Annotated in this window: 50 protein-coding genes and 1 pseudogene (1 of these 51 running past the window's edge); 30 read left to right on the plus strand and 21 right to left on the minus strand. The window is 70.8% G+C overall.

Annotated elements, in window-relative coordinates:
• A pseudogene (locus AC5IG3_RS09145) lies at positions 1–306 on the plus strand (YHS domain-containing (seleno)protein); the annotation flags it as partial.
• Positions 306–1,205 carry a patatin-like phospholipase family protein gene (locus AC5IG3_RS09150; RefSeq protein ID WP_491905985.1) on the plus strand — a complete coding sequence of 300 codons (900 nt, stop codon included), beginning with the start codon at positions 306–308 and terminating at the stop codon, positions 1,203–1,205. The pseudogene AC5IG3_RS09145 and the gene AC5IG3_RS09150, both read left to right, overlap by 1 nt.
• A 4-nt stretch (positions 1,206–1,209) precedes the next feature.
• On the opposite strand, the gene AC5IG3_RS09155 is transcribed toward AC5IG3_RS09150, so the two are convergent.
• Genes AC5IG3_RS09155 through AC5IG3_RS09170 form a run of 4 tightly spaced genes read right to left on the minus strand, consistent with a single transcriptional unit; the run spans position 1,210 to position 4,783 of the window.
• On the minus strand, positions 1,210–1,851 hold the full coding sequence (locus AC5IG3_RS09155) for a PqiC family protein (RefSeq protein ID WP_491905986.1): 642 nt from the start codon (positions 1,849–1,851) through the stop codon (positions 1,210–1,212).
• 20 nt (positions 1,852–1,871) lie between these two features.
• On the minus strand, positions 1,872–2,885 hold the full coding sequence (locus tag AC5IG3_RS09160) for an MlaD family protein (RefSeq protein ID WP_491905987.1): 1,014 nt from the start codon (positions 2,883–2,885) through the stop codon (positions 1,872–1,874).
• Positions 2,885–3,628 carry an ABC transporter ATP-binding protein gene (locus AC5IG3_RS09165; RefSeq protein ID WP_491905988.1) on the minus strand — a complete coding sequence of 248 codons (744 nt, stop codon included), beginning with the start codon at positions 3,626–3,628 and terminating at the stop codon, positions 2,885–2,887. The genes AC5IG3_RS09160 and AC5IG3_RS09165 overlap by 1 nt, the downstream gene beginning before the upstream one ends.
• The gene (locus tag AC5IG3_RS09170) at positions 3,629–4,783 is read right to left on the minus strand and encodes an ABC transporter permease (protein ID WP_491905989.1); all 1,155 of its coding nucleotides are present in this window, start codon (positions 4,781–4,783) and stop codon (positions 3,629–3,631) included.
• 91 nt (positions 4,784–4,874) lie between these two features.
• Here AC5IG3_RS09170 and arsS point away from each other — a divergent pair, with 91 nt between their 5' ends.
• Positions 4,875–5,870 (plus strand): arsenosugar biosynthesis radical SAM (seleno)protein ArsS, encoded by a 996-nt coding sequence (arsS, locus tag AC5IG3_RS09175; protein WP_491905990.1) that lies wholly within the window; start codon positions 4,875–4,877, stop codon positions 5,868–5,870.
• On the opposite strand, the gene AC5IG3_RS09180 is transcribed toward arsS, so the two are convergent.
• From AC5IG3_RS09180 to AC5IG3_RS09200, 5 genes are read right to left on the minus strand one after another with little or no spacing between them, the layout of a single operon-like run.
• Entirely contained in the window at positions 5,853–6,698 is an 846-nt protein-coding gene (locus AC5IG3_RS09180; protein WP_491905991.1) for a phosphate ABC transporter ATP-binding protein, read from the minus strand. The genes arsS and AC5IG3_RS09180 overlap by 18 nt on opposite strands.
• Positions 6,695–7,528 (minus strand): phosphate ABC transporter permease PstA, encoded by an 834-nt coding sequence (gene pstA / locus AC5IG3_RS09185; RefSeq protein WP_491905992.1) that lies wholly within the window; start codon positions 7,526–7,528, stop codon positions 6,695–6,697. The genes AC5IG3_RS09180 and pstA overlap by 4 nt, the downstream gene beginning before the upstream one ends.
• On the minus strand, positions 7,521–8,384 hold the full coding sequence (gene pstC / locus AC5IG3_RS09190) for a phosphate ABC transporter permease subunit PstC (RefSeq protein WP_491905993.1): 864 nt from the start codon (positions 8,382–8,384) through the stop codon (positions 7,521–7,523). Before pstC ends, pstA begins: the two co-directional genes overlap by 8 nt.
• Positions 8,365–9,183, minus strand: coding sequence for a phosphate ABC transporter substrate-binding protein (locus AC5IG3_RS09195; RefSeq protein WP_491905994.1), 819 nt, complete (start codon positions 9,181–9,183; stop codon positions 8,365–8,367). The genes pstC and AC5IG3_RS09195 overlap by 20 nt, the downstream gene beginning before the upstream one ends.
• Positions 9,184–9,218: 35 nt before the next feature.
• Positions 9,219–10,265 carry a methyltransferase domain-containing protein gene (locus AC5IG3_RS09200; RefSeq protein WP_491905995.1) on the minus strand — a complete coding sequence of 349 codons (1,047 nt, stop codon included), beginning with the start codon at positions 10,263–10,265 and terminating at the stop codon, positions 9,219–9,221.
• Positions 10,266–10,533: 268 nt separating this feature from the next.
• On the opposite strand from AC5IG3_RS09200, the gene AC5IG3_RS09205 reads away from it, so the two are divergent.
• The 14 genes from AC5IG3_RS09205 (at position 10,534) to AC5IG3_RS09270 (ending at position 24,295) form a co-directional block, all read left to right on the plus strand.
• The gene (locus tag AC5IG3_RS09205) at positions 10,534–12,738 is read left to right on the plus strand and encodes a dihydrolipoyl dehydrogenase family protein (protein ID WP_491905996.1); all 2,205 of its coding nucleotides are present in this window, start codon (positions 10,534–10,536) and stop codon (positions 12,736–12,738) included.
• Entirely contained in the window at positions 12,735–13,577 is an 843-nt protein-coding gene (locus AC5IG3_RS09210; RefSeq protein WP_491905997.1) for a DUF547 domain-containing protein, read from the plus strand. Before AC5IG3_RS09205 ends, AC5IG3_RS09210 begins: the two co-directional genes overlap by 4 nt.
• On the plus strand, positions 13,574–14,263 hold the full coding sequence (locus tag AC5IG3_RS09215; RefSeq protein WP_491905998.1) for a TIGR04283 family arsenosugar biosynthesis glycosyltransferase: 690 nt from the start codon (positions 13,574–13,576) through the stop codon (positions 14,261–14,263). Before AC5IG3_RS09210 ends, AC5IG3_RS09215 begins: the two co-directional genes overlap by 4 nt.
• Positions 14,260–14,865 carry a TIGR04282 family arsenosugar biosynthesis glycosyltransferase gene (locus tag AC5IG3_RS09220; protein ID WP_491905999.1) on the plus strand — a complete coding sequence of 202 codons (606 nt, stop codon included), beginning with the start codon at positions 14,260–14,262 and terminating at the stop codon, positions 14,863–14,865. The genes AC5IG3_RS09215 and AC5IG3_RS09220 overlap by 4 nt, the downstream gene beginning before the upstream one ends.
• Positions 14,862–15,953, plus strand: a complete 1,092-nt coding sequence (locus AC5IG3_RS09225) for an FAD-dependent oxidoreductase (protein ID WP_491906000.1) — start codon at positions 14,862–14,864, stop codon at positions 15,951–15,953. The genes AC5IG3_RS09220 and AC5IG3_RS09225 overlap by 4 nt, the downstream gene beginning before the upstream one ends.
• 22 nt (positions 15,954–15,975) lie before the next feature.
• The gene (locus tag AC5IG3_RS09230) at positions 15,976–16,821 is read left to right on the plus strand and encodes an MTAP family purine nucleoside phosphorylase (RefSeq protein ID WP_491906001.1); all 846 of its coding nucleotides are present in this window, start codon (positions 15,976–15,978) and stop codon (positions 16,819–16,821) included.
• Between the two features lie 3 nt (positions 16,822–16,824).
• A complete protein-coding gene (locus tag AC5IG3_RS09235; RefSeq protein ID WP_491906002.1) occupies positions 16,825–17,571 on the plus strand; it encodes a DUF3047 domain-containing protein in 747 nt (248 codons plus the stop codon).
• 39 nt (positions 17,572–17,610) lie between these two features.
• Positions 17,611–17,934, plus strand: a complete 324-nt coding sequence (locus tag AC5IG3_RS09240) for a 2Fe-2S iron-sulfur cluster-binding protein (RefSeq protein WP_491906003.1) — start codon at positions 17,611–17,613, stop codon at positions 17,932–17,934.
• A gap of 31 nt (positions 17,935–17,965) precedes the next feature.
• Positions 17,966–19,177, plus strand: coding sequence for an NAD(P)/FAD-dependent oxidoreductase (locus tag AC5IG3_RS09245; protein WP_491906004.1), 1,212 nt, complete (start codon positions 17,966–17,968; stop codon positions 19,175–19,177).
• Between the two features lie 141 nt (positions 19,178–19,318).
• Positions 19,319–20,242, plus strand: coding sequence for a hypothetical protein (locus AC5IG3_RS09250; protein WP_491906005.1), 924 nt, complete (start codon positions 19,319–19,321; stop codon positions 20,240–20,242).
• A 199-nt stretch (positions 20,243–20,441) separates the two neighbouring features.
• Positions 20,442–20,612 carry a DUF2256 domain-containing protein gene (locus AC5IG3_RS09255; protein WP_491906006.1) on the plus strand — a complete coding sequence of 57 codons (171 nt, stop codon included), beginning with the start codon at positions 20,442–20,444 and terminating at the stop codon, positions 20,610–20,612.
• Positions 20,605–22,167, plus strand: coding sequence for a cryptochrome/photolyase family protein (locus tag AC5IG3_RS09260; protein ID WP_491906007.1), 1,563 nt, complete (start codon positions 20,605–20,607; stop codon positions 22,165–22,167). The genes AC5IG3_RS09255 and AC5IG3_RS09260 overlap by 8 nt, the downstream gene beginning before the upstream one ends.
• A 129-nt stretch (positions 22,168–22,296) precedes the next feature.
• Complete coding sequence (locus AC5IG3_RS09265) at positions 22,297–23,607, plus strand: FAD-binding domain-containing protein (RefSeq protein WP_491906008.1); 1,311 nt, start codon at positions 22,297–22,299, stop codon at positions 23,605–23,607.
• The gene (locus AC5IG3_RS09270; protein WP_491906009.1) at positions 23,552–24,295 is read left to right on the plus strand and encodes an SDR family NAD(P)-dependent oxidoreductase; all 744 of its coding nucleotides are present in this window, start codon (positions 23,552–23,554) and stop codon (positions 24,293–24,295) included. The genes AC5IG3_RS09265 and AC5IG3_RS09270 overlap by 56 nt, the downstream gene beginning before the upstream one ends.
• A 15-nt stretch (positions 24,296–24,310) precedes the next feature.
• Here AC5IG3_RS09270 and AC5IG3_RS09275 read toward each other — a convergent pair whose 3' ends face one another.
• The 3 genes from AC5IG3_RS09275 to AC5IG3_RS09285 are packed head-to-tail and all read right to left on the minus strand — an operon-like array spanning position 24,311 to position 27,387.
• The gene (locus AC5IG3_RS09275; protein WP_491906010.1) at positions 24,311–25,627 is read right to left on the minus strand and encodes a c-type cytochrome; all 1,317 of its coding nucleotides are present in this window, start codon (positions 25,625–25,627) and stop codon (positions 24,311–24,313) included.
• The gene (locus AC5IG3_RS09280) at positions 25,624–26,322 is read right to left on the minus strand and encodes a c-type cytochrome (RefSeq protein ID WP_491906011.1); all 699 of its coding nucleotides are present in this window, start codon (positions 26,320–26,322) and stop codon (positions 25,624–25,626) included. The genes AC5IG3_RS09275 and AC5IG3_RS09280 overlap by 4 nt, the downstream gene beginning before the upstream one ends.
• A 12-nt stretch (positions 26,323–26,334) precedes the next feature.
• On the minus strand, positions 26,335–27,387 hold the full coding sequence (locus AC5IG3_RS09285) for an RNA methyltransferase (RefSeq protein WP_491906012.1): 1,053 nt from the start codon (positions 27,385–27,387) through the stop codon (positions 26,335–26,337).
• Positions 27,388–27,613: 226 nt separating this feature from the next.
• Between AC5IG3_RS09285 and AC5IG3_RS09290 the strand changes: the two genes are divergently transcribed.
• Genes AC5IG3_RS09290 through AC5IG3_RS09300 form a run of 3 tightly spaced genes read left to right on the plus strand, consistent with a single transcriptional unit; the run spans position 27,614 to position 32,783 of the window.
• Positions 27,614–28,213: a DUF2760 domain-containing protein gene (locus AC5IG3_RS09290; protein ID WP_491906013.1), complete on the plus strand. Its 600-nt coding sequence runs from the start codon at positions 27,614–27,616 to the stop codon at positions 28,211–28,213.
• Positions 28,210–30,075: an Hsp70 family protein gene (locus AC5IG3_RS09295; RefSeq protein ID WP_491906014.1), complete on the plus strand. Its 1,866-nt coding sequence runs from the start codon at positions 28,210–28,212 to the stop codon at positions 30,073–30,075. The genes AC5IG3_RS09290 and AC5IG3_RS09295 overlap by 4 nt, the downstream gene beginning before the upstream one ends.
• A complete protein-coding gene (locus AC5IG3_RS09300) occupies positions 30,072–32,783 on the plus strand; it encodes an Hsp70 family protein (protein WP_491906015.1) in 2,712 nt (903 codons plus the stop codon). Before AC5IG3_RS09295 ends, AC5IG3_RS09300 begins: the two co-directional genes overlap by 4 nt.
• A gap of 6 nt (positions 32,784–32,789) precedes the next feature.
• Here AC5IG3_RS09300 and AC5IG3_RS09305 read toward each other — a convergent pair whose 3' ends face one another.
• A complete protein-coding gene (locus AC5IG3_RS09305) occupies positions 32,790–33,947 on the minus strand; it encodes a HupE/UreJ family protein (RefSeq protein WP_491906016.1) in 1,158 nt (385 codons plus the stop codon).
• Positions 33,944–35,044 carry a tetratricopeptide repeat protein gene (locus AC5IG3_RS09310; RefSeq protein ID WP_491906017.1) on the minus strand — a complete coding sequence of 367 codons (1,101 nt, stop codon included), beginning with the start codon at positions 35,042–35,044 and terminating at the stop codon, positions 33,944–33,946. Before AC5IG3_RS09310 ends, AC5IG3_RS09305 begins: the two co-directional genes overlap by 4 nt.
• Before the next feature lie 163 nt (positions 35,045–35,207).
• Between AC5IG3_RS09310 and AC5IG3_RS09315 the strand changes: the two genes are divergently transcribed.
• Together AC5IG3_RS09315 and AC5IG3_RS09320 are read left to right on the plus strand one after the other, a co-directional pair.
• Positions 35,208–35,357, plus strand: a complete 150-nt coding sequence (locus AC5IG3_RS09315; protein ID WP_491906018.1) for a hypothetical protein — start codon at positions 35,208–35,210, stop codon at positions 35,355–35,357.
• A gap of 124 nt (positions 35,358–35,481) precedes the next feature.
• A complete protein-coding gene (locus AC5IG3_RS09320; protein ID WP_491906019.1) occupies positions 35,482–36,021 on the plus strand; it encodes a DUF3617 domain-containing protein in 540 nt (179 codons plus the stop codon).
• A gap of 19 nt (positions 36,022–36,040) precedes the next feature.
• On the opposite strand, the gene AC5IG3_RS09325 is transcribed toward AC5IG3_RS09320, so the two are convergent.
• Complete coding sequence (locus AC5IG3_RS09325; RefSeq protein WP_491906020.1) at positions 36,041–36,340, minus strand: DUF2917 domain-containing protein; 300 nt, start codon at positions 36,338–36,340, stop codon at positions 36,041–36,043.
• 151 nt (positions 36,341–36,491) lie between these two features.
• On the opposite strand from AC5IG3_RS09325, the gene AC5IG3_RS09330 reads away from it, so the two are divergent.
• Positions 36,492–37,946: an aminotransferase-like domain-containing protein gene (locus tag AC5IG3_RS09330; RefSeq protein ID WP_491906021.1), complete on the plus strand. Its 1,455-nt coding sequence runs from the start codon at positions 36,492–36,494 to the stop codon at positions 37,944–37,946.
• Positions 37,947–37,968: 22 nt separating this feature from the next.
• On the opposite strand, the gene AC5IG3_RS09335 is transcribed toward AC5IG3_RS09330, so the two are convergent.
• Entirely contained in the window at positions 37,969–38,400 is a 432-nt protein-coding gene (locus AC5IG3_RS09335; protein WP_491906771.1) for a carboxymuconolactone decarboxylase family protein, read from the minus strand.
• Positions 38,401–38,528: 128 nt separating this feature from the next.
• Between AC5IG3_RS09335 and AC5IG3_RS09340 the strand changes: the two genes are divergently transcribed.
• Positions 38,529–39,077, plus strand: coding sequence for a YbhB/YbcL family Raf kinase inhibitor-like protein (locus AC5IG3_RS09340; protein ID WP_491906022.1), 549 nt, complete (start codon positions 38,529–38,531; stop codon positions 39,075–39,077).
• A gap of 25 nt (positions 39,078–39,102) precedes the next feature.
• Here the strand turns inward: AC5IG3_RS09340 and AC5IG3_RS09345 are convergent, their stop codons facing one another.
• The 3 genes from AC5IG3_RS09345 to AC5IG3_RS09355 all read right to left on the minus strand — a co-directional run bounded on the left by AC5IG3_RS09345 (position 39,103) and on the right by AC5IG3_RS09355 (position 42,343).
• The gene (locus AC5IG3_RS09345) at positions 39,103–39,831 is read right to left on the minus strand and encodes a pseudouridine synthase (RefSeq protein WP_491906023.1); all 729 of its coding nucleotides are present in this window, start codon (positions 39,829–39,831) and stop codon (positions 39,103–39,105) included.
• 77 nt (positions 39,832–39,908) lie between these two features.
• On the minus strand, positions 39,909–40,970 hold the full coding sequence (locus AC5IG3_RS09350; RefSeq protein ID WP_491906024.1) for an endonuclease/exonuclease/phosphatase family protein: 1,062 nt from the start codon (positions 40,968–40,970) through the stop codon (positions 39,909–39,911).
• 116 nt (positions 40,971–41,086) lie between these two features.
• Positions 41,087–42,343 carry a THUMP domain-containing class I SAM-dependent RNA methyltransferase gene (locus AC5IG3_RS09355; RefSeq protein WP_491906025.1) on the minus strand — a complete coding sequence of 419 codons (1,257 nt, stop codon included), beginning with the start codon at positions 42,341–42,343 and terminating at the stop codon, positions 41,087–41,089.
• Between the two features lie 130 nt (positions 42,344–42,473).
• Between AC5IG3_RS09355 and AC5IG3_RS09360 the strand changes: the two genes are divergently transcribed.
• From AC5IG3_RS09360 to AC5IG3_RS09385, 6 genes are all read left to right on the plus strand, one after another.
• On the plus strand, positions 42,474–44,267 hold the full coding sequence (locus tag AC5IG3_RS09360; protein WP_491906026.1) for a PAS domain-containing protein: 1,794 nt from the start codon (positions 42,474–42,476) through the stop codon (positions 44,265–44,267).
• Positions 44,264–46,681, plus strand: coding sequence for a two-component system response regulator (locus AC5IG3_RS09365; protein ID WP_491906027.1), 2,418 nt, complete (start codon positions 44,264–44,266; stop codon positions 46,679–46,681). Before AC5IG3_RS09360 ends, AC5IG3_RS09365 begins: the two co-directional genes overlap by 4 nt.
• A 135-nt stretch (positions 46,682–46,816) precedes the next feature.
• Positions 46,817–47,761 carry a DUF4394 domain-containing protein gene (locus tag AC5IG3_RS09370; protein WP_491906028.1) on the plus strand — a complete coding sequence of 315 codons (945 nt, stop codon included), beginning with the start codon at positions 46,817–46,819 and terminating at the stop codon, positions 47,759–47,761.
• Positions 47,762–47,889: 128 nt separating this feature from the next.
• Complete coding sequence (locus AC5IG3_RS09375; RefSeq protein ID WP_491906029.1) at positions 47,890–48,600, plus strand: YiaD family glycine zipper/OmpA-like lipoprotein; 711 nt, start codon at positions 47,890–47,892, stop codon at positions 48,598–48,600.
• A gap of 128 nt (positions 48,601–48,728) precedes the next feature.
• Positions 48,729–52,844, plus strand: coding sequence for a hybrid sensor histidine kinase/response regulator (locus AC5IG3_RS09380; RefSeq protein ID WP_491906030.1), 4,116 nt, complete (start codon positions 48,729–48,731; stop codon positions 52,842–52,844).
• A complete protein-coding gene (locus tag AC5IG3_RS09385; protein ID WP_491906031.1) occupies positions 52,844–54,028 on the plus strand; it encodes a response regulator in 1,185 nt (394 codons plus the stop codon). The genes AC5IG3_RS09380 and AC5IG3_RS09385 overlap by 1 nt, the downstream gene beginning before the upstream one ends.
• On the opposite strand, the gene AC5IG3_RS09390 is transcribed toward AC5IG3_RS09385, so the two are convergent.
• Positions 53,991–55,388 carry an ATP-binding protein gene (locus AC5IG3_RS09390; protein WP_491906032.1) on the minus strand — a complete coding sequence of 466 codons (1,398 nt, stop codon included), beginning with the start codon at positions 55,386–55,388 and terminating at the stop codon, positions 53,991–53,993. The genes AC5IG3_RS09385 and AC5IG3_RS09390 overlap by 38 nt on opposite strands.
• Positions 55,385–55,769 carry the 3' portion of a winged helix-turn-helix domain-containing protein gene (locus AC5IG3_RS09395; protein WP_491906033.1) on the minus strand. Its footprint extends 287 nt past the window's final position, so the window shows 385 of its 672 coding nt (coding positions 288–672); its start codon lies off the right edge, out of view; its stop codon occupies positions 55,385–55,387. The genes AC5IG3_RS09390 and AC5IG3_RS09395 overlap by 4 nt, the downstream gene beginning before the upstream one ends.

The following is a 55,769-nucleotide window of genomic DNA, read 5'->3' on the forward strand; positions in this document are numbered from 1 at the left end:
CAGTACGGCGGCTACTGCGCCAACGGCATCGTCTACGCCATTCCGTGGGGCGGCGACGCCGACACCTGGCGCATCGTCGACGGCAAGCTCTACATCTTTGGCGGCGCCAGCTCCAAGGCCGCGTTCGAGCTGAACGTGCCACGCAACATCCAGCTCGCCGACCACTACTGGGCTGAAGAAGTGGCCGGCCGCAACAGCTTCGTCCAGCGTGCCAAGCGCCTGACGTTCCGCGTGCCGCACTACAAGTCGGGCGAGGAACTGGCGCGCGACGTGGCTGCCGCCCAGCCCGGCAAACCCCGGTCCTGATGCCCCGGATCGCCCCGACCCGGCGCCGCCTGCTGCTGACCGCAGCCAGCGCCAGCGCCCTGACGCTGGCCACCGGCTGTGCGCTCAACCCGGACGGCGACCACGCCAGCATCGACGCGCCCGACAGCGGCGCGCTGGCCCGCCCGCCGCGCACCGCCTGGGTCTTCAGCTCGGGCGGGCCGCGCGGCTTCGTGCATGTGGGCGTGCTCAAGGCGCTCGACGAGATCGGCGTGGTGCCGGACCTGATCGTCGGTGCGTCAGCGGGCGCCTTCATCGGCGTACTGCGCGCCTCGGGCCTGAGCGGACGAGCCATCGAAGCCCTGGCGCTCGACCTGCAACCCTGGCAACTGGCCCGGCTGGCGGTGGGCAGCAACGAGCGCCTGAGCGGCGCAGGCCTGGCCAGCTACGTGCGCCGCTGCATCAACAACCCGCTGCTGGAACACCAGCCGATTGCCGCCGTCTGCGTCGCCCAGCGCCTGAGCGACGGCCAGCCGGTCGGCTTCAGCCGGGGCGATGCCGGCGTGGCGGTGCAGGCAGCGGCCGCGATCGAAGGCCGCTTCACACCGGTGCGCATCCGCGGCCAGCGCTATATGGACGCCGATCTGTCGGCACCGCTGCCGGTGCGCATCGCCCGCGCGCTGGGCGCCCAGCGGGTGCTGGCGGTAGACGCCTCGGCCCATGAAGACCGCGCGCCCGCCGAGGCGCTGCGCTTCCGCGAGGGCGACGCCCGCAAGCGCGCGCTGACGCGTCCGGACGCCGAAGCCGCCGACGTGCTGCTGCACCCCGACTTCGGCTACTGGGTCAACCTGAGCCGCGAGTTCCGCGAGCGCGCCATCGACGCCGGCTACCGCGCCACGCTGGCCGCTGCACCGCGCCTGCGCGCGCTGCACGGCGCCTGAAAAATCAAGGCGCTACGGGCGCCACCGGACGCTCGGCCAGGCGCTCGGCCAGCCGCCACAGCGCCAGCCGGTGCGCGGCCACCAGCGCATCGGGCGAGGGGCTGGCGGCCGGCGCGGTGATCAGCGCCGATTGCGCCACGGGCGCGGCCCCACCCGCCGCCTCCACCCAGGTCCAGCGCGCCTGCAGCGTCACGCCGCTGCGGTCGGGCGTGACGTCAAAGGCCAGCAACTCCACCCGCAGCTGCCGTGCGATGCGCACGCCGGCGGGCACGGGCGCGGCCCACACATTCGCCTCACCCCACAGCGTGGCCAGGTCCTGGCGCAGCAGGCGCGGCACGCTGTCGCGCAACGGCTCGGCCCAGCGCTGGCCGGCCAGCGGCTGCAGGCCGGTGGCGCCGCTGGGCACGAGCAGCGCATCGCGGTCGAGGTAATCCGGCAGGCGCACCGGGCTCATCAGCTGCACGGCGCCAGCAGCTGGGACGATGGCGGCGGGCACAGCCACCGGCACCGCACTCGGCAAGCGGTAGAACTGCAGCGGCGGCGCCGGGCTGGCGCAGGCAGCAAGGCCGCTGATCAGCCCGAGCACGACCGTGCGGCGTACGGGCCGGCCCAGGCGTTGAAGGCGGCGAAGAATCGATGAATGCATGGCGGAGCCGTCCACAAGGTTCAGGGCGCCGCCGTGCGGCCACGGAGCAGCGCGTCGGGCTGCTGTTGCAGCAAATCGGCCAGTTCGCGCACGGCGCGGGCGGCGCGGGCGACATCGGCCAGCGTGCGTTCGGTGTTCTGCATCACGGCGGAATCGGTGCCGGCGCTGTCGCGCAGCGCGGTGGCGGTGCGGGTCAGCTCGTCGGCGGCCTGCTGCAGGCGGGTCAGCAGCGGCGAGCCGGGTGTGAGCAGCGCGTCCGCCCGGCCTGCTGCGGCACCGGCCTGGCTGGCCGCATCGCCCACGCGCTCGGCGGCCTGGCCGGCCTGGGCGAGGGTGCGCTGGGCGCCGTCGGCCAGCGGGCGAGCACGCTGGTCGAGCGTGGCGCTGATGCGGCGCAGCGCGGCGGCGGTCTGGGCCAGGTCGTCGAGCGAGCTGCGCAGCTCGGGGCTGGCCACGAAGCTGCGGGTGGACGCCGCAATCGCCGACACGTCCTGCGCCAGCCGGCCCACGTCGATGCCTTCGAGCTGCGTCTGCAACGTCTGCAGCCGGGTGGCGGCGGTGGGAATCTCGACCGGCGCGCCCGCCCGTGCGGTGTGCTGCGTCACCGCCGCGCCCGGGCGGATGTCCAGGTCGACGTACAGCAGGCCCGTCAGCAGGCTCTGCGTGGCGAGCTGGCCGCTCAGGCCCTGCCGGACCAGCGCCAGCAGCACGGGCGCGGCAGAGTTATCGGGCAGCGGGCCGTGCAGGTTGTGCAGCAACTCGCGGTCCAGCTCGACCGTGACCGGAATCTCGAAGCGCTGCGTCTGCGGGTCATTGACCAGCCCGATCGCCACCACGCTGCCGAGCCGCACGCCGCGAAACACCACCGGCGCGCCGATCTGCAGGCCGTAGATCGAGCCGCTGAAGTGCAGCACCGCGCGGTCGGACTGCGCAAACACGCGGCCGCCGAAGACGCTGGCAATCGCGGCAAACAGGATCGCCAGGCCGGCCAGCGTGAACAGGCCGATGCGCAGGGCGTTGGGGCGGGCCGTCATCAGCGGCGGCCCTGTTGCAGGAACTCGCGCACCCGGGGCGGCCCCTGCGTCAGCAGGACTTGCGGCGCATCGAGCGCGGTCATGGTTTTCTCCAGTTCATCGAGGAAGAGCAGACGGTCGGCGACCGCAAAGACGCTGGCGATCTCGTGCGTGACCATCACCACCGTGGTGCCGAGATGATCGCGCAGCTGGAGGATCAGCTCGTCGAGCCGCGCCGAGTTGACCGGGTCCAGCCCCGCGCTGGGCTCATCGAGAAACAGCAGCGCCGGGTCGAGCGCCAGCGAGCGGGCGATGGCCGCGCGCTTGCGCATGCCGCCCGAGAGCGCGGCGGGCGCCAGGTCGAACGCGCCATCGAGCCCGACCAGCGCGAGCTTGAAGCGCGCCTGCTGTTCGCGCGCGGCGGCGCTCAGGCCGGTGTAGAGCCGCATCGGCAGCATGAGGTTTTCGCCCACCGTCATCGAACTCCACAGCGCGCCGGCCTGGAACATGACGCCGAAGCGGCGGCGCAGCGCGGCCAGCGTGGCCTCGTCGCCGTCATACAGGTCGTGGCCTTCCAGCCGCACGCAGCCGGCCGCCGGGCGCTGCAGGCCGATCAGGTGGCGCAGCAGCGTGCTCTTGCCGCAGCCGCTGGCGCCGGCGATGACGAAGACCTCGCCGGGCTGGACCTCGAACGCCAGGTCGCGCTGCACGATGTGGCCGTCGTTGCGCAGCGCCAGCGCCTCGGCCGAAATAAGTGCCGCCATCTAGAAGCCCAGGCTCTGCAGCACGACCGTGGTGCCGCAGGCGGCCATGACGATCCACACCAGCGCCTTGACCACCGCCGCGGTGGTGGCCGCGCCGACGGCCTGGGCGTCCCGCCCGGCGTGCAGGCCCTCGCGGCAGCCGGCCAGCGCCACCAGCGCAAGGTAGAGCGTGCCCTTGAACAGGCCGATCCACAGGTGCGTCCAGGTCAGCGCCTCCAGGCATTTGTTGAGGTACTCGGCCGACGTCAGCCCGTAGGCCGCCACCGCCGCCGGCAGTCCGGCGAGCGTGCCGACCACCATGCCGAAGGCAATCAGGAAGGGCGCCACCAGCATCAGCGCCAGCAGGCGCGGCAGCACCAGGTAGCCGATCGGGTCGACGCCGAGCGCGCGCAGCGCGTCGATCTCCTCACCTGCCTGCATGCTGCCCAGCTGCGCGGCAAACGACGCGCCAAGCCGGCCGGCCAGGATCACGCCGGTCATCAGCCCGGCCAGTTCACGCACCATGCCGACCGTGACCACGTCGGGAATGAAGTTGGACGCGCCGATGCGCCAGAGCTGCGCACCGCCCATGTAGGCCAGCATCAGCCCGACCAGAAAGCAGGTCAGCGAGACGATGGGAATGCTCAGCGGCCCGGCGCGGTCGATCTCGCGCCACAGGTCGGCCGCCTGCAGGTCGCTGCGCCCACGCAGCAGCCGGCCCAGCGCGATCAGCACCTCGCCCAGAAACGTCACGGTGATCAGCGCCTGCGCGCTGGTGTGGCTCAGCCACTGACCCAGCCCGGCCACGCCGGTGAAGTCCAGGCGCCGGGCCGGCGTACTGATGGGCCCGGCTGACAGCGCCAGCGCCAGCACGCTGCGCACGCCGTCGGGCAGGCCGTCCAGCGCCACCGGCACGCCGCGCGCATGCCAGGGCGCCAGTTGCTCGTACAGCGCCGCTGCCAGGCCGCCGTCCCAGGCGGTCAAGCCACTGGCGTCGATGCCGATGGCCGCAGGCGTCGCCGTCGCAGCCGGCCCCGGCCGCAAATCGGCGCAGGCCGCACCGCGCCAATCGCCCGACAGGCGCAGCGTGCAGCGACTGGCATCGAGGTGCCATTCGCTCTGCCGGTCAGGCGGCCGGCCGTGCTGCCCGTTGCGGGTCGACGTGAGGGGAGTCATGGGCAAATTGTCGACGACCTTGTAAGAACCGGGCTTCCGCCCACGACCTAGACTCCACGACAACCCCAACAGCGTCCCCGGACGAAGCGCGATGCACAACACCCTTCCCCTGCTGCAGGCCACCGATTTCCCCGCGCTGCGCCGCGACCGGCTCGACACGCTGCAGGTCAACCTGGGCTATCTCTGCAACCAGAGCTGTCTGCACTGCCACGTCAACGCCGGCCCGAACCGCACCGAGATGATGGACGCCGACAACGTCGACCTGGTGCTGCAGGTGCTGGCCGCGCGCAAGGTGCAGACGCTGGACCTGACCGGCGGCGCGCCCGAGCTCAACGGGCATTTCCGCCGGCTGGTGAGCGCGGCACGCGCCCTGGGCGTGAAGGTGATCGACCGCTGCAACCTGACCATCCTGTCCGAGCCGGGCCAGGAAGACCTGGCCGCCTTCCTGGCGCGCGAGGGCGTCGAGGTGGTGGCCTCGCTGCCTTGCTACTCGGTCAAGAACGTCGACCAGCAGCGCGGCGAGGGCGTGTTCGACCGCAGCATCGCCGGCCTGCAGGCGCTCAACGCGCTGGGCTACGGCCAGCCCGGCAGCGGCCTGACGCTCAACCTGGTCTACAACCCGCAAGGCGCCGTGCTGCCGCCGCCGCAGGCCGCGCTGCAGGCCGACTACCAGCGCGAGCTGGGCGCGCACTTCGGCATCCGCTTCAACCACCTGTTCGCGCTGACCAACATGCCGATCCAGCGCTTCGGCAGCACGCTGGTCAGCAAGGGCACGTTCGCCAGCTACATGCAGCTGCTCAAGTCGGCCTACCAGCCTCAGAACCTTGGCACCGTGATGTGCAACAGCCAGTTGAGCGTCGACTGGCAGGGCGACCTCTACGACTGCGACTTCAACCAGATGCTCGGCCTGCCCGCACGCCTGAACGGCAGGACGCGCCCGCACCTGCGCGACCTGCTGCTGCACGCGCCCGAAGGCCAGGCCATCCGCATCGCCGACCACTGCTACGGCTGCACCGCCGGCCAGGGCAGCAGCTGCGGCGGCGCGCTGGAGGCGGCCGTACCGGCCGCCTCAACCCTGGGTGCCTGACACATATGCAGCGGTCAGCGCATCCACCGGTGCGTTGAAGAGTTGCTGGCACTGGCCGAATTCGACCAGCTGGCCCACGCGTTCCTTCATCCAGAAGAAGGCCGCGTAGTTGGCGATGCGGCGGGCCTGCGCCAGGTTGTGCGTGACGATCACCACCGTGTAGCGCCCGCGCAGCCGCAGGATCAGCTGCTCGACCACCGCCGACGAGAGCGGGTCGAGCGCGCTGCACGGCTCGTCCATCAGCAGCACGCTGGGCTCCAGCACCAGGGCACGTGCAATGCACAGCCGCTGCTGCTGGCCGCCCGAGAGCGACAGCGCCGGCGCGTCGAGCCGGTCATGCACCTCGTCCCACAGGCCGACGTCACGCAGCGCGGCCTCGATCTTCTCGGCCAGCGCGGTGCGGCTGCGCACGCCGTGCTCGCGCAGCGGCAACTCCAGGTTGCGCCGGATCGAGAGGGGAAACGGGTTCGGCTTCTGGAAGATCATGCCGATGCGGCGGCGCAGCGCCATCACGTCGACCTCGGGCGTCAGCACGTCCTGCGACTCGAAGCGAATGCGCCCCGCGACGCGGCTGCCGGGAATGAGGTCCGTCATGCGGTTCAAGGCCGACAGGAAGCTGGTCTTGCCGCAGCCCGAAGGGCCGATCAGCGCGGTGATGCAGCCGCGGTACAGGGTCAGCGACACCTCATCGAGCACGGTGTGGTCGCCGTAGGCGACCTTGAGCTGGTCGATCTGCAGGTGCGCCACCGGCACGCAACACGGTGCACCGGGCTCCATGCGGCCCAGGGTGAAGGCCCCATCAGGCATCGGGCGGGGCGTGGAATTCATGCGGCGGTCACCCTTCGTGCAAGCCAGCGGTCGGACAGGAACAGCGCCACGGTGTTGGCACCCATGACCAGGCCGATCAGCACCACGGCCGAGGCGTAGGCCGAGGCGTCGCCGCCCGTCACGTTCATCGACAGATCAAAAATATGCACCGCCAGCGCCCGGCCCGAGTCGGTCAGCGCGCCCGGCATGCGGTCGACGTAGCCGCTGGTGAAGACCAGCGCGGCGGTCTCGGCCGATGCCCGGCCGATGCCCAGCACCAGCCCGGCGGCGATGGCGGGTGCAGCCGTCGGCAGCAGCACGGCCCACAGGATCGACGCACGCGACATGCCCAGCGCCGCTGCCCCGCGCCGCCAGTCGTCGGGCACGGCCGCGAGGCCGGCCTCGGTGGTGCGGATCAGGATCGGCAGCACCATGCACGCCAGCGTCAGGCCGCCCGACAGGATCGAGAAGCCCAGCCCCAGCACGACGCTGAAGAAAGCGTTGCCGAACAGGCCGAACACGATCGACGGCACCCCCGCCAGCACGTCCAGGCTGAGCCGCACCGCACGACCCAGGCGCCCGCCGGCGCGCGTGTATTCAGCCAGCCAGACGGCAGCCGCCACACCCAGCGGCACGGCGCAGGCCAGCGCCACCGCCAGGATCAGCACGGTCGACACCAGTACCGACGCAATGCCGCCGCGGCGGCCCGAATGCGTCGGCTCCGTGACCAGGAACGACCAGGACAGCCGCTCGTAGCCGTGCCACAGCAGGTCGCCCAGCACGGCGGCGAAGACGGCCAGCACCAGCGCAGCAGCAGCCCAGACCGCCACGGTCAGCGCGCGGTCAAGCATGGTGGCCCGCACGATGGCGCGGGTCCAGGTGCGCGGCCCACCACGCCAGGAGCAGCACCAGCCCGGTCAGCAGCAGGCCGGAGGCAAACAGCCCGGCGCGGTGCGGGCCGGTGGCGTAGGCCATCTCCAGGGCGATGTTGGCGGTCAGCACCCGCACCGGATCGAACAGGCTGGTGGGCGTCTGCACCACGTTGCCGGCCACCATCAGCACCGCCATGGTCTCGCCCAGCGCGCGGGCCGCCGCCAGCAGTACGCCGCTGACGATGCCCGCCCGCGCGGCGGGCAAAGCCACACCCAGCACGATGCCCTTGCGCGACAGGCCCAGCGCCGCAGCGCCGCGCAGCCAGGCCACCGGCACGGCGGCCAGGGCCGAGGCGCTGGTCAGGGCCACCGTCGGCAGGATCATCAGCGCCAGGATCAGGCCGGCCGCCAGCAGGCTGGTGCCGGGAGGCTGCCAGCGGCCGATCAGCGGCACCAGCACCGTCAGCCCCCACAGGCCGAACACCACCGACGGAATGCCTGCCAGCAGCGACACCACGCCCCGGTACAGCCGCGCCAGCGGCGGCGGGGCGTAGAACTGGATGAACAGCGCGCCCGCCACGCCCAGCGGCGCCGCCACGGCCACGGCCAGCAGGCTGGCCGCCAGCGTGGCCCACAGCATGGGCGCGATGCCGAAGCGGCCTTCGAGCGGAAACCAGCCGGTGTCGAGCCCGAATTTCAGCCAGCCACCCTGAGCCAGCACCGGCCAGGCCTCGCGGCCCAGAAAACCGATCACCCCCAGCAGCACCAGCCCGCTCACGCCCGCCAGGACCGCCAGCAGCGGCGCCAGCGCGGCATCAACGCGCCAGCGGGACAAAGAACTGCTCCTGCACCAGGTCATGCACCGCCGGCGAACGCGCCAGGTCGATCAAGCGCTTGGCCGCGCCCTGCGGCGCACCCCGGGTGACGAGGTTGAGCGGCCGCGACAGCGGGAACTTGCCCGCCTGCACGTTGGCCACCGTGGCCGCCACGCCGTTGAAGGGCAGCAGCTTGATGGGGGTCTTGTTGTCGACCTCGAACTCGGCCGCGCCGACCGACACGTACCCGATCGCGCCGGGATTGCCCGCCACGGTCTTGATGCCCTGCTGGTTGTCGCCGATCACCACCTGGGCCTTGATCTGGCTGTTCTTCAGGCCGAAGTAGCCGCTGAACAGTTCCAGCGTCGAGCGGCCTTCGGCCTTGTTGACCACCGTGATCGGCCGGTCTGCGCCGCCGACCTGGCGCCAGTGGGTGATCTGGCCAGTGAAGATGGCCTTGACCTGCGCGTCGGTCAACGTGGGCACCGGGTTGCTGGCGTGCACGATCAGGCCGACGCCGTCATGGGCAATGGTGTGGGCCATCAGATCGCCCTCCTCGGGCTTGAGCGCGCGGGACACCAGGCCAATCTGCGCCACACCCGAGCGGGCATCCGCCACGCCGCGCCCGGAGCCACCCGACTGCACGTCGACCCGTGTGCCGGGATTGAGCTTCTCGAAGCGCTTGCCCAACTCCAGCGCCAGCGGCGCGATGGTGCTGGAGCCCGTCAGCGTCAGGCGCTCCTGCGCCGACACGCCGCCGGCCGTCAGCGCCCATGCGGTGAGCGTCACGGCCACGGCGCTTGCGAAAGACGTTTTCATGAGGTCACCCATGCCAGAACGCGTCAGCATCGGCATCAGCAGCAGGCCGGCGCGCTGCTGCCCGCTGCCGTGTCCGCAAACGGCATCGCGCCGCCGCAGCCCTCGAACAGGCCGTAGTGGCGGCTGAAGTCGCCGATGAAGTCGAAGTGCGGCGCAAAGCGCGTGCCGTGCAGCATGTGCCAGGTGTTGCCGCAGACCGGGAAGACCTTGCCGGTCTCGATGTCGTGGCCGGGGTCGAGCACGAAGCGCGCGGCGTGCTCGGGCACCGTGCCCTTGTAGATCACGGCCTGGCCGTAGTCCTCGCAGGCGGTTTCCAGCTCGGCCAGCTTGAAGAGCCGGTAGGTGGCCGAGTAGAAGCGCAGCGCGCCGGTGCGCGCAGCCAGTGCCGGGTCGGTGATCGCCAGCGGGCGGTCCTCGGTCAGGCGCGGGTCGGCAAAGCCGTGCGTGTGGGCCAGGCGGATGAAGTCGCCCCAGTAGAGCGCGCCGCCCAGGCACTCGCCGTACAGCACCGGGTCGTTGCGCACGGCGGCCGGCACGCGGCGGTCGGCGTAGACGTCCGAAAAATAGAACTCGCCGCCCGGTTTCAGCAGCGCCTGCACGCCGCGCAGCACGGCGTCCTTGTCGGGCGAGAGGTTGACCACGCAGTTGGAGACGATCACGTCGAAGCTGCCCGGCGCCAGCCCCAGCTCATCGAGCCGCTCGATGTAGCCGTGCAGGAAGCGGGTGTTGCTGTAGCCGAAGACCTCGGCGTGATGGGCCTGGTGGCGCAGGGCGACGTCGAGCTGCTCTTCGGTCATGTCGACGCCGACGACCTCGCCGGTCGGGCCGACCAGCTGCGCCAGCGCGTAGACATCGCGCCCCGAGCCGCAGCCCAGGTCCAGCACGCGGCAGCCCTCCAGCAGCGGCGGGCAGACCAGCCCGCAGCCGTAGTAGCGCGACAGCACCTCGGGGTGAATGCGCGCCAGCAGCGGCTTGAGCCACGACGGCACGGCGCTGATGTCGCAGCAGGCGGTGGTCTTCAGGTCGGCGGTGCTCTGCAACTGCTGGCCGTAATAGTCCTGGACGAGATCGTGGGTCGACATGATGGGTAGCGCTCGGAAGCGGAAAAAGCGAATGGATCGGAAGATGAGTCGAGGCGGCGCGGCCGTTCTTACACCCGTCCCCAGGACAGGTTTCAAGCGACCCGCAGGTTAACGGGCTTCGCATTCCCAGGGCCTGCGCGGCGGGAAGGTGTGGGGGCATCGGCCGCCAAATTTCCAGCCCTCTGCAACCGCGTTGTAATCACGGGCTTGCTGGCACGACTGAAGCAGACATCAGCCAAGGCTGAAACCGAACCCACCTGGACTTTTCATGCAAAACAAGAATCTGCCGGGCGCTGCGCCGACCCGGCGCGGTGTCTGGATCATCGTGGCGGCCGTGGCTGTGGTGGCCGTGCTGCTCTACCGCCACTACAACCTCGGCCAGCTGCTGACGCTCGACACCCTCAAGGCCAGCCGCGACCAGTTGGCCGCGCTCTACCAGTCGCAGCCGCTGCTGACGCTGGGCAGCTTCTTCGCCCTCTACGTGACCGCCACCGCGCTGTCGTTTCCGGGCGCGGCGATCCTGACGCTGGCGGCAGGCGCCATGTTCGGGCTGGGCGTCGGGCTGGTGCTGGTGTCGTTTGCCTCCAGCCTGGGCGCGCTGCTGGCGTTCCTGACCGCGCGTTATCTGCTGCGTGACCTGGTGCAGGCCCGGTTCGGCAAGCAGCTCGCCCCCCTCAACGAGGGCATGAAGAAAGACGGCACCGCCTATCTGCTGACGCTGCGGCTGGTGCCGGTGTTCCCCTTCTTCCTGGTCAACCTGCTGGCCGGCCTGACGCCGATCTCGGCCGCGCGCTACTACGTGGTCAGCCAGATCGGCATGCTGGCCGGCACCGCCGTGTTCGTGAACGCCGGCACCCAGCTCGCCAGCATCAACAGCTTGCGCGACGTGCTGTCGCCCGCGCTGCTGGGCAGCTTCGTGCTGCTGGGCGTGTTTCCTGTCATCGCCAAGGCCCTGGTCAACGCGCTGCAGGCGCGCAAGGTCTACGCCCGCTGGGCGCACGCCAAGCCCAAGTCCTTCGACCGCAACCTGGTCGTGATCGGCGCGGGCGCGGGCGGGCTGGTCAGCAGCTACATCGCCGCTGCGGTCAAGGCGAAAGTCACGCTGGTCGAGGGCCACAAGATGGGCGGCGACTGCCTGAACTACGGCTGCGTGCCCAGCAAGGCGCTGATCCGCTCGGCCAAGGTCGTCAAACAGATCCGCAAGGCCGAGCAGTTCGGCGTGGTCAGCGCCACCGGGCAGGCTGACTTTGCCGCCGTGATGGCGCGCATCCACCGCGTCATTGCCGAGATCGCGCCGCACGACTCGATCGAGCGCTACACGAATCTGGGCGTGGACGTGGTCACCGGCCACGCCCGCATCACCTCGCCGTGGACGGTCGAGATCGCCCGCGAAGATGGCACCCAGCAGACGCTCACCACCAGGAACATCGTCATCGCCACCGGCGCCCGCCCCTTCGTGCCGCCGATCCCGGGACTGGCCAAGGTGGGTTACCTGACGTCGGACACGGTCTGGAACCTGACCGAACTGCCCAAGCGGTTGGTCGTGCTGGGCGGCGGGCCGATCGGCTGCGAGCTGGCGCAGAGCTTTGCGCGGCTGGGCGCGCAGGTCACGCAGGTGGAAATGGCGCCGCGCGTGATGGTGCGGGAGGACGAGGAGGTGTCCGCGCTGGTGGCCGAATCGCTGCGCGCCGACGGCGTGACACTGCTGACCGGCCACCAGGCCGTCCGCTGCGAAACCATTGATGTCGATGGCGTGACCGAAAAGCGCCTCATCGCCCGCCACAACGGCACCGACATCACCCTGCCCTTCGACGCCTTGCTCTGCGCCGTTGGCCGCGCGCCGCGCACGGAAGGCTTCGGGCTGGAGGAACTCGGTATCCCGCTCACCGCCCGTAAAACCGTCGAAGTCGACCCCTGGCTGCGCACCAACTACCCGAACATCTACGCCGTGGGCGACGTCGCCGGCCCCTACCAGTTCACCCACACCGCCGCGCACATGGCCTGGTATGCAGCGGTCAACGCGCTGTTCGGCCGCTTCAAGCGCTTCAAGGTCGACTACTCGGTGATCCCCTGGGGTACCTTCACCGACCCCGAGGTGGCACGCGTGGGCCTGAGCGAGTCCGAAGCCCAGGCGCAGAACATCGCCTACGAGGTGACGCGCTACGGCATCGACGACCTGGACCGCGCCATTGCCGACGGCACCGCCCACGGCTTCGTCAAGGTGCTCACGGTGCCGGGCAAGGACAAGATCCTGGGCGTCACCATCGTCGGCGAGCACGCCGCCGACCTGCTGGCCGAGTACGTGCTGGCCATGAAGCACGGGCTGGGGCTCAACAAGATCCTCGGCACCATCCACACCTACCCGACCCTGGCCGAGGCCAACAAATACGCCGCCGGCGAGTGGAAGCGCGCGCACGCGCCGCAGAAGCTGCTGGCCTGGGTCGCCAAATTCCACGCCTGGGAGCGCGCATGAACACCCATTTGATCGACCGTCGCCAACTGCTGGCCGGCCTGGCCGCCTTCAGCATCGCCCCGCTGGCCGGCCCGGCGCTGGCGCAAGCCGCCTTCGACCACAGCCACGCGGCCTGGACGGCGCTGCTGAAAAAGCACGTCGTCGTGCTGCAGGGCGGCCGCGCCAGCCAGGTGCGCTACGCCGGCATGGCGCAGGACCGCGCGGCGCTCAAGGGCTATCTGGGCGCCCTGTCGGCCGTGTCGGAGGACGCCTTCAAGGCCTTCAGCAAGCCGCAGCAGATGGCGTTTCTGATCAACGCCTACAACGCCTTCACGGTCGAACTGATCCTGACCAAATACCCCAGGCTGGAGTCGATCAAGGACCTGGGCAGCATTTTCAAGAGCCCCTGGAAGCAGAAGTTCGTGCCGCTGCTGGGTGACACGCTGATGCTCGACACCATCGAACACGAGATGCTGCGCGCCAAAGGCCGCTACGACGACCCGCGCGTGCACTTCGCCGTCAACTGCGCTTCCATCGGCTGCCCGGCGCTGCGCGAAGAGGCCTTCACGCCCGACCGGCTGGACGCCCAGCTCGACGAGCAGGCGCTGCGCTTCATGTCCGACCGCAGCCGCAACCGCTACAACGCGCCGAGCGGCAAGCTGGAGGTGTCCAAGATCTTCGACTGGTTCGGCGTCGACTTCCGCAGTGGCTACAAGGGCGTGGCCTCGCTGGAGGCCTTCTGCGCCCGCTATGCAGACCAGTTAGCCGATGCCCCGGCCGACCGCGAACGCATCAAGGCCGGCAAGGTCGCGATCGACTTCCTCGATTACGACTGGAAGCTCAACGACGCCGGCCGATGAATCCAGCGCCGCCACTCCGCCTGTCCATCGTGATGCCGGTGCTGAACGAGGCCGCCGGCATCGTCGCCACGCTGCAGGCGCTGGCGCCGCTGCGCGCCTCGGGCCACACGGTCATCGTCGCCGATGGCGGCAGCCGCGACGGCACGCCCGCGCTGGCCGCGCCGCTGGCCGATGCGGTCATCGCCGCGCCCCGCGGCCGCGCGCGGCAGATGAATGCCGGAGCGGCCGTGGCCATGGGCGACGTGCTGCTGTTCCTGCACGCCGACACGGTGCTGCCGGCGGGCGCGGTGGACGCCGTGCAGGCCGCCATCACCACCGGTGCCAACTGGGGCCGCTTCGACGTATGCATTGCCGGCCGCTCGGCCATGTTTCCGCTCATCGCCGCGCTGATGAACGCCCGCTCGCGCCGGACCGGCATCGCCACCGGCGACCAGGCGATCTTTGTGCGGCGCGAGGTGTTCGAGCGCCTGCGCGGTTATGCCGACCTGCCGCTGATGGAAGACATCGAATTGAGCCGCCGCCTGCGCGCCATCGCCCGCCCCGCCTGCCTGCGCCTGAAGGTCAACACCTCCGGCCGGCGCTGGGAACAGCACGGTGTCTGGCGAACGATTTTCCTGATGTGGCGGCTGCGGCTGCGCTACTGGCTGGGCGCGTCAGCGCAGGAACTGGCACGGAGTTATCGATGAGCAGGGTGATCGTGATGGCCAAGGCGCCAGTGGCAGGTTATGCCAAGACGCGGCTGATGCCGGCGCTGGGCGCAGCAGGCGCCGCCGCGCTGGCCACGCGCTTGCTGCACCACGCGGTCGCGCAAGCGCGGGCAGCGTTGCCGGGCCAGGTGGAGCTGTGCGTGGCGCCCGATCTGAGCCATGCGGCGTGGGACACCTACCGTGACGCACCCGACATGATGCTCAGCCTGCAAGGCGAAGGCGATCTGGGCGCGCGCATGGGTCGGGCACTGGATCGTGCACTGAGCCTGTCATCGTTCGCACTGATGATCGGCACGGACGCCCCTTTACTGGATGAGGCGATGCTGCAACAGGCCGCCGCCGCGCTGGACACACATGACGCGGTGTTCGTGCCCGCGCACGATGGCGGCTACGCGCTGATCGGCCTGCGCCGGCCCGCGCCACAGCTGTTCACCGACATGCCGTGGAGCACTGCCGTCGTGATGGCACTGACGCGCGAACGGCTGCACGCCAGCGGCCTGCGCCACGCGGAATTGCCTGCCGTGCATGACATCGACGAACCCACCGACCTGATCCACCTGCCCGAGGACTGGCGCGCATGAAAAAACTGCTGCTGATCGGCGGCGGCCATGCGCACGCGCAGGTGCTCAAGGACTGGATCACCACACCCGTGCCGGGCGTGGCGCTGACGCTGGTGTCGCCCACCGCGCTGGCGCCGTACTCGGGCATGGTGCCAGGCTGGCTGGCGGGGGACTACCGTTTTGATGAAATCTGCATCGACATGGCCGCGCTGTGCGCGGCTGCCGGCGGGCGCTTCATCACGGGCGAGGTCACACGCCTGGAGGCCGATGCGCGCTGTGTGCAACTGGCGGACGGGCAGACGCTGGATTACGACCTGCTGTCGCTGAACATCGGCTCGACGCTGATTCCGCCGCAGCTGCCAGGCCGGCAGGTGCTGTCGCTGCGCCCGCTGGGCGAGTTGCGCGCCGGCTGGGACGCCACGCTGCAGGCGCTGCAAGACTGGCCGGTGGCTCAGCCCCTGCGCCTGACGGCCGTGGGCGGCGGTGCGGCGGGGGTCGAGTCGCTGCTGGCGGTACGGGCGCGGCTGCTGAAAACCCATCCTGCCCTCAGGCTGCAGGCCCGGCTGGTGACGCGTGGCGTGCAGTTGCTGCCGGGCCTGGCAGCGGGCGCGGCGCGGCAGCTGAACGCAGTGCTGGCAGCGGCGGATGTGCGGGTCGAGACCCAGGCGCCTTACAGCGACGCACTGGGCCAGGCCAGCGACCTGCTGCTGTGGGCCACCGGCGCGCAGGCGCACGGCTGGCCGGGCGCAGGCGGGCTGGCGGTGGATGCAGCCGGTTTCGTGCGGGTCGATGCGCAGCTGCGCTCCAGGTCGCACCCCGCCGTCTATGCGGTGGGCGACTGCGCCGCCTGGGTGCAGCCGCTGCCCAAGGCCGGCGTGTTTGCGGTGCGCATGGGGCCGGTGCTGTCGCGCAATCTGCGGGCCGCGTGCGGCGAAGGTCTGGTGCAGACTCACGTGCCACAGCGGCGCCATCTGGCGCTGCTGGCCACCGCCGATGGGCGCGCCATCGCCTCCTGGGGCCGCTGGTCGGGGCCGGGCCGCTGGGCCGGGCGGGCGCTGTGGCGCTGGAAGGACCGCATCGACCGGGCTTTCATCGCCCGATTCCGTTGAGATTTTTTTGAAGGAACACCACATGTTGGCAATCATGGGCGGCACCGGCATCTACGAGCTGCCAGGCATGGCGATCGACGCCGAACTGGACGATGACACCCCTTTCGGCAGCCCGTCGGGCCGCGTGCTGCGCGGGCGCATCGGCCACACGCCGCTGCTGTTTCTGGCGCGGCACGGCAGCGGCCACCGGCTGCTGCCACACGAGGTCAATTACCGCGCCAACCTCTACGCGCTCAAGCGCGCCGGCGCCACCATGGTGCTGGGCTTCTCGGCGGTGGGCAGCCTGGACGAGCGCATCGAGCCCGGCCACCTCGCCATGCCGGGTCAGTATTTCGACTGGACCCGCGGCCTGCGCCGCCACACCTTCTTTGGCGAGGGCGTGGCAGGGCATGTCTCGACCGCTTATCCGGTCAGCCAGGCGATGGTCGACTGGGTGCACGGCAGCGCCGTGCAGCTCGGCCTGCCACTGCACCGCGACCTGACCTACGCCTGCGTCGAAGGCCCGCGCCTGGGCACGCGTGCCGAGAGCTTTTTCCTGCGCAACGCCGGCTGCCATCTGGTCGGCATGACCAATGTGCCCGAGGTCTTTCTGGCGCGCGAGGCACAGATGGGCTACGCCACCATCGGCCTGGTGACCGACTACGACTGCTGGATGGACGATGCCGCCCACCACGTCTCGGTGGCCACGGTGTTCGAGCGCTACGGCCAGACGCTGGCCAAGGCCAGCGCCCTGCTGGCGCAGCTGATGAGCCAGCCGCTGCCCGAGATCGAAGCCGGCACACGCCAGGCGCTGGCGACGGCGCTGATCTCGCAGCCCGGGAGCCTGAGCGCCGCGCAGCAGGAGTGGCTGGCGGTGTTGCAGCGCTGAGCCATGAGGACGCGCAAATCCTGGTCGCGGATGCTGCTGGCGGCGGCGGTGGCGGTCGGGTCGACCCCGCTGGCGGCGGCCGATGCCGAGCCGGTCTGGGTCGGCCGCTTTGCCGACGGCCTGGACGGCTGGCGCGAAGTGCAGCTCAGTGCCAAGGTGCCGCGCAACCGCTTTCGTGTCCGCGACTGGGACGGCGTGGCGGCGCTGGAGGTGACTTCGCAGCGCGGCATGTCGCTCTACGCGCGGCCGGTCACGGTCGACATCACGGCCACGCCGGTGCTGTGCTGGCGCTGGCGCATCGACGCGCCGCTGGTCAGCGCCGACTTGATGACGCGCGCCGGTGACGACTACGCCGCCCGCGTCTACGTCAGCCTGGGCATTCCGCCCGACCAGCAAGGCTTCGGCCTGCGCGCGCAACTCAAGCTGGCGCGCGCCATCTGGGGGCCGGACGTGCCCGACGCCGCGCTCAACTACGTCTGGGACAACCGCCAGCCGGTCGGCACCGTGCGGCCCAACGCCTACACCGACCGCGCCATGATGATCGTGCAGCGCAGCGGCAGCGCTGACGCCGGCGGCTGGGTCCGGGAGCGGCGCGACGTGGGCCAGGACGTGCAGGCGCTGTTCGGCCGCGCCGCCACCGTGGTCCAGGTGGCCGTGACCGCAGATACCGACAATACCGGCGAAGCCGCCCACGCGGGCTTTGCCGACCTGCACTTCGTGGCGCGGCAAGCCACCTGCGCCAGCCGCTAGTTTCATCCCCCCTGACAACCTCCTCACGCGCACATCACCATGCCTGACATCACCTTCATTCATCCCGACGGCAGCGAACAGGGCTTCGAAGCGCCCGAAGGCATCAGCCTGATGCAGGCGGCCACGAGCTACGGCGTCGCGGGCATCGAGGCCGACTGCGGCGGCGCCGCCATCTGCGCCACCTGCCACGTCTACGTCGACGAGGCCTGGGCCGACCGCCTGCCCGCGCCGGACGCCGGCGAGCTGGAAACGCTCGACTGCACCTCCAGCGAGCGCCTGCCCAACAGCCGGCTGTCGTGCCAGATCAAGCTGACGGCGGCCCTGCAGGGGCTGGTCGTGCGCCTGCCCGAGAGCCAGCGCTGAGCCGCCTGCATTCCCCTATCCGGAGACAACCATGAGCGATTCCATCGTCATCATCGGCGGCGGCCATGCCGCTGCGCAGTTGTGCGCCAGCCTGGTCGCCGAAGGCCAGGGCGCACGCGTGCACCTGGTCTGCGAAGAGGCCGAGCTGCCCTACCAGCGCCCACCGCTGTCCAAGGCCTATCTCAAGAACCCGCAGGAAGCGCTGCAAAGCCACCGCGCCGAGGCCTGGTACACCGATGCCGGCATCACGCTGCACCGTGCCGATGCGGCCACCGCCATCGACCCCGCCGCGCGCACCGTGACGCTGCACTCCGGCGCCGTGCTGCCTTACGCCCATCTGGTGCTCGCCACCGGCACGCGCGCCCGGCAGCTGCCATCGATCCCCGCCAGCCTGAGCAACGTCGCCAGCCTGCGCACCGCCGCCGACGCCGAGCGCCTGCGCGAATTGTTCAACGCCACGCAGCGCATCACCGTGCTGGGCGGCGGCTTCATCGGCCTGGAGATCGCCGCCACCGCCCGCGCGCTCGGCAAGGACGTCACGGTGCTGGAATCGGCCCCGCGCCTGCTGGGCCGCGCCGTGTCGCCGGAGCTGTCCGAGCACGTGCTGCAGACGCACCGCGCCAACGGCATCGACGTGCGCCTGGGCGTGGCGGTGGGTGACTTCGTGATCGAGGGCGACCGCCTGGCCGCGCTCAGCGTCGACGGTCAGCGCCACGAGGTCGAGCTGCTGATCCTCGGCATCGGTGCGGTCCCTGAGGAAACGCTGGCGCGCGCCGCCGGCCTCGACTGCGCCAACGGCGTGGTGGTCGATGCGCACATGCGCACGTCCGACCCGGCCATCCTGGCGGTGGGCGACTGCACCAGCTTCCCCGAACACGGCAGCGCGCGCCGCCTGCGGCTCGAATCGGTGCAGAACGCCAACGACCAGTCGCGCACCGCCGTCGCCACGCTGATGGGCCGCGACGAGCCCTACCGCGCGCTGCCCTGGTTCTGGTCCGAGCAGGGCAGCCTGCGCCTGCAGATGGCCGGCCTGATGCCCGCCGACGGCGTACGCCACCGCCGCCCCGGCGCCAACGACCACAGCTTCTCGCTGCTGCACTACGTCGGCGACCGGCTGGTGTGCGTCGAAAGCGTCAACGCGCCGGTCGACCACATGATGTCGCGCAAGATCCTCGACGCCGGCAAGAACCCGGCCCCCGAGGTGGCGTGCGACCCGGCGGTGGCGCTGAAGACGCTGGTCTGACCGCGTGTGAATTTGGCGCCTCAAATACAAAAGGCGACGGCGGGCTAAAGCGCTGTGGCAGTGGTGCCGATAGCACCTCCTGACAGGGTGCCTCTGGCGCCCAGCGCACCGTTTGAACCGCCCGCTCGCCAGGAGTATTTGATGGAAAAGTCCACCCGCAGTCCAGCACTGCGTCGCACCGCTGCCCTCTTCACCGTGATGGCGGCGGCATCGCTGGCGGCCTGCGGCGGCGGAGGTGGGAGTGCCAGCACAGCCCTTGCAACGGCCACCCCGGTCTCTGAGCCGGTCCCGACGCCCGCCGCAACGGGAGACTGGATCACCGCCGACCAGGAGGGCGCGCAACGCCTGGTGAGCGCCACCAACACCCATGTCAACGCGGTCGAGCAGGCCGAGGTGACCAGCAGTGCCCCCGTTGGCGCCCTGAGCAGCAACTCGCCCACAGGCGTGACGACCTCCAGCTCGACCGAGTGCGCGTCGTATGCGGGCTCGGCCGGCAGCGGATCTGGAAACATCACGCACAGCATGACTTACGACGAGGCCACCGCCAGGGCCTCGTCCTCACGCGTCACGTACAACAACTGCAGCTGGAGCTTCAGCGGCTACACCTTCAGCTACAACGGCACGCTGGACTACAGCTACAGCTATGTGTCGAACACCCAGTACTCGATCACGTCCACCTACAACCTGACGTACGCCACGACCGGCCTCTACGACAGCTCGGGCACGCTCACCAACAGCTCGACCTGCACTTTCAGCGGGGCCACCAGCAGCTGCTACTACAACGTCGGGACAGCGGCCGTCAGCGACATCACCGTGGCCAAGACGGGCACCACCACGACCATCGCCAAGGCCATCGTCAAGACCCAGGGTGAGGCCACCACCAACAACCTGACGATCTCCTACACCGACTGGGTCTATGACTCGGCCTCCGGCCGGGCCACTGCAGGCACCGTGGCCGCCACCGACACCGGCGGCAACAGCGCCACGGTCGCGGTGACCTCGACCGGCTACCGCGTCACCATCGTCTACGGCGGCGTGACCAGCGTGTACGACCTCCCGGCCTGAGAGAGAAAAAGAGAGCGGGCCGACTGCCCTGCGATCTGCACACAGGCGCCTCAAGGCGCAATGCCTTGCTCTCGCGCTGATGGCCGGGCGCTGAAGCAAAGCGCCGTGCACTGCGGGCGCGCGCAATAGCCCGCCGCCCCCTCGCCGACGCGAAATCGGCGATGCTCGCGGCCATGAAAATTTCCGCAAAGCCCGGCGCATGAAGCCGGCGGCATCGTCCTTCAAGGGCAACAAATCCAGCCTGCCGAGCAAGCCCTGCGTGGCCTGCGGGCGCGAGATGACGTGGCGAAAGAGCTGGGCCAGGAACTGGGACGAGGTCAAGTACTGCTCGGACGCCTGCCGAAAAGGGAAGGTGCCCGCCCGTGGCTGAACTCAGGACACTGGTGATCGTGCTGGGCGACCAGCTCGACCTGGAGGCCTCGGCCTTCGACGGCTTCGATCCCGCGCAGGACGCGGTATGGATGGCCGAGGTGGCGGAGGAGTCGACCCACATCACCTCCGCCAAGCAGCGCACCGCCGTGTTCCTGGCGGCGATGCGGCACTTTGCCGAGGCGCTGCGCGAGGCAGGCCGGCCGTTGCACTACACGCGGCTCGACCGTCCTTTGAATGAAGGCGGCAACCGCGGCACGCTGGCGGCCGAGCTGACCGACGCCATCGCCCGCCTCCAGCCCCGGCAACTGGTGATGACCGCGCCGGGCGACTGGCGGGTCTGGCAGGCGATGAAGGACGTCGCGCAGGCCGCTGACCTGCCGCTGGACGTGCGCGACGACCGGCACTTCTACACCACGGTGCGCGACTTCCGCGCACACGCCGAGGGCCGCAAGCAGCTGCGGCTGGAGTACTTCTACCGCGAGCTGCGCCAGCGCTTCAAGGTGCTGCTGGACGACGGCAAGCCGGCCGGCGGGGCGTGGAACTTCGACGCCGACAACCGCGAATCCTTCGGGCGTGACGGCCCCGGCGCACTGCCGCCACCCACGCGCTTTGCGCCAGACGCCATCACGCAGGAGGTCCTCGCGCTGGTCAACGCCCGCTTCGCCGACCATCCCGGCACGCTCGACACCTTCGGCTGGCCGGTGACGCGGGCGCAGGCGTTGCAGGCCCTGGCTGACTTCATCGAACACCGGCTGGCCAACTTCGGCCCCTACGAGGACGCGCTGTGGCCGGGCGAGCCGTGGCTGTACCACTCGCAGCTGTCGGTGGTGATGAACCTGAAGCTGCTGAACCCGCGCGAATGCGTCGAGGCGGCCGAGGCGGCCTACCGCGCCGGCCGGGCGCCGCTGGCGAGCGTCGAGGGCTTCATCCGCCAGATCCTCGGCTGGCGCGAGTACGTGCGCGGCATCTACTGGACGCAGATGCCCGGCTACCTCGACCGCAACGCGCTGGACGCGCACGAGCCGCTGCCGGCCTTCTACTGGACCGGCCAGACCGACATGGCCTGCCTGCGCGACGCCATCAGCCAGACGCTGACGCACGGCTACGCCCACCACATCCAGCGGCTGATGGTCACCGGGCTGTACGCGCTGCTGCTGGGCGTGGACCCGAAGGCGGTGCACGGCTGGTACCTGGGCGTGTACGTCGATGCGGTCGAGTGGGTCGAGCTGCCCAACACCCTGGGCATGAGCCAGTTTGGCGATGGCGGGTTGATGGCATCGAAGCCCTACATCGCCAGCGGCAAGTACATCGACCGCATGAGCCCGCACTGCAAAGGCTGCCGCTACGACCCGGCGCAGCGCGAGGGCGCCTCGGCCTGCCCGTACACCACGCTGTACTGGGACTTCCTGATGCGCCACGAGGCGATGCTGGCCAAGAACCCGCGCACGGTGATGCAGGTGAAGAACCTGGCGCGCCTGACCGACGCACAGAAGCAGGCGATCACCGACCGCGCGGGCGAGATCCGGCGCGGTGAGGTGGGGCGCCTTGCATGAGCCAGTGTGCGAATTTCTGCAACACCCCTTGCCGTCATTCCCGCGAAGGCGGGAATCCAGGCGCGCCAACCCTCACCGAGTTTCTGGATTCCCGCCTTCGCGGGAATGACGGAGTGATAACCGACCACCATGCCCTCTGACACGTTTCCCCCGACCCTGGCCGCCGCCCACGCCCGCATCGCCGCCGTGCGTCCGGCCGACTACGCCCGCAGCCGCAACGCGCTGGAAGGCGCCGTGACGCGCCTGTCGCCCTACATCGCCCACGGCTTCGTGACGCTGCCGGAGGTGCTGGACGGCGTGGCCGGGAAGCACCGGCTGGACGTGCAGCACAAGTTCGTCTTCGAGCTGGGCTGGCGCGAGTTCTTCCAGCACGTCTGGGCGCAACAGGGCGCGGGCATCCTGCGCTCGATCCACGCCGGGCCGCTGCCCGAAGCCGCCTACGCCCGCGAGCTGCCGGCCGACCTCCGCGAGGCGCGCACCGGCGTACCGGTGATCGACCAGGCCGTGCGCACGCTCTACGCCACCGGCTACCTGCACAACCACGCGCGCATGTGGCTGGCCAGCTACGTCTTCCACCTGCGCAAGGTGCACTGGCGCGCCGGGGCGGACTGGCTGTACGGCCACCTGCTGGACGGCGACCTGGCCAGCAACCACCTGAGCTGGCAATGGGTCGCCGGCACCGGCAGCAGCAAGCCTTATCTGTTCAACGCCGAGAACGTGGCGCGCTACGCCCCCGCCGATTGGCACAGCCCGCGCAGCGTGATCGACACCAGCTACGAGGCGCTGGACGTGATCGCCCGCAACGGCAAGCCGGTGCTGACCAAGCCGCTGGCCGAGGGCGTGGCCGAGCCGGCGCTGCTGGCCAAGCCGCCCGCCGAGCTGGGCTTCGCCGTGCCCGACGCGGCAGCCGTCGAGGGCCGCGATGTCTGGCTCGTCCACCCCTGGATGCTGGGCGCGCTGCCGGCGGATCTAGCGCCCGACACGGTGGTGGTCGCCATCGCCGTGGCCGACTTCCACCGCAAGTGGCCGTGGAGCCCGGCGCGCTGGGCCTTTATCGGTCAGCGCATGGCAGAGCTGACGCCGCACCGCTGGTTTGCCGAGGCCGGCGCGATGGCCGCCGCGCTGCGCGGAGCACGCTCGGTGCAGACCGTGGCAGACGCGCACCTGCAGCCGCAGCTCAACAGCCTGGCCAAGAGCCGCCCGGCCACGCGGCTGTTTGCGCCGGTCGAGCGACCGTGCACCTCGTTCTCGCAGTGGTGGACGCGCACGACGCGCGACGCCAAGCACCTGCATGACCTTCCTGGCTTGATCGACCTGGGCGCGGCGTCTGCCGGGCCGCTGTTCGAGAAGGCTGCCGACTCCCCTTCAGACGAAAGCTCGACTCATGACAACAACCTCAATCGCCCTGGTGACGGGCGCACGCGGTGGCATCGGCCGTGAGGTGACCGCGCGGCTGCGCGCCGCCGGCTACCGCGTCGCAGCGGTCGGCCGTGACGCGGCCACGCTGGCTGACGTCACCGCCGACGCCCACATCGCCGCCGACACCACCACGTCCGAAGGCGCCGCCGCCGCCATCGCCGCGTGCAAGGAACAGCTGGGCGCCGCGCCCGCGCTGCTGGCGCATTGCGTGGGCAGCACGCTGATCGCGCCGCTGCACCGCAGCACGGCGGCGCAGTACCGCGAGGTGCTGCGCGTCAACCTCGACAGCGCCTTCTTCATGCTGCAGGCCTGGGTCGAAGGCTGCCGCGCCGCGGGCGCGCCGGGCGCAGCGGTGCTGGCGTCGAGCGTGGTGTCGCGCATCGGCGTGGCCAACCACGAGGCGATTGCGGCGGCCAAGGGCGGCATCGAGGCACTGGCCCGCAGCGCGGCGGCCACCTACGCGGCGCAGGGCCTGCGCGTCAACGTCGTCGCCCCCGGCATGACCGACACGCCGATGACGGCCGGCATGCTGAAGATGGACGCGATGCGCGAAGGCGCCGGCAAGCAGTACCCGCTGGGCGGCGTGCAGACCGCCGGCCAGGTGGCCGACACCATCGCCTGGCTGCTGTCGGACGGCGCCAGCCGCATCACCGGCCAGGTGATTGCGGTGGACGGCGGCTTCACCACCGTGCGGCCGCTGGTCAAGTAAGGGGAAGGCGGCGGCTCAGCGCGCCGCCTGCACCGTCAGCACCGACACCGGTGCGGCGGCGTGGCCCCACGACTGGCGCACATAGGTCAGCACGGCGGCGATGTCGGCGTCATCGAGCACCTGGCCCAGCGGCGGCATGCCGTAGGGACGCGGGTTGCCGGCGGTGGCCGGCGCGAAGCCGCCCTGCATGACGACGCGGATCAGGTTGGCGGCCGAGTCCATCGTCACCGCCCGGTTGCCGGCCAGCGGCGGATAGGCCAGCGCGCCGGCCGCCGTGACCGCACCCTGGCCCTGCTCGCCGTGGCACGCGGCGCATTGCTGGCCGTAGACCTTTTCGCCGCGCGTCATCACAGCAGCCTCGGCAGGCGCGACCGGGGAGCGTTCCGCCTGATGCTGCGGCAGTTGCTGCAGATAGACCGCCATGGCGCGCAGGTCGGCATCGCTCAGGTACTGGGTACTGCGGGCGACCACCTCGGCCATGGGTCCACTGACTGAGCCACTGATCTTGTCGCCTGACACCACGCCAGTCTTGAGCAGGTCGACCACCTGCTGCGTCGACCAGTCGGCCACGCCGGCTTCGGCACTCGACGCCAGCGACGGCGCGTACCAGCGCTGCACCGGGATCAGGCCACCGCCCAACGCGGCGTCGTCACGCGTTGCACCGAGTGCGTTGCGCTCGGCGTGGCAGGCGGCGCAGTGGCCCAGGCCGCGCACCAGGTAGGCGCCCCGGTTCCATTCGGCCGATTGCGCCGGGGCCGGCACGTATTCACCGGCCTGGAAGAACAGCGCCCGCCACACCGCCAGCGCGGCCTGGCTGTCGTACGGAAAGCGCAGCTCATGCGGCCGGTTCGGCTGCGCCACGGCGGGCAGGCTGCGCAGGTAGGCGTAGAGCGCGTCGCTGTCCTCGCGGCTGACCTGGGTGTAGCTCGGGTAGGGAAACGCCGGCGAAAGCAGCCGGCCGTCCTTGGAGCGACCATGGTGCAGCGCGCGCCAGAACTCGGCCGATGACCACAGGCCCAGGCCGTGAGCCCCATCCGGCGTCAGGTTGCTGGCGTGGACGATGCCGAACGGCGTCTCGATCGCCCGGCCGCCGGCGTAGTCGGCCCCGCCGCGGGCGGTATGGCAGGCGGCGCAGTTGCCGGCACGGGCCAGGTAGGCGCCGCGCTCGATCTGCTGCGGCGTGGCGTTGAAGGCGGTGGCTGTGGTGGCGGTGTCGGCAGGCAAGGCGGCCTCGCCGCGCAGGTTGAGCCAGACGACCAGCGCCGCAGCGGCGCCAGCCAACAGCAGGAGGCCGAGCGCGATCCGCGCCAGAGTGGATTTCATGCGCATCATTTCAGCCCACCACAGTCGATCGGCAGCGGCGCCGTCAGGCGGGTGGCGGGATGGGTGTTGGCCGGCAGCGGCTGGGCCGACAGCCAGGTGGCCAGCGCGCTGATTTCCTCGGCCGACAGCGCCCGGGCGATCTGGCCCATGCAATCGGGCGCAGTCGCCTTGCGCTGGCCGCTCTGCCAGGCGCCGAGCTGGCCGATCAGGTAGTCACGCGGCAAGCCCAGCAGGCCGGGAATGGCCGGCGCCACGCCGGTCATGGCCGCGCCGTGGCATTGCACGCAGGCGGGCAGCTGGCGCGGGGCGTCGCCGTGGCGCACCAGGGCCTCGCCTCGCTGCAGCACGGTGGGTGGTGCGCCGGTAGTCTGCGGCGGGGGATACGGCAGGTCCAAACCGGCAAAGTAGCCCGCCAGCTCCTGCAGGTACGCGTCCGACAGGTGGTCGACCAGCCCCACCATCGCGCCATTGCTGCGCCGGCCATCGCGGAAGTTCAGCAGCTGGTTGTACAGATAGCCGGCCGGCTTGCCGGCAATGCGCGGAAAGTAGCCGGCATTGGTCGCCCGCCCTTCCTTGCCGTGGCAGACGGTGCAGGCCTGGCTGCGCTGGGCGAGGGTGTCCGGAACCGTGAGCGGCGCAGCCGACGCCAGCCCGGCGCTGAACGCCAGTCCGAGCAGCCCGGTCTTGAGTTGGGAAAGAAGCATCGGGGCTCGCAATCAGAGGGACGAAGAGGGCACGCGGGCAGCGCGGCGGATTTCAATGCGCTGCGGATCTTGCGCCGCCCGTGCGCGCAGCTGGCCGCAGCCGCCCTCCACGTCCTGCCCGGCCGACTGGCGCAGCTTGGTCAGCACGCCGCGCTGGTGCAGCGTGCGCGCCATGGCGGTGGCACGCGCCCAGGCGGGGCGCTGGAAGTCGAGGCCGTCGATGTGGTTGTAGGGAATCAGGTTCATGACCGCGTACTTGCCGCGCAGCAGGCGGGCGATGCCATCGACCTCATCGTCGCTGTCATTGATGCCGTCGAGCAGCGTCCACTGGTACTGGATGGGATAGCCGGTGGCGCGGGCGTAGGCCTCGCCGAGGTCAACCAGCTCGTCGGGGCTGATGCGCGGCGCGCGTGGCAGCAATTTTTCGCGCAGGTCGGCGCGGGTGGTGTGCAGCGACAGCGCCAGCGCGGGCTTGACGGCACCGCGCGGCAGGCGCTCGAACACGCGCAGGTCGCCCACGGTCGAGAACACCAGGTTCTTGTGGCCGATGTTGCCCACCGTGCCGAGCAGGTCGATCGCCTCCATGACGTTGTCGAGGTTGTGCGCCGGCTCGCCCATGCCCATGAAGACGACCTTTTTGACCACGCGGTGGCGGCGCGCCAGCGCGACCTGGGCGACGATCTCGGCGCTGCCGACCTGGCGCACCAGCCCGCCCTGGCCGGTCATGCAGAAGACACAGCCTACCGCGCAGCCCACCTGGCTCGACACGCATAAACCGTCGCGCGGCAGCAGCACGCTCTCCACGGTCTGGCCATCGGCCAGCGCGACCAGCAGCCGTGCCGAGCCATCTTCACCCGGATGCTCGGACTGCAGCCGCGCCAGGCCGTGCAGTTCGGCCTCCAGCGCGGGCAGCGCAGAGCGCACTTCCAGCGGCAGAAAGTCTTCCAGCCGGCGTTTGCCCGCGTCCTGCGGCTGCGCCTGCACCCACTGCCGCAGCACGCGCTGTTCATGGCCGGGCTTGGCGCCCAGGGCGCGCAGGCGCTGGCGGAGGTCTTCGATGCGCATGGCGGTGAGGGTCGCTGGACGGGGGTGGATCAGGCGCGGCATTTTGAACCACCGCCCGGGACAGCGCCCCGGCAGGCGCAACATAGAATTTCAGCCCACGGCGCGTGATCCGTCGTGACCCATTCTTGCGGCCCGCCGCCCGGGCGACCTGCCTCGCAGCGCGCCGGCGCCGGACCGCTCCTGTTGCACCGCCCGGCCCCGCAGCCGGGCCTCTGGGAGCCTCCCGATGTCCAGCCCCTCCACCACGGCAGCGCCGTCGCTGCTGCGCCGCATTCCGCTGGCGATCTCCGCCTTCTTCAGCCTGCTGGCCGATGCCGACCTGGCCGCGCGCTACCTGCGCCTGTCGGACGCGCCGGTCGCGCCGCCGGCGCCCGTGGCCCCGACCGCACCCGTCGCAGCGCCTGTGCCAGCACCCATGCCAGCACCCGCCCCGGCCCTGAAGGAAGCCAGCCCCGAAGCCGCGCTGCAGCTGCTCGGCCTGCTGCAGCGCGAGGCCCGCCTGATCGACTTCTGCGAGGAAGACCTGGCCGGCCATGCCGACGCCGACATCGGCGCCGCCGCCCGGCTGGTGCACGCCGGCTGCCGCAAGGTGCTGCGCGAGCATTTCACGCTGCAGCCGGTGCGCGCCGAGGCCGAAGGCAGCCGCGTCACGCTGGCCGCAGGCTTTGACGCCGCGGCCATCAAGCTGACCGGCCAGGTGGTCGGCCAGCCGCCGTTCACCGGCGCGCTCAGCCATCGCGGCTGGAAAGTCGCCGATGTGCGCCTGCCCAAGCTGGCGCCGCAGCACGATGCGACGGTGGTGGCGCAGGCGGAGGTCGAGCTGTGAGCAACACCTTGCCCAACGACCTGGCCGGCCGCTACGCCCTCGGCATCGACCTCGGCACCACGCACTGCGCGCTGTCGTGGGTCGACACCCAGGCCAGCGAGGGCGACCAGATCGCCAGCGGCGTGCTCACCGTGCCGCAGCTGACGGCGCCGGGCGCAGTCGAATCGCTGGCGCTGCTGCCGTCCTTTCTTTACCTGCCGCACGCCGATGAGCTGGCACCCGGCGACCTGCGCCTGCCGTGGGCCGACGCGCTGCCCTACGCCGTGGGCGAGCTGGCGCGCAGCCGGGGCGCGACCACGCCGATCAGGTTGGTGTCGAGCGCCAAGAGCTGGCTGTGCCACCCCGGCGTCGACCGCCGCGCCGCGATCCTGCCGGTCGGCTCGCCCGACGAGGTGGCCAAGGTCTCGCCGTTGCAGGCCTCGGTCCGCTACCTGGAACACCTGCGCGACGCCTGGAACCACGCGCACCCGGAGGCACCTTTCGCGCAGCAGAGCGTGACGCTGACGATTCCCGCCTCGTTCGACCCCGCCGCCCGCGAGCTGACCGCCGAGGCGGCGCAGATGGCCGGCTACCCGGCCGTGACGCTGCTGGAAGAGCCGCAGGCCGCGCTCTACAGCTGGATCCAGGCCAGCGCCGGGCGCTGGCGCAAGCAGGTGCAGCCGCTGGACGTGATCCTGGTGGTCGACGTGGGCGGCGGCACGACCGATTTCTCGCTGATCGCGGTGGTCGAGCGCGAAGGCAGCCTGGAGCTGCACCGCGTCGCGGTCGGCGACCACATCCTGCTCGGCGGCGACAACATGGACCTGGCGCTGGCGCACGCGGTGGCACGCAAGCTGGCCGCCGACGGCAAGACGCTCGACGCCTGGCAGATGCGCGCGCTGACCTACGCCTGCCGCAGCGCCAAGGAGGTGCTGCTGGCCGACCCGCTTGCCGCCAGCCAGCCGATCGTGGTGCCGAGCCGGGGCTCCAAGCTGATCGGCGGCTCGATCCGCACCGAGCTGACGCGCGACGAGGTCAGCGCGCTGATCCTGGAAGGCTTCTTCCCGGCGGTCGACGCCAGTGCCCGCCCGGTGCAGCGCCCGCGCGCCGGCCTGGCGCAGCTCGGCCTGCCCTACGCGCAGGACGCGGCGGTGACGCGCCACCTGGCAGCGTTCCTGGGCCGCCAGGCCGGCGCCACGGCCGAGCTGGCCGGCTTTGCCGCATCGGCCGACGCCAGCTTCCTGCACCCGACCGCCGTGCTGTTCAACGGCGGCGTGTTCAAGTCCGAACTGCTGGCCGAGCGGCTGATGAGCACGCTCAACGGCTGGCTGACGGCCGAAGGCGCGGCGCCGGCGCGGCTGCTGGCCGGCGCCGATCTGGACCGCGCCGTCGCCCAGGGCGCGGCCTACCACGGCCATGTGCGGCGCGGTGGCGGCGTGCGCATCCGCGGCGGCACGGCGCGGGCGTATTACGTCGCGATCGAGTCGTCGATGCCGGCGGTGCCCGGCCTGGAAGCGCCGATCCAGGCACTGTGCGTCGCGCCCTTCGGCATGGAGGAAGGCAGCGAGGCGGCCTTGTCCGGGCTCGAATTCGGACTGGTGGTGGGCGAGCCGGTGCAGTTCCGCTTCTTCGGCTCGACGGTGCGGCGCCAGGACCCGTCCGGCGCGCTGCTGGACTTCTGGGCGCCCGATGAACTGCAGGAGCTGGAGGCGATCCACGCCACGCTGCCGGCCGAAGGCCGCCGCCCCGGCGAGATGGTGCCGGTCAGCCTGCACGCGGGCGTGACCGAAACCGGCACGCTCGAATTGGCCGCTGTGCCGCGCGACGGCAGCGCGCGCTGGAAGGTCGAGTTCGACGTGCGCGGCGAGGCCGCTGCGGCATGACCATCGTCGGCATTGACCTGGGCACCACCCACACGGTGGTGGCCTGGGCCGAGTCGGACGCGTCCGTAGACGACGCGGCCATCCGGCTGTTCGAGGTCGACCAGCTCGTCGCCCCCGGCGAGGTCGCGGCGCGGCCGCTGTTGCCGTCGCTGCGCTATCACCCGGCACTGGGCGAGCTGGCGGCGGGCGAGTTGCAGCTGCCCTGGGCGAGTGACGAGACGGCCGTGATCGGCACGCTGGCGCGTCGGCTGGGCGCGCAGGTGCCGGGCCGGCTGGTGGCCAGTGCCAAGAGCTGGCTGTCGCACGCTGCGGTCGACCGGCTGGCGGCGATCCTGCCGTGGGGCGCGCCGGACGAAGTCGCCAAGGTCTCGCCGGTGGCCGCCAGCGCCAGCTACCTGGCGCAGGTGCGCGCCGCGTGGAACCTGCGCTTCCCGCAACAGCCGCTGGAGCAGCAGGAGCTGGTGCTGACGGTGCCCGCCAGCTTCGACGACGCCGCCCGCGGCCTGACGCTGGAAGCGGCACGCCTGGCCGGCCTGCCGCGCCTCAAGCTGCTGGAGGAACCCCAGGCGGCTTTCCAGGACTGGCTGTTCCGGCATCGGCAGACGCTGGCGCAGTCATTGGGCGATGCCAGGCTGGTGCTGGTCTGCGACGTGGGCGGCGGCACCACCGACCTGAGCCTGATCCAGGTCGAGCCGGGCAGCGCCGGGCCGCAACTGCGCCGCATCGCCGTCGGCCAGCACCTGATGCTGGGCGGCGACAACATGGATCTGGCACTGGCGCATCTGCTGGAGCCGCGCCTGAGCGGCGGCGATGTTGGCAGCGGCAACACGCGCCTGTCAGCCGCCCGGCTGTCGCAGCTGGTCGAGCGTTGCCGCGCCGCCAAGGAAACGCTGCTGGCCGACGACGCACCCGAGCACGTCACCGTCACGCTGCTGGGCAGCGGCAGCAAGTTGATCGGCGGCGCGCGCTCGGCCGAATTGAGCCGCGACGAGGTGCGGCGCATCGTGGTTGACGGCTTTCTGCCGCGGGTCGACTTGGACGCGCCGGTGCAGCGGCGGCGCGGCGCGCTGGTCGAGTTCGGCCTGCCCTACGCCAGCGACAGCGCCATCAGCCGCCACTTGGCCGCGTTTTTGCGCGAGCACGCCGCCGCCGGCCTGCCCGACGCGTTGCTGCTCAACGGCGGCGTGTTCCGCGCCGGCGCGCTGGCGCAGCGGCTGCAAGAACAGCTGGCGCAATGGCGCGGCCAGCCGCTGCGGCTGCTGCACAACGCCAACCCCGACATCGCCGTGGCGCGCGGCGCGGTCGCGCACACGCTGGCGCGGCGTGGCGCGGCGCCCCGGCTGGCGGCGGGTTCGGCGCGCAGCTACTTTCTGCGGCTCGATGGCGACCAGAGCCTGTGCGTGCTGCCCCGTGGTGCTGAACCCGGCCACGAGCGCCCGCTTGAAGGCCGCCGCTTCGCGCTGCGGCTGGGCCAGCCGGTGCGCTTTCAATTGCTGTCGTCGACCACCGCCCAAGCGGCGCTGGGCGAGGTCGTGGCGCTGGCTCAAATCAACGCCCAGCCGCTGCCGCCCATCGCCACCGTGCTGAAGGATGAGGCCGGCAGCCGGCGCGAGATCACCGTGCAGCTGCTGAGCGACTTCACCGAGGTCGGCACGCTGGAGCTGCAGGCGCAGGGCGAAGATGGATCGCGCTTCAAGCTGGAGTTCGCGTTGCGTGGCACGGCGGGTCAAGCCGGCGATGAGGAGACCCCGCGCCTGCCGCCGCAGCTGGCTGAAGCCGTCACGCGCATCGACCGCGTCTTCGGCGCGCGCGCCAAGGACGTGACGCTCCGTGAGGTCAAGCAGCTGCGCCAGGGGCTGGAGCAGCTGCTGGGCCCGCGCGAGCGTTGGGACGTGCCGCTGCTGCGCCACCTGTTCGATACGCTGTGGCAGCGCGCACGCGGCCGGCGCCGCTCGGCCGACCACGAGCGGCTCTGGCTCAACCTGGCCGGCTGGTGCCTGCGCCCGGGTTTTGGCGATGCGCTGGACGACTGGCGCGTCGAGCAGCTCTGGACACTGTTTGCCGCCGGCGTGGCGCATGCGCCCGACGCGCAGGTGCGCGCGCAATGGTGGACGCTCTGGCGCCGCGTTGCGGGCGGCCTGCCGGTGGCGGCGCAAGAACAACTGCTGCAGGACTTCGCCTTCAACCTGCAGGGCGCCGACGCCGGCCCGCGCCCGCCGCATCTGGTACCGGGCGGCGAGGACGACATGCTGCGGCTGGGCGCGGCGCTGGAGCGCGTGCCGGTCGCGCACAAGACCGAGATCGGCGCGTGGCTGCTGCAGCGGCTGGCCGAGCCGCCCGAGAGCGCCCTGGCGCTGTGGGCGCTGGGCCGCCTGGGCGCGCGTCAGCCTTTCCACGGCGGCGCACAAAGCGCGGTGCCGGCCGAGGTGGCGGCCGCATGGCTGCAGCCGCTGCTGGCGCTCGACTGGAAGCGCCTGCCCGAGGCGGCGTTTGCGGCCGCCCAACTCGGTCGTCTGACTGGCGACCGAGCGCGCGACATCGACGCCGATTTGCGCCTGCAAGTCATCGCCCGACTGGAAGCGGCACAGGCGCCGCCGAGCTGGGTGGCGATGCTGCGCGAGCCGCTGGCGCTGGATGGCGCCGACCAGCGCCAGCTGTGGGGCCAGATGCTGGGCGAGGCGCTGCCGCCGGGGCTGCGGCTACTCTGACGCCGGTCAGGGCGTGAGCAGCTTGAGGTCGAGCGCCCGCTCGGCCAGCCAGATCGCCGCCAGCGCCATCGTCAGCAGCGAGCCGCCCTTGAAGATGACGACGCGGTAGAACGCCGTGTCGCGCAGGCGGTAGGCCAGCGGCAGGAAGAGCGCGACGATGACGAGCTGCCCGATCTCGACACCGACGTTGAAGCCCACCAGCGACAGGGCCAGCGTGTCGCGCGGCAGGCCCAGCTCGGCCAGCACGCTGGCGAAGCCGAAGCCGTGGATCAGCCCGAAGCCGAAGGCCGCCACCCAGCGCCGCCCCTGCACGACCGGCCGCAGGTTGTTGGCCGCCGCCAGCACCACCGACAGCGCGATCACCGACTCCACCAGCCGCGAGGGCAGGCTGATCCAGCCCAGCGTCGCCAGGCTCAGCGTGATGGAGTGCGCCGCCGTGAAGGAGGTCACCACCGCCAGCACCTCGCGGCCGGCCGCGCCGAGGCGGGGCACGCCGTGCCAGCGCCGCCCGTCCGGCCCCGTCACGCACACCAGCACCACCGGCAGCAGCAGCGAGAGCAGGAAGAGCACGTGGTCGAAACCCTTCCAGATGTGCCAGACGCCCTCGACCACGTACTGGCGGAAGGCGCTCCAGCCCGACACCACGCCGGCAGCAAAGACCTGCTCGGCCTGGGTGGGCGCGAACACCGCTGTCTGGGTGGCGCCGTCCAGGCTCAGGCGCAGCAGGCCGCGGTGCAGCGCGTCCTGCTCGAACAGCAGCCGGTAGCCCAGCGTCAGCGGCCCGTCGGCCGCCGGGCAGGTGCCCGACAGCGGCAGCACCGCGTAGCTGCCATCGGTGTGGCTGTCGACCATCAGCTCGCCCACGCTCACGCGGCAGGCGCCACCACGCTGCACGCTGAGGCGGGCCAGCGCCCAGGTGGTGAGCGCGTCGCGTTGCACGCGCAGCTCGCCCCAGGTGATGGCGCCGTCGCCGTCGGCATCCAGCCCGAGGGCGAAGTCGATGTCGCGCAGCGCCAGGTCCAGCTGGCCGGAGACCTGCGCGCCCTGCACGTCGAGCTTGAAGTAGCTGTCGCTCGCCTTGTGAGCCTGCGCCGCGCCAAGCAGGCCGAACAGTGCGCAGAACAGGCCGGCCCGCAACCAGCGCAGCAAACCGTGGTGCCTCATGGCGCCACCGCCAGCGCACGCAGGCGCGCATCTTCGAAGCCGCTGCGGCGCAGCCAGTCGCGCGCGGGCTGTGCGGCGGCGGGGTCTCGTGCGGCAGCGGCGGCCTCCAGCAGCACGCGGGCGTCGCGCGGCTCGCGCTGCACGGTGTAGTTGTCGCGGGCGAGTTGCACCGCCCGCACCGGATCGCCGCGCAGGCGCAGGGCGTAGCGCGCCTCTTCGGCGCGGTGGGTGGTGTCGCCGCGCTGACCGGCGGCGGCAAAACGCTCGCCCAGCGCCTGCACGTGGGCGGCGGCAGCGGGCCGCTTGAGTGCGGTTTCCGCTTCGGCCAGCCGCAGCAGCAGCGGGTCGGAGCCTTCCCAGCCCGCCAGCTGCTTCACCACCTCGGCGGGCCGGCCCTGGTCGAGCAGGAAGTCGCACCACGCCGCCAGCAGGTAGGCGTCATCCAGCCCGAGCTGCAGCGCCGCGCGGTAGTGGCGTTCCGCCACGGCAGGCTGGCCGCGCCAGGCCGCCAACTCGCCCAGGCGCGTCAGCAGCCAGAGGCGGCTCTCGGGCAGCGCGGCACCCGCGAGCGCCTGCGTGAGCGTGCGCTCGCTGGCGGCCAGCTGCCCGCCGTAGGCCTGCGCCAGTCCCATGCAACCGGCTTGCAGCACCGGCCGCTGCAGGCGCTGCAGGGCGTCGCATTCGAGCTGCGCAGCAGCGTAGTCGGCCTGCACCAGAAAGATCGCGCCGCGCCAGGCATGGGCCTCGGCCAGGCTGGGGTCCATCTGCAGGGCGGCGGCGAAGTCGGCCAGCGCCCCTTTGAAGTCATGTCGGTACTGGCGCAACTGGCCCTGGATCAGGCGGAGGTCGGCCGAGGGCTGGTCTGCCACCTTGGCCAGCACCGCTTCGGCGTAGCCCACGTAACGCGGATCGCCCTGCGCCAGCGCCTGATCGAAGTAGCGCTCGGCCAGGCGGGCCGCAGCCGGCGCATCGTTCGGCTGCTGCTGCACCGCTGCGCGCAAGGCCGACAACTCGCGCTGCAGCGGGCTGCCCGCCCGCACGGGCAGGCGCTCCAGCACCTCGGCGTCCGAGGTCGGCGTGCGCGGGGCCGCATTCACGGGGAAACACACAGCGGCGCCGAGGGCCGCCGCAGCCCAGGCCCGTCGCACAGACCGTGGGCGAGATGACATGCAGAACAGACTGGATTTCATCCGACGATATATTAGTGACGCACCCATTTCCGTGTGCGACCCTGTCCAAACCATCGCTAGGAATCGATCCATGAACAAGCTTTTGTCGTTGCTGGTTGCCACCGTGATGGCCACCGTATCGGTTGCCTCTTTTGCCGGCTCGCACGGTGGTGCGCCGAAGGACTGCAAGAAAGACGATGCCCGCGCCGAGTGCAAGAAGATGGAAGAGGGCAAGAAGTAAGCTCTTCTTGCGGCCCCGGTATGCGGGGCCAGTGTTCAAGCCAAGGCCCTGCGGGGCCTTGGCTTTTTGTCTGAGCGCACAGCTACCCTCCGGCACGACAGTCTGTTGACCCGGAAGGAACACCATGCGCCTCACTGCCCTGCTTGCCACCATCGCCCTGACAGCCTCGCTCACCCCAGCCCTCGCCCAGACCCCGCAACTCAAGGCCGGCCTGTGGGAGCACAGCATGACGCTCAAGAGCGAGAGCGGGCAGGTGGAAGGCCTGCTGGCGATCGCGCAGGCGCAGGTGCAGAACATGCCGGCCGAGCAGCGCGAGAGCGTCGAGCGGATGCTGGCGCAGCGCGGCGTCAGCCTGGGCGCCAAGGCCAACACGGTGCGGCAGTGCATCAGCCCCGAGCAGGCCGAGCGCGGCGAGATCCCGCAAGGCGAGCGCTGCACGCAAGAGGTGCTGCAGCGCAGCAGCACGTCGATGCGGCTGAAGTTCAACTGCGAAGGCCCGCCGCCCACGCAGGGCGAAGGCGAGTTCACGCTGACCAGCCCGACGCGCTACCGCGGCAACGCCCGCGTGCAGACGCTGCTGGGCGGGCGCACCGAGAACGTCACGATGGCCGTGACCGGCACGTGGCTGGCGGCCGAGTGCGGCACGCTGAAACCGGCGCGTTGAACAGCGCGCACTACACGCACTACACGCACGACAACAGCCAGCGCCAGCGCGTCGGCGTGTCGCTGTCGCCCTCCAGCACCAGCCGGGCCGCAGGGGCGGCGGTCCAGCATTCGCCTGAGGCGATGAAGTGATCGGTGGCGTCGCCGCTGCGCGTCAGCCAGAGCCGCCCGCTCAGCACCTGCAGCGTCTGGCCGGCCGGGCCACGCAGGGCGAGCACTTCGCCGCGCCGCAGCGTATGCACGACCGGGCCTGCGGTGACTGCGGTGGCGGCGGTGACAGCGGCAGCGCCGGCGAAGGAGGAGTTGAGCGGGGTGTCCATGCCTGCATCGTCCACCGCCGCATCGCAGCGCGCCAGCCACACCCACCGGGCAACTGGAGCCGTACAGATCGGCCTGAGGCCGGGGTGTATCGGTCAGCTTGGCGCCCATCTGTACTGATGCGATGAGGGCCTGCCCGTACAGAATCAGTGCATGAACACACTTGCCGCCCGCGCCATCGCGTCAGACACGCTCTACCTGCAGATTGCCGAGCGCCTGGCGCAGTCGATCCGCGCCGGCACGCTCAGCCGGGGCGAGCGCATTCCGTCGGTGCGCGATCTGGCGCGGCAGCAGGGCGTGTCACCGTCGACCGCCGTGCAGGCCTACCGGACGCTGGAGGACGCACGGCTGATCGAGGCGCGGCCGCGCTCGGGCTACTTCGTCGCAGCCCGGCCGGTGCGGCTGCCGGAGCCGGAGCCGTCGGTGCCGCCTGCGGCGTCGCTGGCCGTGGACGTCAGCTCGCTGGGCGCGCAGGTCATGCAGATGGCGATGGACCCGGCCTACATCTCCTTCGGCGCGGCCTGCCCCAGCGGCGAGCTGTTCGCGCAGGAGCGGGTGCGGCGCGCGGTCAGCCGGGCGGCGCAGCGCCACCGCACCTCGCTGTGCACCTACCCGCTCGGTCCCGGCAACGACACGCTGCGCCGGGCGATTGCGCGCCACGCGCTGCACATGGGCTGCCAGCTCGATGCGCAGGAGATCCTGGTCACCAACGGCTGCCTGGAATCGATCAGCCTGTGCCTGCGCGCCGTGACCCGGCCGGGCGATGTGGTGGCGCTGGAGTCGCCCACCTACTTCGGCTTTCTGGAACTGCTGGAGAGCATGAACCTGCGGGCGCTGGAAATCCCGACGCATCCGCGCACCGGCCTGTCGCTGGACGCGCTGCAACTGGCCTTCGACACCCAGCCCGTCAAGGCCGTGGTCGCGGTGCCGACGCTGAGCAACCCGCTGGGCTCGTGCATGCCGCTGGCCGAGCGCAGGCGCCTGGCGCAGATGGTGGGCGAGCGCGGCATTCCGCTGATCGAGGACGTGCTCTACAACGACCTGGCCGAGCAGGACGACAAGCGCCGCGCCGTCAAGGCCTTCGACACCACCGGCCACGTGATGATCTGCGGCTCGTTCTCCAAGACCGTCGCGCCGGGCCTGCGGCTGGGCTGGGTCGAGGGCGGGCGCTGGTCCACGCAGCTGCGCCGGCTCAAGGCGGTGCATTCCGGCAGCCAGACCGAATTGATCGAGCTGGCCATGGCGGATCTGCTGACCCAGCCCGGCCATGAATCCGCCTACCGCCAGTTGCGCGCCACCCTGGCGGTGCGCATGGACGAGGCGCGCGGGCTGATCGCGGAGCACTTTCCCAAGGGCAGCCGCGTCACCGCCCCGGCCGGCGGTTTCATCCTGTGGGTCGAGCTGCCGGGCGGGCTGGACTCGATGGCGCTGTACCGCGCCTGCCTGGCGCGACACATCTGCATCGCCCCCGGCACGATGTTCAGCGCCACCGACCGCTTCCGCCACTGCATCCGCCTGGGCGTGGGCGGTCGCTGGGACGACAGCCGGCGTCAGGCGCTGCGCGACATCGGCCAGATCGCGCAAGGCATGGCGGCGCTGGCGCGCTGACGCCCCGGCAAGGGCGCCGGTGTCAGGCGCCGTCTTCCTCAAAGCGCAGCCCGCTCTCGGCCAGCCACTCCTTGGCGGCGCGGAAGGCTTCGATCGCGGCCGGCGCGCCAGCGTAGGGGCCGACGTGCAGCAGCACTTCGCGGATCTCGGCCAGCGTGGCGCCGTTGTTGAGGGCACCGCGCAGGTGGCCCTTCAGTTCCTGGCTGCGGCCGAGGGCGGCCAGCATGGCGACGGTGCAGAGGCTGCGCTGCTTGAGCGCCAGTCCGTCGCGCAGCCAGGTCGAGCCCCAGGCGTGCTGGCTGACGTAGTCCTGCAGCGGCTGGCTGAAGGCATCGGCATTGGCCAGGGCGCGGTCGACGAAAGCGTCGCCCATGACCTGGCGGCGGCGGGCTTCACCGGGGTGGCGTGCGGGAGTGGCGTCAAGGTCAGCGTCGGGAGCGGTGGGCGTCGTCATGATCGGGTTGGCGTGCAGCGTCGGGGGTTGCATTGTCGCCACGGTCGCCCATGCCTGGGGCCGATGCTGATGACTGCCCCGCGCCGCGCAGGCAGCATGGCGAACCTCACACACACAGGAGAGCGAACATGAAGAAGCGATTGATTTCAGCCCTGGCCCTGCTGGCCGTCACGGGCGCCGCGCAGGCCCAGTTCAGCCTCGGCAGCACGACGGTGGTCGCGGGCAGCACCATCAGCAACACGCATGTGTTCGCGGGCTTCGGCTGCAGCGGCGGCAATGTCTCGCCGGCGCTCAGCTGGAAGGGCGCACCCGCCGACGCCAAGAGCTTTGCGCTGACGGTCTACGACCCGGACGCGCCCACCGGCTCGGGCTGGTGGCACTGGGCGGCGTACAACATTCCGGCCAGCGCGACCGGCCTGGCCGAAGGCGCCGGCACCGCCGATGGCGCCAAGCTGCCCGCCGGCACCCAGCAGGTCAGCACCGACTTCGGCGCGCCGGGCTATGGCGGCCCGTGCCCGCCGCAGGGCGACAAGCCGCACCGCTACATCTTCACGGTCTACGCGCTCAAGACCGACAAGCTGGAGCTGCCGCCCACGGCCACGCCGGCGCTGCTGGGCTTCATGATCCACTTCAACAAGATCGGCGAGGCGACCTTCACGGCCAATTACGGCCGCTGACCCGGACGTTGAGGAGGAGAGACGCTCAGCGCGGCACGACCACGTCCGGCCCGCTGAGCCAGCGCCACTGGCCGATGGGCAGATCCGCCGGCAGCGTGTAGGCGCCAAAGCCGCTGCGGTGCAGCGATTCGACCCGGTTGCTCACCGCCGCGAGCATGCGCTTGACCTGGTGGTACTTGCCTTCGGACAGCGTCAGGCGCAGGCCGTGCAGCGTGCCGTGGACAGGGTGCTCCAACTCGCCGGTGAGCTCGGCCGCCACGGCGCGCACCGGCGTCGGGTCGTCCATCAGCACCACGCCGGCCATCAGGCGTTCGATGTGGGAGGCGTCCACCGGGTGCTTGCAGCCCACTTCGTAGATCTTGGGCACGTGGTGCTTGGGCGAGGTCCAGCGGTGAATCAGCGCGCCGTCGTCGGTGAACAGCAGCAGGCCGGTGGTGTCTTCATCGAGGCGGCCGATGCTTTGCACGTCGCGGCGCTTGAGCGGCGCGGGCAGCAGCGCGTAGACGCTGGGGTGGTGCTTGGGCTTCTTCGAGCACTCGTAGCCGGCCGGCTTGTTGAGCACCAGCAGCGCCTTGGCGTGATAGGCCCAGCGCTGGCCGCTGACGGTGAAGTTCTGTCCGCCGACCGGGTCGACCTCGTGGAAGGGATCGTCGATGACCTGGCCGTCGAGGGTGACTTCGCCGGCCAGCACAAGGCCTTCGCATTCGCGACGCGGGCCGAAGCCCTGGGAGAACAGCAGTTGGGAGAGTTTCACGGTGGGCGGAGCAGAAAATGGAGGCAGCCGCGATTGTCGGCGCCCGGGCCTCGACTGCAACCCGTCCTGCAAGCCGCTCAGTCGCGCTGCACGAGCAGGTCGGCAATCACCGGGCGGTGCTCGGAGGCGTCCTTGCTGCCCACGAAAGCCTCGCGTACGCCCAGTTCCGGGCTGACCAGGATGTGGTCGATGCGCAGAAAGCTCAGGCCCGGCCGCAGCGAATGGCCGTGGGTGTAGCCCCAGCCGCGACCGGCGCTGACGAACGCATCGCGCAGGCCGGTGGCCAGCAGGCGGCCGACGACGGGCGAACTCTCGGGCGCATTCAGGTCGCCCGCGACGATGACCGGGCGCGGCAGGCGCGGCGCCTTGGCCGGGTTGGCCGCCAGGGCTTCGGCCAGCGCGCTGGACTGCGCCAGCCGGGTCGCCAGGTTCTGCTGCCACTCGGACACGCCGGCCAGGCGCTCGTGGCGCGTGGCGTTGAGGCCATCGCGCGGCGAGAGGAAGTGCACGGTCACCAGGTCAATGTCGCGGCCCTTGACCGTGATCGTGCAACGCATGTAGATCAGCGCATCGGCACGGTCCGGCAATGTGTGCGGGCTGCAGTCGCGCATCGGCAAGCGGCTGGCGATGACGTATTGATCGAAGCGCGTGATGCGCCGGCCCTTGAGCGCGGCCAGCAGCGGCGGCGGCAGGGGCACGTTCGGCAGGGTCAGGCTCTGGGCGTCCTGCATCACCAGCACGTCGGGGTCGTGGGTGGCGATTTCCCAGGCCAGCCGCTCGTAGCCGTCCGGTACGGACTTGGCCTTGTAGGACTTGACGTTGTAGGTCATGAAGCGGAACGCGCCCGAGCCGCTGTCGGGCGTGCCCCAGACACCGCCCATCGCCAGCGTGAGCACCAGCAGCGGCGCCACGCTGGCCAGCAGGCGCCAGCGCCAGCCCAGCAGCCACGACAGCAGCCACACGATCAGCGTCGGCGCCAGCCACAGCGGGTAAGGCAGGTAGCGCGCCAGCTCGATCCAGGTGCGCGGGTGCTGGTCGAGCTGGAACGCCAGCCCCAGCAACCCGCCCGCCAGCAGGGTCAGGACGATGAGGGCGCCGATCAGGCCACCAAGAACAGAGCGTCGGGACGAGGTAGACAAGGCGTGGGCGCGGTGTGAAAAACGAGCGGCATGATCGCACGCGCCCGTTTCATGTCAGCCGCGTCCGACCCTGGCAAAGCGTGAACGATGCGGCAGGGAAGGCGCCGGTCAGCGCCTCAGTCGGCTGCGGGCTGGGGCGCGTCTTTTCTCATGGAGCCGGCGACCAGGTCGAAGCGCAGCAGGCGGCATTCGATCGGGCCGTTCCACATCGGCGCGCGGCGGCTTTCCTTCAGGCGCATGGCCTGGGGCAGCTTGGGGTCGGGCGTCAGCACCCAGGCGGTCCAGCCGGTGTAGGCGCGCTTCCAGTGCGCGGCCAGGGCCGAGAAGAAGGCGCCCGGCGTGCCGCCGCCCTCGAAGCTCTCGCGCGTGGCCTGGAAGGTGGGTGCGCCGGTGCCCTTGGCGTCGATGCGCTCGCCGTAGGGCGGGTTGACGATCATCACGCCGCGCTCGGCCGGGGCCACGCGCTGCAGGGCGTCGACGGTCTTGAACTCGATGGCGTGGGCCACGCCGGCGCGCTCGGCATTGCGGCTGGCGAAGTCGGTCATGCGGAAGGACACGTCGCCGGCGTAGATCGGCACCGCCGGCGCATGGACGCGGGCGCGCGCCTCGGCCTTCATCTGCTGCCAGGCGGCGGCCTCGCGGCGGAACGGCGCCAGGCCCTCGAAGGCAAAGCGGCGCTGCAGGCCGGGGGCGATGCCGCAGGCGATCTGCGCGGCCTCGATGGCAATCGTGCCGGCGCCGCAGCAGGGGTCGAGCAGCGCGCCGTCCTCGGGCCGGCCTTGCCAGCCGGCCACCGCGAGCATGGCCGAGGCGAGCGTTTCCTTCAGCGGCGCCTCGCCCTGCAGTTCGCGCCAGCCGCGCTTGAAGAGCGCCTCGCCGGACAGGTCGATGCTGAGCGTGGCGTGCTCCTCGGTCAGGTGCAGCACCAGGCTGAGGTCGGGGTGGCGCGGGTCGACGCTCGGGCGCTCGCCGGTGGCCTCGCGCATGACGTCGCAGACCGCGTCCTTGATGCGCAGCGCCGCGAAGTGCAGGCTGTGCAGCGGCGAATGCTGCGCGCTGCAGTCGACCCGCAGCGTCTGGCTTGGCGTGATCCATTCGGTCCACGGCACGGTGCAGGCCATGTCATACAGGTCAAGTTCATCGCGGTAGGTGCCGGCGGCGACCTGCCACAGCACGCGCTGGGCCAGGCGGCTCTCCAGATTGAGGCGCATGGCGCTGGCCATGCCGGCGATCAGGCTGACACCGCCGCGGCGTGATTCCACCGACTCGGCCGCACGCGGCGCGCTGGCCGCGTTGAGCACCGCGCGCACCTCGTCGGCGAGCAGGGTTTCGACGCCGGCGGCGCAGGGCAGGAAGATCGGGGAGGGATTCACGGGCGGACTTTCGAGGGATCAGGCAACGCGGAATTGTCGCCGCCACGGCAGCGCCTACCCAGCGTGGCAATATGCGCCTCGAAATACAAGAATAAAGAAAACTCAATAAAAACGTCAGGGAGTGAATGGCATGTTGCTTGATCAGGTGCTGGATGCACTGTCGACGCCGGTAGCGGTCTTTGACCGCCAGGGCCACTATCAACGCGTCAACCGCTGCTACAGCGAGATGGTGCGCGTGCCGGCCGCGCAGCTGATCGGCCAGCGCATCGGCACGGCGTCGCTGCACCTGGCCGCCCCCATCCTGCGCTGCATCGAACAGGTCTGGCGCGACAACGCCCCGCTGCGCCAACAGCCGCTCAGCGGCTTCCTGCATCACACGCCCGACGAGTTGCGCGTCTGGCAGGCCGATTTCAGCCCGCTGCATGACGACGCCGGCGAGCTGACCGCCGTGATGCTGGTGTCGCAGGAAGTCACCGAGCAAGTCGCCCGCGAGCGCGTGCTGACCGACGACCTGGCCCACGTGCGGCGCGTGCTCGACAGCCTGTTTGTCTTCGTGGGCGTGCTGCTGCCCGACGGCACGCTGCTCGAAACCAACCGCGCCCCGCTGCAGGCCGCCGGCATCGATTGGGCCGATGTGCATGGCCGCAAGCTCTGGGATTGCTGGTGGTGGACGCACGATGAAGCCATGCAGGCCCGCTGCCGCGACAGCGTGCAGCGCGCGGCGGCAGGCGAAACGGTGCGCTTCGACGCCACGGTGCAGATGGCGGGCGGCGTGCTGATGGAAATCGACTACATGATCGCGCCGATGTTCGACGCCGACGGCCGCCTGACGCACCTGATTCCATCCGGCAACGACATCACCACGCGGCGGCACACCGAACAAGGCCTGCTGCGCAGCGAGCGGCGCTTTCGCGAGCTGTTCGAGACCGTGCCCAGCGGCCTGACCGTGGTCGACGAGGCCGGCTTCATCATCGCCATCAACGCCCAGATGGAGCGCCTGAGCGGCTACCCGCGCGACGCGCTGATCGGCCAGCGCGTCGAGACGCTGGTGCCCGACCAGCACCTGCACGGCCACACCGACAAGGTGCGTGGCTACTGGGATCAGTCCGAGAGCCGGCCCAGCATCGAGCGCGTGCTGGCGCTCAAGCGCCACGATGGCGTGGTGGTGCCGGTGGAGGCGGCGCTGACGCGGGTGCCCTCCGAACACGGCCGCCAGGTGCTGGTGGCGCTGACCGACTGCTCGCAGCGCGAGGCGGCCAAGGCGCAGCTCGAGGGCGCGCTGCGCGAGAAGACCGGCCTGCTCAACGAGGTGCACCACCGCGTCAAGAACAACCTGCAGGTGGTCTCCAGCCTGCTGAGCCTGCAATGGCGCACGGCGCCCGAAGAAGTGAAACAGGCGCTGGCCGCCGCGCAGGGCCGGGTCAAGGCCATGGCACTGATCCACCAGCTGCTCTACGAGGGCCGGGACTACGCGCAGATCGACCTGGCGCTCTACATCGGCCGCCTGATCCGGCTGCTGCGAGAGAGCCTGCTGCCATCGCAATCACCGGTCGAACTGCGGGCGCAACCCGCCACCCAGGCCATCGGGCTGGACCTGCAGCGCGCCGTGCCCTGCGGCCTGCTGATCAACGAGCTGGTCACCAACGCGATCAAGCACGCCTTTCCGGACGGCCGGCGCGGCGTGGTCGAGGTGCAGCTGGCAGTGCTGGACGGCGCGGCCGGCCAGGCCCGGCTGACCGTGCGCGACAACGGCGTCGGCCTGCCCGAGGCGGTGGCGCTCGACGGCCGCAGCCCGAGCCTGGGCCTGCAGCTCGTACCGCTGCTGGCCGAGCAGCTGGGCGCGCAGATGCAGGTCACCCGGCGGCTCGAACCCGGCGGCGGCGCCAGCTTCCAGCTCGACTTCACGGCGCAGGTGGCGGCATGAAGGCGCTGAGCATCCTGGTGGTCGAAGACGAGCGCGTGGTCGCCCTCGACCTGCGCATGAGCCTGGAGAGCCTCGGCCACCGGGTCGTGGCGCTGGCCGCCAACGGCGCCGACGCCATCCGGCTGGCCGCCCAGCACCGGCCCGACCTGGTGCTGATGGACATTCACCTCGAAGGCGCAATGCGCGGCACCGAAGCCGCCCGCCAGATCCGCGAAGCCCAGCGCACCCCGGTGATCTTCCTGACCGCCTTCGCCAGCGACGACACCCTGACCGAGGCCATCCAGGCCGTGCCCTACGGCTACCTGCTCAAGCCCTTCGAGCTGCGCGAGCTGCAGGCCACCATGGCCGTGGCGCTGGCGCGCTGCGAGGCCGAGCGCGACACCGAAATCTCGCGCCAGCGCCTGAGCCTGGCGCTCGACGCCGCCGAGCTGGGCGTGTGGGAATGGTCCGAGGCCGACCAGAGCTTCCACGTCGACGCCCGCACCGAAGCCCTGCTGGGCGGGCTGCCGCGCACCTTTGTCGAGGCGCGTGCCGCCTTTCTGGAGCGCATCGAAGCGGCGGACCGGCCCGCTGCCGCCGAGTTGCTGGCCCACGGCAGCGCGCTCAGCCGGGTGGTGGCCACGCGGGCGCCCGACGGCCGGCGCGTCTGGCTGGAACTGCACGCGCGGCGCTTCGGGCATGAGGGCCACGCCGGCTCACGCGTCATCGGCGTGGTGCAGGACGTGACCGAGCGCCGCAACGTAGAAGCGCGCCTGCGCCAGGCCAGCACGGTGTTCCAGACCACCGCCGAAGGCATCCTGATCCTGGACGAGACGCACCGCGTCGTCGCCGCCAATGCCGCCTTCTGCAACCTCAGCGGCTACAACATGGACGAGGTGCTGGGCCAGGACCCCACCGCGCTGCTGGACGTGCATGCGCACAGCAGCACCGCGCCGGTCGAGCCGATGCGGAACTGGCACGGCGAGGTCTCGTGCCGGCGCAAGAACGGCGAGGTGTTTCCCGCCTGGCAGCACATCTGCGCCGTGCGCGACGAGGCCGAGCACCTGACGCACCACGTGCTGGCCTTCACCGACCTGAGCGCCATCCGCGCCGCCGAGGCGCAGGTGCGCCACATGGCCTACCACGACGCCCTCACCGGCCTGGGCAACCGCTACCTGCTGGAAGAACGGCTGAACGTCGAGCGCGCCCGCGCCCGGCGCAATCACAAGCCCATGGCGCTGTTCTTTGCCGATCTGGACGGCTTCAAGACCATCAACGACACGCTCGGCCACGCCGCCGGCGACCAGCTGCTGCAGGTGATCGCCTCGCGCCTGGCGGCCGAGATCCGCGGCAGCGACCTGGCCGTGCGGCTGGGCGGCGACGAGTTCATGGTGATCGCCCCCGAGGTCAACCACCCGGAGGACTGCGCCACGCTGGCGCGCAAGCTGCTGGACCGCATCGCCCAGCCGGTGCGGTTGGGCGACGAGGCGGTGAGCGTGTCGGCCAGCATCGGCATCGCGCTCTACCCGGACAACGCCGACAGCACCACCGACCTGATCATGGCGGCCGACTCGGCCATGTACGCCGCCAAGAGCCGGGGGCGCAATCACTTCAGCTTCTACTCCGAGGCCATGGCCAGCCGCGCCCGCGAGCGCCTGCAGATCGAGCAGGGCCTGCGCCGCGCGCTGGAGACCGACACGCTGGCGCTGCACTGGCAACCGGTGCTCGACCTGAGCCTGGGCATGCCGGTGGGCCTGGAGGCGCTGCTGCGCTGGGATCACCCCGAGCTGGGGCCGATCTCGCCGGTGCAGTTCATTCCGGTGGCCGAGGACTGCGGCCTGATCCACGCCCTGGGCCGCTGGGTGCTCAACACCGCCTGCCGGCAGGCCAGCCAGTGGCGCGCGCAGGGGCTGCCGGCGTGGCGCATTTCGGTCAACGTGTCGGTGCGGCAGTTTGCCGACGAGGGCTTCGAGGCCGCCGTGGCCCAGGCGCTGCACGACAGTGGCCTGCCCGCCAGCCAGCTGGAGCTGGAGATCACCGAAAGCGTGCTGCAGACGCCCGAGCACAGCCAGCCCATCCTGGAGCGGCTCAAGGCGCTGGGCGTGCAGATCGCGATCGATGATTTCGGCACCGGTTTCTCGTCGCTGGCGCTGCTCAAGCACCTGCCGATCGACCGGGTCAAGATCGACCGCTCGTTCGTCTGCGACCTGCCGGGCGACCTCAACGACACCGCCATCACGCAGGCCATCATCGGCCTGGCGCGCACGCTGGGGCTGGCGCTCACCGCAGAAGGCGTCGAGACCGCCGCGCAGCGCGACCTGCTGCTCGGCATGGGCTGCGACGACGTGCAGGGCTGGTTCTACAGCCACGCCCTGCCACCGGCAGCGGTGCCGGCGTGGATGGCGGCGGTGGGCCTGCCGCCGCAGATCAGCTGATGCCCTGATGGACTGAAAAAATGGCGATCGGCCCATGTTTTCCGCATCCAGTCGGGCAACTCCTGCGTAACTGAAAGTTAACGCGCGTCGAGACCGCCGCGCGCGTTCAACCCAAGATCATCTTCAGGAGTGAGCATGTCGCAACGTACCGCATCGAAACTGTCCTTGTCCCTGTGCGCGGCCGCCGCGCTGTTGAGCCTGGCGAGCGTCGCCTCGGCCCGCGACGCCCATCGTCCGAACTGCGAAAGCGGCCCGCTGTCCATGGCTGCGGCCAGCCATTCCAGCAACTCCAGCTATTCGAGCCACCACGACCGTGACGACGATGAGCGCACGCTGAACGTGGTCGGCCTCACCGCCGACCAGCGCCTGCTCTGCTTCAGCGAGAAGCGCGCCGACCGGCCGCGCCAGATCGGCTTCGTCAGCGGCCTGATGACCGACACCGCGCTGGTGGGCATCGACTTCCGCGTGCAGGATGGCAAGCTCTACGGCGTGGGCAATGCGGGCGGCGTCTACACGCTCGACACCGGCACGGCCTCGGCCACGCTGGTCAACCGCCTGAGCGTGGCCCTCAGTGGCACGGCCTTCGGGGTGGACTTCAACCCCGCCGCCGACCGTCTGCGCATCATCAGCAACAACGGCCAGAACCTGCGCCACAACGTCAACGCCGGCGGCGTGACGCTGATGGACGGCACGCTGAACTACACGCCCGGCACGACCGTGGCCGGCATCACGGGCGCGGGCTACACCAACAACGACCTGGACGCCAACACGGCCACCACGCTCTACGACATCGACACCACGCTCGACCAGGTCGTGCTGCAGGTGCCGCCCAACAGCGGCGGACTGGCGGCCACCGGCAAGCTGGGCATCGACGCCACGGGCGTCGCCGGCATGGACATCTACAGCACGGTGCGCCACGGCGTGACCGTGGACGTGCGCGCCCTGGCCGCACTCACCACCGCCGATGGCGCCAGCGCGCTGTACCGCATCAACCTGCCCACCGGCCGTGCGATCAAGGCCGGCGCATTCCACCCGCAACTGCCGGTGATGGACATCGCGATCCCGCTCAACCAGCCCTGAACCCGGATTGACGGGCCGCAAGGCCAGGCGCCGGTCGCAGATACCGGCGCCGACATCTTTGACACAGACTCACAGGGTTAGCCCGCAGGCCGCGCACAATCGCGACCGGTTTCCCCTGGAGTACTTTGATGACCCAACTGTTCCCGTTCCCGTCCCTTTCCCTGACCTCGACCCCTGCGGCGGCGACCCTGCCGCAGCGTCGCCCGACGGCCTGGCTGGCCCTGGGCCTGAGCGCCAGCCTGCTGCTGGGCGCCTGCGCCAACATGGGTGAACGCGAGCAGGGCACGGCCAAGGGCGCGGCCATCGGTGCTGCAGGTGGCGCGATCCTGAGCTCGGTCACGGGCGGCAAGGCCGGCAAGGGCGCGGTCATCGGTGGCGCGCTGGGCGCGGTCGCCGGCAACCTGTGGTCCAAGCGCATGGAAGACAAGCGCCGTGCGATGGAGCAGGCCACGCAAGGCACGGGCATCGACGTGAGCCGCACGGAGGACAACCAGCTCAAGGTCAACGTGCCGAGCGACTTCTCGTTCGACGTGGGCCAGTCGCGCGTCAAGCCCGCGATGCAGCCGGTGCTGGTGAAGTTCGCGCAGGGACTGGACGCTACGCAGCGCGTGCGCATCGTCGGTCACACCGACAACACCGGCAGCGACGCCGTCAACAACCCGCTGTCGGTCGACCGCGCTGCTGCCGTGCGCGACTACCTGGTCACGCAGGGCCTGGCCTCCAGCCGCGTGCAGGTCGAAGGCCGTGGCGAACGCGAACCGGTCGCCGACAACGCCAGCGCCGATGGCCGGGCACGCAACCGCCGGGTCGAAATCTTCCTGCGCGAAGCACAGCAGTAACCAGAACCGTTGCCCGTCCGTCGGAGACCGGTGACAGGCGTCAACGCCGGACACCACTACACGGTGTAGTGGTGTGTCACCCGGCGTCATGCGAATGCGCTAGAGTTGTTCGCAAGGACGCCAGCGCCATGCGCATCAAGTATTCGAGCCAGCTCATCACAGTGGCCATCCTCGTGGCCTCGTGCATTAGTGTGGGCACCCACTGGTACGCAGGTCAGTTGCTGGATCAGCGCAAGCAGGCGCATGACGCGCTCTACCAGTCGCTCAAGGCGATGGACCTGCTGACCGAAGGCAGTGATGCCCTCACCAATGCCACCAAGGCCTACGCAGCAACGGCCGACCCGCGCTACGAACAGGACTTCCAGGTCGAGCTGACCCAGCGCCGCGCCCGCGAGCAGGCCGTGCAACTCCTGTCGGCGCTGAACACGCCCGCCGACGAAATGGTGCTGGTGATGCAGGCCAAGGAGAAGTCCGACGAACTGGTCCGGCTGGAGCGACGCATCCTGGTCGCAGTGAACAACCGCGCCAACAGCGAGGCCCTTGAGCTGGCCTTCGGCGAGGAGTTCCGTCGCGGCAAGGCCGCCGTGACGGAGCCGTTGCAACTGGTGCGCGCCCGCACCGAGACCCGGCTGCTGGCGCAGGTCAAGGACTTGAGCGAGCGATCGGCCGCCGCCTCGCTGCAGGCCATGGTGGTGCTGGTGCTGAGCCTGGCGCTGTCGCTCGGCGCCGTGCTGGTGTTCTTCCAGCGCCGGGTGATCTCACCGCTGATCACGCTCACGGGCAGCACGGCCCGCATGCTGGCGGGCGAAGCCGATGTGCGCTTCGATCACACCGACGAGGCCAACGAGATCGGCGACCTGGCACGCTCGCTGGACGACTATCGCCGCGTCAGCCTCGAAACCGAGCAGCAGCGCTGGGTCAAGACAAGCCTGGCCGACATCGCCGATGCCCTGCAGCACGGCGATGGCACCACCGATTTTTCCCAGGCCCTGCTGACCCGGCTGGCGCCGCTGCTGTCATGCGGCGCCGCCGCCGTGTACCTGCAGGAAGAAGCCGGCCAGCCCTATGTGTTCTGCAGCGGCTGGGGCGTGGACCGGCTCACGCCGGAGCTCAGCCGCTTCGAGCCCGGCCAGGGCCTGGTCGGCCAGGCTGCGCTCGACGGCAAGCCGCTGCTGCTGCCCGCCGTGCCTGCCGGACAGCTGCAGATCGCCAGCGGCCTGGGGCGCGGTGATCCCGGCATGGTGATCGTCGTGCCGCTGCACAGCAGCGAGCGCGTGCTGGCCGTGCTGACGCTGGCCACGCACGTGGCGCCCGACACGCGGCAGTGGACGCTGCTCAACGAGCTCTCCAACACGGTAGCGCCGCGCCTGGTCATCCTGATGCGCAACATGCGCACGCGCCAGTTGCTGCAAGCGACGCAGCAGCAGTCCGAGCAGCTGCAGGCCCAGGCCATCGAGCTGAAGGCACAGCAGGAGTCGACCCGGGCCACGGAACGCTGGTATTCGGCGCTGATCGAATCGGCACCCGACGGCATGCTGGTGGCCGACGCCGAAGGCCACATCATCCTGACCAATGTGCGGCTGGACGCGCTGTTCGGCTACGAGCGCGGCGAGCTGATCGGCCAGCTCGTCGAGCAGTTGGTGCCCGGCGCAGCGCAACGCGGCCACGCGAAACTGCGGGCGAGCTACCACGCCGAGGGCACGTCGCGGGCGATGGGCACGCTCGACATGCCGCTGTTCGGCCTGTGCAAGGACGGCACGCAGGTGCCGGTCGAAGTCGGCCTGTCGTTGCTGCCGGAGTTCGAGTTGCGCGGCCGCTGCGTCTGCGCTGCGGTGCGCGACGCGACCGAAAAACGCCAGCGCGACCAAGATATCCGCCAGGCCCGCGATCTGGCCGAGGAGGCCACGCGCATGAAGTCGGACTTCCTGGCCAACATGAGCCACGAGATCCGCACGCCCATGAACGCCATCGTCGGCCTGAGCCACCTGGCGCTCAAGACCGGGCTGACGCCGCGCCAGCGCAGCTACCTGCAGAAGATCCAGCAGTCGAGCCAGCATCTGCTGGGGCTGATCAACGACATCCTCGACTTCTCGCGCATCGAGGCCGGCCGGCTCGACATCGAGCACACCGACTTCGCACTGAGCGCCGTGCTCGACAACGTCGCCAACCTGATCCACGAGAAGGCCGCCGACAAGGGGCTGGAGCTGATCATCGACGTCGGCCACGACATCCCCGACAACCTGGTGGGCGACCCGCTGCGGCTGGGACAGATCCTGATCAACTACAGCAACAACGCGGTGAAGTTCACCGAGCGCGGCGAGATCAATATCGTGGTGCGCAAGCAGACGGAAGACGAACGCCGCGTCTGCCTGCACTTCGCCGTGCGCGACACCGGCATCGGCCTGAGCGAGGAGCAGGCCAGCCGGCTGTTTCAGAGCTTCTCGCAGGCCGACAGCTCGACCAGCCGGCGCTACGGCGGCTCCGGGCTGGGCCTGGTCATCTCGAAGAAGCTGGTCGGGCTGATGCAGGGCGAGGTCGGACTGCAGAGCGTGCTGGGGAGCGGCTCGACCTTCTGGTTCACGGCCTGGTTCGACAAGAGCACCCGCCCGGCGCGCGCCCTGATGCCAGACCCCGACCTGCGCGGCCACCGCCTGCTGGTGGTCGACGACAACGAGAACGCCCGCACCGTGCTGGCCGACCTGGCCACCACCATGACCTTCCGGGTCGACACGGCCGAGTCCGGCGCCAGCGCGGTGGAGGCGGTGCGCCGGGCGGCCAGCACGGGCGAGCCGTTCGAGGTGATCGCCCTCGACTGGCAGATGCCCGGCCTGGACGGGCTGGAAACGGCACGCCAGATCCGCGCGCTGGGCCTCACGCCCAGCCCGCACCTGCTGCTGGTGACGGCCTATGGCCGCGAGGACGTCATCAAGAACGCGCAGGAAGCCGGCCTGGACGCGATCCTGATCAAGCCGGTGAGCGCCTCGCTGCTCTACGACACGCTGGTCCACACGCTGCGCGAGGCCTCGATCCGCCGCGCCGAGGCCTCGCCGGAGGGCGTCGATGCGCAGACGGGCCTGGCCGCCGGCGCCCGCAGCACCTCGGCGCTGGCGGCCCTGGAGGTGCGCAGCACGGTGGTCGAGCGCTCGGTGCTCGAAGCCCGGCTCTCCAGCCTGGCCGGCGCGCACATCCTGCTGGTGGAGGACAACGAGATCAACCAGCAGGTGGCATCCGAGTTGCTGCGCGACGCCGGCTTCGTCGTGGACGTGGCCAACAACGGCGTGCAGGCGCTGGAACAGGCCGGGCGCACCGCCTACGACCTGGTGCTGATGGACATGCAGATGCCGGTGATGGACGGCCTGACCGCCACGCGCGAACTGCGCCGCCGCCCCGACCGGGCCGACCTGCCCATCATCGCCATGACCGCCAACGCCATGCCCGAGCACCGCGAGCAGTGCCTGGCGGCCGGCATGAACGACCACCTGGCCAAGCCGATCGAGCCCGACGCGCTCTGGCGCGCCCTGCTGCAGTGGATTCCACCCCGGTCGAACCTGCAGGAGGAGCCGGAGGAAGCACCGTCCGACACAGGTCGGGCCCTGCCGGAAGCCGTTACGCTGGAGCTGAGCCAGGACATTCCCGGCCTTGATACCCGCCAGGGCCTGCGTCGCGTGCTGGGCAAGCAGGCGCTCTACCTGAACCTGCTGGCGCAGTTCGCCCGCAGTCAGGCCGACAGCCTGGCGCGCATCGACGCGGCGCTGGCGGCAGGCGACACCGGCGCGGCGGCACAGGTGGCGCATGCGCTGCGTGGCGTGGCGGGCAACATCGGCGCCGTCGGAGTGGCCGATGCAGCGGCCCAGCTGGAACAGGCCCTCGACGCCCCAGCCACCCAGGCAGAGATCGCCCTGCACCAGCAGCATCTGACGCTGATGCTGCAGCCGCTGCTGGAAGCGCTGTGCGCCATGACGGTCGACACGCCTGCGGGCACCGTGCCGATCGCCGCCAGCAGCAGCAGCACCTTCACCCAGGCCAGGCTGATGCGGGTCAATGCCGAACTGGCCCTGCTGCTGGCCCAGGGCGACTACCGCGCCACCGCCGTGCTGCAGCGCCACGCCAGGATGCTGACCGCCGCCTACGGCACGCGGTTCGATCAGATGAGCGCGTGCGTGCGCGATTTCGACCATGACGCCGCCCTCGAAACACTGCGGCAAGCCGCCCGTGCGCGCGGGCTGTCGCTCAAGGAGCCGTGATGCGCATTCATCCCAACGGCAACTACGCCTTGCACACCACCGTGCTGGTGGTGGACGACATGCCCGACAACCTGACGCTGATGGGCGAGCTGCTCGGCCCGCACTACCGTGTGCGGGTCACGACCAGCGGCGAGCGGGCGCTCAAGCTCGCCACCAGCGTGCCGCCGCCCGACCTGATCCTGCTCGACATCATGATGCCCGGCATGGACGGCCACGCCGTCTGCGTCGCGCTCAAGCAGGACCCGCGCACGCGCGACATTCCGGTGATCTTCCTGACCTCCCGCAACGAGGCCGAGGACGAACAGCGCGGCCTGGAACTCGGCGCGCTGGACTACATCACCAAGCCCATCAGCCCGGCCATCCTGCTGGCGCGCGTCAAGACCCAGCTCGCGCTCAAGACCAGCACCGACTTCCTGCGCGACCAGAACGCCTTCCTGGAACAGGAGGTGGCGCGCCGCACCCGCGAGGTGATGGCGATCCAGGAAGTGACCATCATGGCGCTGGCCTCGCTGGCCGAGACGCGCGACAACGACACCGGCCAGCACATCCGCCGCACCCAGAATTACGTGCGCGAACTGGCACGGCAGCTGCAGCCGCACCCGCGCTTTTCGCACTTCCTGAGCGACGCCACCATCGAGATGCTGTACCGCTCGGCGCCGCTGCACGACATCGGCAAGGTCGGCATTCCGGACCGCATCCTGCTCAAGCCCGGCAAGCTCACGACCGAGGAATTCGAGATCATGAAAACCCACACCACGCTGGGCTGGCAGGCGCTCGAGCACGCCGAGCAGACGCTGGGCACGCAGGTCGGTTTTCTGCAGGTGGCCAAGGAAATTGCCCTGTCGCACCAGGAAAAGTGGGACGGCAGCGGCTACCCGCAGGCGCTGGCGGGCACGGCCATTCCGATCTCGGCGCGGCTGATGGCGGTGGCCGACGTCTACGACGCGCTGGTCAAGCGCCGCATCTACAAGCAGCCCTTCCCGCACGAGCAGGCCGTGCAGATGATCCAGGCCGGCAGCGGCGAGCACTTCGACCCCGATGTGGTGGAGGCCTTTCTACAGATTCACGAGCGCTTTCGCGCCATCGCCGCCGAGTTCGAGGACCCGGACGGCGACGGGATGGGCAGGCAGATGTATCCGGCCCCGCTCACGCCGCAGCCGATCCAGATGCCCGAGGCCAGCTGACGTGCACCGCCAGCCCGCCCAGATCGGCGGACCGCGCCAGCGCCACGCGGGCGCCCTGCACCTGCGCAATGCGCCGCACGATCGACCAGCCCAGGCCGCTGCCGCTGGCCGAGTCGGCCCGCAGCACGCGGTAGAAGCGCTCGCCCAGCCGGGCGATTTCGGCGTCGCTCAGGCCGGGGCCGCTGTCCTGCACGTCGAGCACCGCCTGATCGCCCTCCGTGCGCACCGCCACGCGGATCTGCGCGCCCGGCGGGCTGTAGCGCACGGCGTTGTCGACCAGGTTGCGCACCAGCACGCCCAGCAGGGCTTCGTTGACACGCACCAGCACGGGGGCGTCGGCGTCCAGTTCCAGGTCCTGACGCTGTGCCAGCGCGCCGCCGGCTGCATCGGCCACCACGCGGCGCGTCAGGGTGGCCAGGTCGACGTCAGCACCTGCGGACGCCGCCGCTGGTGCGCCTTCGGCCTCCAGCCGAGCCAACATCAACAGCTGCTCGACCAGCCGGGTCGCGCGGTCGCAGCCCTGCAGCGTGGCCTGCAAGGCGTGGCGGCGGGTGGCGTCGTCGTCGCCCGCGCCCAGGGCCACCTGCGCCTGCATGCGCAGCGCGGCGATCGGCGTGCGCAGCTCGTGCGCGGCATCGGCGGTGAAGCGGCGCTCGGTGTCCAGCAGGCGGGCAATGCGCTCGAACAGGCCGTTGAGCGCGGCCAGCAGCGGCGCCATCTCGGCCGGTGCAGCGGGCAGTTGCACCGGCTGCAGGTCGTGCGGCGCACGCGCGGCCAGCTTGGCGCTCAGCCGGCGCAGCGGCGCCATGCTGTGCCGCACCGCCGCCCAGACGCCCAGCGCCAGCAGGGCCAGCGCCAGCGCCATCGGCCCGAACACGTTGCCGAGCACGGCCTTGACGATGGCGGCCCGCGAGTCGATCTGCTCGCCCATGTAGACCTGCACATCGCGCCGGGCGGCGTGGGCGGCAAAGATGCGCCAGGGCGTGCCGTCGATGTCACGGGTCGCGAAGCCGCGCTGCTGCGTCAGCATCGGCTCGACCGGGGCATTGGCGGAGCGGGCTGTCAGCTGGCCGTCGCGCCAGACCTGGAACATCACGCGCGGTGCGTAGCGGTGCAGGCTGGGGGCGTCGAGGCGTTCGATTTCATCATCGTCCTCTTCGTGGTCGACGCCGCGCGCCTGCTGGGCCAGCAGCAGCGCGGCCGCCTGCGCCAGATGGCCATCGAGCAGTTCGTCCAGCTCATGGCGCACTTCGCGCCAGGCCAGCAGCGCCGTGCCCAGCGACACCAGCAGCAGCCCGCCCAGCAGCAGCAGCAGCAGCCGGCCCTGCAGCGAGCGCGGCGCACGCAGCCCGCCGGTCATGACGCGCCCGGGTCGCGCGCCACGGTGTAGCCCACGCCGCGCAGGGTCTGGATCAGCTGCGGGCGCAGCTTGCGGCGCAGGTGGTGGATGTGGACTTCGATGGCGTTGCTCTCGACCTCGGTGCCCCAGCTGTAGAGCTGCTGTTCCAGCTGCTCGCGCGACAGCACCCGGCCGGCGTTGAGCAGCAGCGCGTGCAGCAGATCGAACTCCCGCGGGGCCAGCGCCACGTCCTGGCCGTCCAGCTGCACCGTGCGCGCGGCCGGGTCGAGCGCCACGCCCTGCGCGCGCAGGCAGTCCTGCACCTGGCCATGGGCGCGGCGCACCAGCGCACGCAGCCGCGCGCCCAGTTCGTAGAGGTCGACCGGCTTGACGACGTAATCG

Source organism: Leptothrix sp. (in: b-proteobacteria), assembly GCF_965250675.1.
Lineage (GTDB): Bacteria > Pseudomonadota > Gammaproteobacteria > Burkholderiales > Burkholderiaceae_C > Sphaerotilus.

Excerpts from the sequence above, each read along its gene's own strand:
- AC5IG3_RS09300 (WP_491906015.1), top strand. The coding sequence starts at position 30,072 with ATGACCATCGTCGGCATTGACCTGGGCACCACCCACACGGTGGTGGCC.
- AC5IG3_RS09285 (WP_491906012.1), bottom strand. The coding sequence starts at position 27,387 with ATGCGCATCGAAGACCTCCGCCAGCGCCTGCGCGCCCTGGGCGCCAAG.
- pstA (WP_491905992.1), bottom strand. The coding sequence starts at position 7,528 with ATGCTTGACCGCGCGCTGACCGTGGCGGTCTGGGCTGCTGCTGCGCTG.
- AC5IG3_RS09340 (WP_491906022.1), top strand. The coding sequence starts at position 38,529 with ATGAAGAAGCGATTGATTTCAGCCCTGGCCCTGCTGGCCGTCACGGGC.
- AC5IG3_RS09170 (WP_491905989.1), bottom strand. The coding sequence starts at position 4,783 with ATGACTCCCCTCACGTCGACCCGCAACGGGCAGCACGGCCGGCCGCCT.
- AC5IG3_RS09335 (WP_491906771.1), bottom strand. The coding sequence starts at position 38,400 with ATGACGACGCCCACCGCTCCCGACGCTGACCTTGACGCCACTCCCGCA.
- AC5IG3_RS09325 (WP_491906020.1), bottom strand. The coding sequence starts at position 36,340 with ATGGACACCCCGCTCAACTCCTCCTTCGCCGGCGCTGCCGCTGTCACC.
- AC5IG3_RS09315 (WP_491906018.1), top strand. The coding sequence starts at position 35,208 with ATGAACAAGCTTTTGTCGTTGCTGGTTGCCACCGTGATGGCCACCGTA.
- AC5IG3_RS09150 (WP_491905985.1), top strand. The coding sequence starts at position 306 with ATGCCCCGGATCGCCCCGACCCGGCGCCGCCTGCTGCTGACCGCAGCC.
- AC5IG3_RS09375 (WP_491906029.1), top strand. The coding sequence starts at position 47,890 with ATGACCCAACTGTTCCCGTTCCCGTCCCTTTCCCTGACCTCGACCCCT.
- AC5IG3_RS09155 (WP_491905986.1), bottom strand. The coding sequence starts at position 1,851 with ATGCATTCATCGATTCTTCGCCGCCTTCAACGCCTGGGCCGGCCCGTA.
- AC5IG3_RS09160 (WP_491905987.1), bottom strand. The coding sequence starts at position 2,885 with ATGACGGCCCGCCCCAACGCCCTGCGCATCGGCCTGTTCACGCTGGCC.
- AC5IG3_RS09385 (WP_491906031.1), top strand. The coding sequence starts at position 52,844 with ATGCGCATTCATCCCAACGGCAACTACGCCTTGCACACCACCGTGCTG.
- AC5IG3_RS09360 (WP_491906026.1), top strand. The coding sequence starts at position 42,474 with ATGTTGCTTGATCAGGTGCTGGATGCACTGTCGACGCCGGTAGCGGTC.
- AC5IG3_RS09235 (WP_491906002.1), top strand. The coding sequence starts at position 16,825 with ATGAGGACGCGCAAATCCTGGTCGCGGATGCTGCTGGCGGCGGCGGTG.
- arsS (WP_491905990.1), top strand. The coding sequence starts at position 4,875 with ATGCACAACACCCTTCCCCTGCTGCAGGCCACCGATTTCCCCGCGCTG.
- AC5IG3_RS09195 (WP_491905994.1), bottom strand. The coding sequence starts at position 9,183 with ATGAAAACGTCTTTCGCAAGCGCCGTGGCCGTGACGCTCACCGCATGG.
- AC5IG3_RS09165 (WP_491905988.1), bottom strand. The coding sequence starts at position 3,628 with ATGGCGGCACTTATTTCGGCCGAGGCGCTGGCGCTGCGCAACGACGGC.
- AC5IG3_RS09215 (WP_491905998.1), top strand. The coding sequence starts at position 13,574 with ATGAATCCAGCGCCGCCACTCCGCCTGTCCATCGTGATGCCGGTGCTG.
- AC5IG3_RS09365 (WP_491906027.1), top strand. The coding sequence starts at position 44,264 with ATGAAGGCGCTGAGCATCCTGGTGGTCGAAGACGAGCGCGTGGTCGCC.
- AC5IG3_RS09230 (WP_491906001.1), top strand. The coding sequence starts at position 15,976 with ATGTTGGCAATCATGGGCGGCACCGGCATCTACGAGCTGCCAGGCATG.
- AC5IG3_RS09200 (WP_491905995.1), bottom strand. The coding sequence starts at position 10,265 with ATGTCGACCCACGATCTCGTCCAGGACTATTACGGCCAGCAGTTGCAG.
- AC5IG3_RS09390 (WP_491906032.1), bottom strand. The coding sequence starts at position 55,388 with ATGACCGGCGGGCTGCGTGCGCCGCGCTCGCTGCAGGGCCGGCTGCTG.
- AC5IG3_RS09265 (WP_491906008.1), top strand. The coding sequence starts at position 22,297 with ATGCCCTCTGACACGTTTCCCCCGACCCTGGCCGCCGCCCACGCCCGC.
- AC5IG3_RS09220 (WP_491905999.1), top strand. The coding sequence starts at position 14,260 with ATGAGCAGGGTGATCGTGATGGCCAAGGCGCCAGTGGCAGGTTATGCC.
- AC5IG3_RS09255 (WP_491906006.1), top strand. The coding sequence starts at position 20,442 with ATGAAGCCGGCGGCATCGTCCTTCAAGGGCAACAAATCCAGCCTGCCG.
- AC5IG3_RS09305 (WP_491906016.1), bottom strand. The coding sequence starts at position 33,947 with ATGAGGCACCACGGTTTGCTGCGCTGGTTGCGGGCCGGCCTGTTCTGC.
- AC5IG3_RS09225 (WP_491906000.1), top strand. The coding sequence starts at position 14,862 with ATGAAAAAACTGCTGCTGATCGGCGGCGGCCATGCGCACGCGCAGGTG.
- AC5IG3_RS09280 (WP_491906011.1), bottom strand. The coding sequence starts at position 26,322 with ATGCTTCTTTCCCAACTCAAGACCGGGCTGCTCGGACTGGCGTTCAGC.
- AC5IG3_RS09380 (WP_491906030.1), top strand. The coding sequence starts at position 48,729 with ATGCGCATCAAGTATTCGAGCCAGCTCATCACAGTGGCCATCCTCGTG.
- AC5IG3_RS09210 (WP_491905997.1), top strand. The coding sequence starts at position 12,735 with ATGAACACCCATTTGATCGACCGTCGCCAACTGCTGGCCGGCCTGGCC.
- AC5IG3_RS09370 (WP_491906028.1), top strand. The coding sequence starts at position 46,817 with ATGTCGCAACGTACCGCATCGAAACTGTCCTTGTCCCTGTGCGCGGCC.
- AC5IG3_RS09205 (WP_491905996.1), top strand. The coding sequence starts at position 10,534 with ATGCAAAACAAGAATCTGCCGGGCGCTGCGCCGACCCGGCGCGGTGTC.
- AC5IG3_RS09240 (WP_491906003.1), top strand. The coding sequence starts at position 17,611 with ATGCCTGACATCACCTTCATTCATCCCGACGGCAGCGAACAGGGCTTC.
- AC5IG3_RS09180 (WP_491905991.1), bottom strand. The coding sequence starts at position 6,698 with ATGAATTCCACGCCCCGCCCGATGCCTGATGGGGCCTTCACCCTGGGC.
- AC5IG3_RS09245 (WP_491906004.1), top strand. The coding sequence starts at position 17,966 with ATGAGCGATTCCATCGTCATCATCGGCGGCGGCCATGCCGCTGCGCAG.
- AC5IG3_RS09290 (WP_491906013.1), top strand. The coding sequence starts at position 27,614 with ATGTCCAGCCCCTCCACCACGGCAGCGCCGTCGCTGCTGCGCCGCATT.
- AC5IG3_RS09270 (WP_491906009.1), top strand. The coding sequence starts at position 23,552 with ATGACAACAACCTCAATCGCCCTGGTGACGGGCGCACGCGGTGGCATC.
- AC5IG3_RS09330 (WP_491906021.1), top strand. The coding sequence starts at position 36,492 with ATGAACACACTTGCCGCCCGCGCCATCGCGTCAGACACGCTCTACCTG.
- AC5IG3_RS09275 (WP_491906010.1), bottom strand. The coding sequence starts at position 25,627 with ATGATGCGCATGAAATCCACTCTGGCGCGGATCGCGCTCGGCCTCCTG.
- AC5IG3_RS09250 (WP_491906005.1), top strand. The coding sequence starts at position 19,319 with ATGGAAAAGTCCACCCGCAGTCCAGCACTGCGTCGCACCGCTGCCCTC.
- AC5IG3_RS09320 (WP_491906019.1), top strand. The coding sequence starts at position 35,482 with ATGCGCCTCACTGCCCTGCTTGCCACCATCGCCCTGACAGCCTCGCTC.